Below are 57,671 nucleotides of genomic sequence, written 5' to 3'. Positions count from 1 at the left end.
AAAATTTACGGCTAACGCTGGCGTGATCGTATCAAATAAATGTAAATTTTCTCCATTGCCATGTAATAAAATCAGTGGCTGCCCCTGACCACTAACTTCATAATTAATCTGTACCTGATTTAATTTAATTTTCATCGTTATAAAATAATCGGCCGATCAATTTTCTTCTTTGGATCGGCAATCGTTAAACCCATATCTTCCTCAGCTAATCCCTCGGTTTTGACCCGTACCCCTTCTTGGGTAATGATCGTAAACTCATAATTCATTTTTACCGCTAAAGCCATGTACGTTGTAATGAAGCTTTGGGATAACTTAGCATTTAAATATAAATGGTACTGTGGGTAGCGCTGCATGACATCGCTGACCAATGCCTCGGTCTTGGGGTTGCGTAGTTGAGCCACGGTGAGCGCCAGGGCAACACGTTCGCGAAAATTACCTAAAAATTCACGCTTCTCATCTGGTTTTACCTGCGGGGTGCCATACATGTGGCTTTTGATATAATCTTCAACATCGCTCATCGATAGACCTCCTTAAAAATAACAAATTACCTGACGTTTCTAACTTTGATAGCGTATACTAAAAATAAAAGGGGTGCATAAATTATGGAAGAAATTGTATTCTTTAATCCCGGCGACGCGATTGCTAACAGCCATGACTTTGGTGAAGCATTACGCAGCGCGGAAATTTACAAAACTAGAAATGCTTTACAGTCCCCGTTAGTGATCGTTAAACCAGTCAACAAAGATGATGCTGGCTTCGCCGTTTATTTCGCTGATGAGGCTGCCCAACAAGCTAAAACAAATAAACAGCAGGCCTATCACATCGAAAAAAGAATGTAACTAAAGTCATAAGAGTTTGAGTCTCACGCGCTCTAATATTTAGACTCAGACTCTTTATTTCTGTCCTTAGATAAAGGTCGCGATAAGCGCGGAGCCTTATTTTTATAATTGTTCTTCAAATTTAGCGCTGCTTGCTGCCATTCGTGGCGCCAGATCGACATTTGAATCGTCGTGATTGCCTTGGTAACGTCTTTAGCCTTTTTAAAATTCGGTTGGTGTATCGAGCTGCCTGGCCGTTGAAAATAGTGATACAACGGCGTTATATTGTAAAGGTACCGACTGGTATGCAACACATAAACCACATTAAAGATTTGATCTTCCATCAGCGTGATCTGTTCATCAAATTTTAGATCATATTGCCGAATCACATCTAACCGATAACATTTATTCCATGTATAACCTCTGATTGGACTGTGCATCTTCCGCACTAACCGTAGTAAGGGGCGTTTTTTTACGAAAGTATCTTTAGCCTTGCCAGACCAAGTGGTATTCCCAGGATTCACATAATAGCCACAAGCGACAAAGTCTAAACGGTACTGCTGCATTTTATCAACATAAAATTGGCAAATATCAGGTTCGAGCCAATCATCCCCATCGGCGAAGGTCACAAATTGACCCCTTGCTCGAGCCAAACCAACATTACGCGCACCAGAAATACCGCAGTTTTCTGCTAAATGTAAAACGGTAATGCGTTGATCACGCTTTGCCCAAGCATCAGCCATCTTGCCAGTATCGTCTGTTGAACAGTCGTCAACGATAATAATTTCAATATTTTGATATGTTTGTGCTACAATGCTCTCCAGACTACGATCCAAGTACTGATGCACATTATGCACCGGCACGATCACTGTCAGTAATGGTTCTGCCATGACCAGTTCAACCCTTTCAACATACACTCATTATACAAATATCTGCTCAAACAAGCCACCAACTTTAGTTTGATTTATCATTATACCTGATTTTGACCAATGACTCAGGAACAGGTAAACTGGACGAGTCAAAGTCCTGTTATTTCGATTGGAGGGTCCTCGTGTATTCACCTCAAAAACAGTATTCAGATTCTTTTTGGGCTAAACTAGGAAAATTTATTGGTTTGCTGGTTGCTTTATCAATACCGCAACTGGTGTTATTTTTGCCCATTTATAATAAAAACATTAAATTAGCGCCAAGCCTATCTTGGACGCTCTTTGCGGGTAGCTATTTTCTATTGTATGTCCTTTATATGTGGTTTTACCGCAAATATCGTACTGAGACGCCACAAAAATTAGACCGCAGTGCTTGGACCTATGTCGCTATTGGTTGGATCATCATGATTTTTGCCAAGATCGTTTTTGGCATGCTAAATATCGTGGTCAGTCATCAACAAACCACGGCCAACGATGCTGATCTACAAAAAATCTTAGGTAATTCTGATTCAACCATCGTTATTATGACTATCATGATGATTGTTTTCTTCGGCCCACTCGCAGAAGAATTACTATTCCGCGGCATTCTAATGAACTTTTTCTTCAAGAACCATTTCTGGCCGAGCGTTTTGTTGAGTGGTCTTCTATTCGGCCTATCTCATAGCAACACGACTTGGACAGGCTCATTGATTTACATCGCTTTAGGCCTGATCTTAGCTTTCATCTATAAAAAAACTAATAATTTGAAAATCACCATTATCTTGCACTTCTTAAATAATCTACCTGCAATTTTACTACTGTTTGCTAACTTATCTGGAAAATAGAGGTAAGTACTAACAATAATTACGCATGTTTATTGTTCAAACGTGTTCCAAAAGGCAACGCCCTCTCCTAACATCGCATTACTCAACTGGCAAAACTACCATTTCTCGTGATTCTTGTTAGTGCTCGGTCGCTGACCGCCTTTTGCCGCACTCTGTTCTAAACCAATAAAAAGATTGTAATCAAGTAACGTATTGACGCACAAACTTGATTCCAATCTTTTTTTATTATGACTCTGCCTCTAAAATGTGTTGGCCATCGATGCCCAGCTTGAAAAACCTGCTAATTCACTTGAAGCCACCCATAATTCGCCCTGTTTTTGCTTGTCCAGAGCGGCATTAATTGGCTTAACAGCTGTCGGTCGCCCTTGTAAATGCAAAAAACCATCGGGTGCATAAAGCCGGCCCCCCACTGCTTGATGATCAGTTGCCGCAAATAACGTGGGTAAAATACCAAGACGTCTAGAGCCCAGAAAAGGACTGCCAACCGTTTGCAGCCACCCCGATAATTGTGACTGATTGGGATAAGACCTTTGCAAATTACCTTTGGCAATCCCAGGGTGCGTCACCATAGCTTTAATGCCTAAATTTTGTGCCGCACTAATGTCTTGTAAGTAGAAGGTCGCCATCTGAATTGCCAACTTAGACTGTAAATAAGCGCGCTGATTAGAATAACTGCTCGTTAACTGTAGGTCATTTAATTTTAAATTGGCAAATCCCGGTAATGGTGCTGAAACGTTGACAATTCTAGGATCCTTTGCCATCTGCATTAGCGGGATCAACAGATTAGTCAATACAAAATGCCCAAAATAATTAATTTGAAAATGCGCTTCGATGCCTTCACGATTCACTTGGCGTTCTTTTGTATCTTTGATGCCGGCGTTATTGATCAATACATCTAGTTTGACTACTTCATTTTGGATATTTGCAGCAAAACTTTGAATGCTCGCCAAATCATTCAAGTCTAATTGGCGGAATTGTAAGGTGCCACTGGCTTGATATTGACCACGTAAGCGACCAATCAGTGCAAAGGCCGTCTCCTGATCACGACCAGCTAGAATCACTGACCCATTATTGGCATAAACTGTCTCTGTTAATAATTGCCCATACGCCCCGGTTGCCCCTGTGATCAAAAACAATTTACCGGTTAAGTCTGGTATGTCCTTCTGTCCCCAATAAGGTTGCACAGAACGGGGTTTCTTTTTATTGAATAAATTCATCGCAACCCTCCAAAAAGCAGCTTGCTTTCATAAAAAAATTATCTATATCCATCGGTTATTGCCCCTAAAAAAGAGTAAACTATACTTATTGTTCTTTCGACTTTCCTCAATCATAACAACTTATCTTGAAAAAGTTATGAACATTAATCGATATTTTAAAATGTTATACTATTTATAATCAAATCATAATTACATTTGGAGTCATTCATATGAGGCGACACACACAGGAAACAACTGACTTTTGGCTTAAAGCTTTTGGATTAGCCATTTTGATCTGGACAGCTATTTTTCTATTATTCAAATTTGTGATCAGTAATGATATCGTTCAAGGCGATTCGATGCAGCCCAATTTTTTTCAAGGCGAGCGTTTAGTTTCGCTTAAACATAAAAAAGTCAAACGCGGTGCTGTGATCATCTTGTCTTCTCCCGATAATACCGGTGATTATTATATTAAACGGGTCATTGGTTTACCTGGCGATAAAATCGTTTACAAGGATGATACATTATATATTAACGGTAAGGCCAAAGATGAACCTTATTTGAATCTATACAAAAACGCTTGGTACTTAAAACAGTCACTGCCATTTACGGCAAATTTTTCTTTGAAATCCCTAGCTGCAACCAATACAATTCGAGTACCCAAAAAACATTATTTTGTGCTTGGGGATAATCGAACAATCTCCAATGACAGCCGCTCATTTGGCTACGTTCCTCAGCGCGACGTTCAGAGTGTGGTTGTCCTCCGTTATTGGCCTATTTATACATTTAAGCTGTATTGAACAAAATAAAGACCCCCAGAGATTAGATTTTTACAATCTAACTTCTGCGGGTCTTATTAATTTATCTTAGATTTTGACGATTTTACTTAGACTAACCCTTGTGCAGTCATTGCCGTAGCAACCTTCTCAAATCCAGCAATGTTGGCACCTGCTTGGTAATTTTTACCGAGATCATAAACTTCACACGCCTTTTCTGAGGCTTTGAAGATATTTGTCATAATTTCTTTGAGCTTATTATCGACTTCAGATGCTGTCCAAGCTAAACGTTCAGAATTTTGGCTCATTTCTAAAGCTGAAACCGCAACGCCACCAGCATTAGCCGCTTTAGCTGGGCCAAATAAAATACCATGTTCATGATAAAAATCAATTGCTTCTGGCACACTTGGCATATTAGCCCCTTCAGCAACATATTTGACCCCATCTTTTTGCATCATTTTGGCTTCATCTAAAGAAATTTCATTTTGAGTGGCACATGGGAGTGCAACATCATAAGCAACATCAAAGTCCCAAACTGAGCCTTCATGGTAAGTTGCGCTTTCTTGACGTTCAGCATACTCTTTGATTCGGCCACGATGCCCTTCTTTAATATCTTGAACAATTTTATAATCGATCCCTTTAGGATCATAAACAAATCCATCAGAATCCGACACAGTAATGACAGTTGCGCCTAATTCAGCCGCCTTTTGCGTGGCATAAGTTGCCACATTGCCAGATCCTGAAATCTTGACCTTTTTACCGTTCAAACTGTCCCCTTGAGCTTCCAGTAAAGCTTTAACATAATAGAGCAGCCCAAAACCAGTCGCTTCAGTACGAATCTTACTACCGCCATAAGTCATACCTTTGCCGGTCAAAACGCCATTTTTAGAAAAGTTAAGCCGCTTGTATTGCCCATAAAGATACCCAATTTCGCGGCCACCGACACCAATATCCCCAGCAGGCACGTCAATATCTGGGCCAATGTGCCGTTGTAATTCTGTCATGAAGCTTTGACAAAAACGCATGACTTCCCCATCGGATTTTCCTTTAGGGTCAAAGTCACTGCCCCCTTTAGCACCACCAATTGGCAATGTAGTCAAGCTATTCTTTAGAATCTGTTCAAAGCCTAAAAATTTAACCACACTTAAATTAACGGTAGGATGGAAACGCAACCCACCTTTGTAGGGACCGATTGCTGAATTAAACTGTACTCTATAACCGCGGTTTACTTGCCAATTTCCTTGATCATCTTGCCAAGGGACTCTGAACTGGATCGCACGCTCTGGTTCAACTAAGCGCTCCAAAATATTTTGGGCAATATATTCAGGATGTTTCTCTAAAACAGGCGTTAGCGTATCTAAAACTTCAAATACGGCTTCCTGGAATTCTTTTTGCTCAGGATCTCGTTGTAGCACGACATCCTTGACTTGATGGATATAATCTTGTGCTTGACTCATGGGTCAACCTTCTTTCTGAATAATTCAAAACAAAAAGTGCTCTCTAAATGAGAACACTTCTCAGTATACACTATTTTATTTTTAATAATCTATCTCTTTGGCGTAAATATGTTTCTTTATCGATCCGACCCGCACGATAAGCATCTTCTAACAAAGATAGCATGCGGTGAATATCACTCTCTTTGGTGCTGATATGTTGGACATAAACTCGACTCATCACAAACCACAAAAAGACGATCAACAATACGATACTCATCCAGAACAAGGTAAATTGCGGATGTATCCCTGCGAAAAAGCTATGATATGAACCCATACATTGCATATTACTCACTTCCTATGATCGAAAAGCTTTTAATATCAACTACATAATAAATCATTTCTAAAGAAAATACCAAGGTTATCTTCAAATTATGTCAACTTTATTTTAAATTTTATTCTAAACCAATCATGTTACAATGATTTAAATTAATAAGGTAACAGGTGATCGTAATGAAAACAGCTACAAAATTATGGCTGACGGCCTCAGGACTCGCTGCTGCAGCTACAAGTGCTTCAAGTTTTTATCTTTATAATTACGCTTTTAAACGGCTTAATAAAATCCCAGCTGGTTCAGCCTCCAATCCAGATCCTGATTCAAAATTTTATCCAAGTTTTGCTTGGTTTGAACAGCAAGACAAACAGACTTGGTGGCTTCACGAAAATGACCCTCAAAATAAAATACACAGTTATTTTCTTGAAAATAACCAGACCAATGTCAAGAAGGTCGCCATTATTTCCCACGGCTACAAAGGCAGCGCGCCATCTATGGCTGCCTCAGCAAAACTATTCTATGACGATGGCTACTCAGTTGTCTTACCAGATAATCGTTCTCATGGATTAAGTGCTGGTAAATATATCAACTTTGGTTGGTTAGACCGTTTAGATTATCTAGATTGGATCCAAAAAGTGATCGCATATATGGGTACAGATGTTCAAATCGTTTTGTATGGCGTTAGTATGGGTGGCGCTACGGTGATGATGCTCAGCGGTGATGAACTCCCCGTGCAAGTCAAAGCAATCGTTGAAGATTGTGGCTATTCTAGTATTGAAGAAGAGCTGGCTTATCAATTAAAAGAGACCTTTAAACTACCGAAATTCCCGTTGATCCCAGTCGTTAGTCAAATTAACAAAGTGGCCTTGGGCTTTTCTTTAAAAGGCAGCTCAGCCATTGAACAACTTAAGAAAAATACCACGCCCATTTTCTTTATTCATGGTGAAAAAGATACTTACGTACCTACCTATATGTGTTTCGACAATTATCAAGCGACGACCGCACCTAAAGATATTTGGATCGTTCCGAACGCAACCCACGCGGCAAGTTACTGGGCTGCACCAGAAGAATATACGTTCCAGGTCAAACATTTTCTCAGCAAATATGTCGCTGGCGAACAACCTGTCTAATTCAAACTTATTTCCTGGGAAATAAGTTTAGCCGGGTCAAAGTACACTTAGTCCTAGATTCATTTATAACTAAAAATGGTTGAGCGTGCGACAAAAAGTACTTAAAGAAGTGCGAAAAATGGTGGTTAAGCGATACATCGTTAGGAGAAGGTGTTGCCTTTTGGAACACGTTTAAAATTTAATTATTCGTAAACAAATAGAGAGCGAAAATAAAACATTAGTTTTGTCTCGCTCTCTCGATATTTTAAAAATAACTTCAGTCTTGATTTTTTGTTTGTTCGGTTAACAATTCTTGCCGACTAATTAACCGATCACCAAACTGTAAGCCTTCAGGTTTGAATACAGCATCTGCCGCTTTAGCCACCGCTGTCGTGGAAATAGCTTCTGTTACCCCACCAATAGCCGCACTTACCACCGGAATGATTTTAACCGTCGCCGTTGCTGCATTAATGCTGAATTGTTTAAACAAGAAATGACTTAACTGCGCCGTTACTTTATCAAAGAAAGCTTGATTCAGTCTGCCTTGCAAATAGCGCGTTGATGATTTGATCAAAGCTTGCTTAAAATGATCGATACCAGAATTCCCTGCTAAAGCTGCCAGCATTAATGCCCGCACTTTAGGATCAGTCAACTCATAGCCACGCAAATAAGCAATACTGCCGATCACACGAATATTAACAAATAATGTGGTTACCAGTTCAGTCGGCAGACTTACCGGTATCGTTAGTAAACCGCCAAAATTGGTAACCGCCCCCGTTGTTGCCGTCAATAATCGTGATTGATTCACTAACGCTTTGATCGCTTTTTCAGGGTCATGGTACTGAGCCATATATTTAGTCGTTAGCTGATGAATACTTTTAGCATTCACTTTGCGTCCAGTGGTACCTTGCATGGCCTTTTCAAAACCATATTGAAGCGATTTATTAAATACATCTTGAGAGATCTTAATCGTAATCACCTACATTTTTTGTCGATTGTTACAGTTATACCGTTCGTAATATACCGTTTAAAGGTCAGCATGCCATCCTGCTTGAGATGTATCTTACTTTCAGCACGAGCACTGATTCACTATGCCTGCAGTGCTTTTAACGTACGACTAACGGCCAAGAATTCCTTTTCTGCTTTGGCATCATCAGGTGCAATCGTCAACCGCCCCAATAAAGCCGTCTGCCGGTTTTTCAAAGCTAAAATCTCGTCTGCCTGGCTAATGGCTTGCTTCGGTTTTGAAGATTGGCTGTGCGTTATCCGTTCCGGATCAATCAAACTTTTTGTTTCAGGCTCAATTTGCAGCTGCCGAGTAGCAACCTTCTTTATAAAATAACGATCATGGGACACAATTAATACTGTCCCTGGATATGCCATCATTAATTGTTCTAGGGCTTCTAAGGAGACAATATCTAAATAATTTGTCGGCTCGTCTAAAATCAAAAAGTTAGCCTGACTTAGAAATAGTTTTGCAAAACTAACTTTGACCCGCTCGCCACCACTAAGTAGCTTCACTTGTTTTTGTAGTTGCTCTGCTTTAAAGCCCAACCGTGCCAGGACTGTGCGCACTAAAGTCTTATTCTGAATCGTTGCGGCCAGAACATTTTCTAGAATACTCTGATCTAAAACCAGATTGCGTAAATCTTGCTGAAAATAACCAATATGCACCGGGTCATTCAAGTGGATGGCGGAACTGTGGTGCTGCACGATACTTTCAAGTAAGGTCGTTTTACCACTACCATTTGGCCCTGTGATTGCCAGTTTTTCACCACCACGTAATTGCAAATTGACATCATTAATAAGGACTTTATGGTTACGTTCTAATTTAAAATGCTCAATCGTTAAAACGCCGCCTTCTTGTAGGGCCTGCCCATGATTCAATTGCATTTTGATTGGCTTTTCAACTTCAGGATGATCGACAGGTGTCAGTTTAGTAGCCCTTTTTTCAATTGCTTTCGCGGTTTTAGCCAGCTTAGCTTGTTTCTTATTAAAATAAGGCTTACTTTTATAAGCTTCTTGTGTGCCGACTTTATTCTGTGGAATCACTATTGCTCGGGCAGCTTTTTGCTCACGCTTCGCTGCCGCCAAAGCTAACTTTTGCTTTTGCCGTGTATAGGCATGATACTTTTGCCACTGCTTATTTTCCTGGGCTGATTTAGTATCCAGATAATCTGAATAGTTTCCTACAAACGGTGTTAATTTCTGATCCGCTAAAGCCCAAATATGGGTCACGATCCGATCTAAAAATGCCCGATCATGTGAAATTATAATCAAAGTTCCTGGATAATTTTTGAGACTATTCTCTAATTGCTTCACATTCTCAACGTCTAAATTAGCCGTTGGTTCATCTAAAAATAAAATATCTGCTTGGGTTTCAAAGGCGGCATCTAGATAATGCTGTACAATTTGACCCCCACTTAAATTCTTTGTTGGTTTAAGCTGAGGTACTAAATATTTACTTGCACTAGGCTTTAAAGGACTCGGTTGTTCTAACCTTGCCAACATTGTTAATAAGGTCGTTTTACCAACCCCATTGCCTCCAATCAAACCGATCCTATCTCCATAATGAAAGCCAAGTTTGGCAATATGAAATAGTGTTCTGGCACCAACCTCAGCAGTTAAGTCTTTTGCTTGATAAAATTGCATATAAAAACCCCCATATCTGTATCAATCAGAAAAAATGACGTAGCGACGACTAGACTTTTATCGGATACAGATAGGGGGATTTAATTTAAATTTAAGTTAAATATATATTGGTGCAACTCAATAAACACTTAAATCAGACCTTAAACCCTATCTCAAATTTGAATCTCAAATAAACTGAATACCACAGGTAGCCAGTCATGCACGATTCAAATTCCGATATAGTAGGTTTAATTTCTCATTGGCTTATTAAGTCACTCCTTTCATAGTCATACTAGTTGCTACAACCCCAGCTGTCAAGATGAAGCATTTTGCAACCGCTTCGAAATACGTTATGCTAGGATTTAGAAAATCAATCTATGCTTAGGAAGTAATGTTTATGACACGTTATCCCGATAATAATACTGCCCATGGGTTTGGCTGGTGGCTCTGGCGAATCAGCTTATTGGCTTTAGTTGTTGCCGCACTAATTTGTGGTTTTAGTTGGCTTTTCGCTAGTACGATCGGACTGCTGCCTTTTATCCTACTATGGCTGGGCTTAATCTTATTACTAGAACTTTACGTCTATCTCAGCAGTCCGATTATTGTCACGTTCATTTTACTATTATTGCCAATTGCAGTAATTATTTTTATCATTTTAGCATTAACGTTTTAATTAATACTTTTTATCGTGGAGGTTGCTATGACATCAACACAATATATGCTGGCCCTTGATGAAGGGACAACCAGTACACGCGCTTTAATTATCGATCATAACGGACAAATCATCGCTGATGCTAACCGAGAATTTCGCCAATATTTCCCACAACCAGGCTGGGTAGAGCACGATCCTATTGAAATTTGGAATGCGGTCCAGTCAACAATTGCTAATGTTTTCATCAAATCTGGAATCCAGCCCAAACAAATTGCCGGCATCGGTATTACCGACCAGCGCGAAACCACAGTCATTTGGGATAAGCAAACCGGTTTGCCGATTTACCATGCTGTGGTCTGGCAATCCCGCCAAAGCAATGCCATCGCAACCGAACTAAAGAATCAGGGCTATGAACAAATGATCCATGAAAAAACCGGGCTGACGATCGATCCCTATTTTTCAGCAACTAAGATTCGCTGGATCTTAGATCACGTTAAAGGTGCCCAGCAACGCGCGGAAAAAGGTGAGTTGTTATTTGGCACGATCGATACCTGGCTCACTTGGAAACTCACTGGTGGCCGCAGTCATGTCACTGACTATACCAATGCCAGCCGTACGATGCTTTTCAATATCCACCAATTGCAATGGGATGAAGATATTTTAGCGGCTTTAAATATTCCTAAATCACTGCTTCCTGAAGTACATGGAAACGCTGAAATTTATGGCCAAACGAAAGATTATCATTTTTACGGCAGTGAAGTGCCAATCGCTGGTTTAGTCGGCGACCAGCAAGCGGCCTTATTTGGTCAACTCGCCTTAAAACCTGGTATGGTCAAGAACAGCTATGGCACCGGGGCCTTTTTAGTCATGAATACCGGAACCCAAGCCAAACTATCCCAACATAACCTTTTAACAACGATTGGCTACAGTATCAATGGTCAAGTAAACTATGCCCTAGAAGGTAGCATTTTTGTGGCTGGTTCTGCCATCCAATGGCTGCGCGATGGTTTAAAACTTGTCGAAAATGCTGGCGAAACACAACGCTTGGCTGAAAAGGGCGGTCATAATGATCAGCTCTACGTTGTGCCCGCTTTTACCGGCCTAGGTGCACCATACTGGGATGCGGATGCCCGTGGTGGTATTTTTGGCATCACACGCCAAACCAACCGCAATGACTTAGCCCGGGCTACCCTGCAATCATTAGCTTTCCAAACCCGTGAAGTTTTAGACATCATGGAATTAGATACTGGTATTACGATTCCTGAATTACATGTTGACGGTGGTGCCACTCGAAATGATTATTTAATGCAATTTCAGGCAGATATTTTAAACACCCCCGTCCACCGTGCGGCAATTCTAGAAACTACCGGTTTAGGCGCTGCCTACTTAGCGGGTCTAGGTGTCAATTTCTGGGCAAACACGGATGAATTACAATCAATTACTAAATTAGGTCAAAAATATGGCCCTAACATGACTGAAACGCAACGAGCAAAACTTTATCGTGGCTGGCAAAAGGCTGTGGCAGCAACTCAAGCCTTTAAACCGCAAAAACAATTGATTTAGGAGTAATGGCTATGACAAAAGACTATATTTTAACAATTGATGCTGGCACAACCTCAATTCGTGCGGTGGTTTTTAACCATCAAGGCCATATTGTCACCCGGGAAGTACGTAAATTCGAACAACTCAGTCCGCGACCCGGTTGGTTGGAACAAGATCCAATCATTATTTTTGATACCGTGCAATCCGTTTTGGCGGATGCACTTATCAATGGTCATATCCAACCGGACCAAATCGACAGTATTGCTATTGCCAATCAGCGTGAAACGGCAGTTATTTGGGATAAAGCTACTGGACTGCCGGTTCACAACGCAATCTCTTGGCGTTCTAATCAAACACAACCCCTGATTGATCAATTAAAACAAAAAGTAGACCGCCGCATAATCCAAGAAAAAACCGGTTTACGTTTAGATCCCATTTTTTCTGCCAGTAAAATCCGCTTTATTTTAGATCATATCCCCGATGGCCAGCAAAGAGCGGAAAAAGGTGACTTATTATTTGGCAATATCAATACTTGGCTCGCTTGGCAGCTAAGTGATGGTACTATCTTTAAAACAGATATAACGAACGCTAGCCGTACGTTGTTATTCAATATCAACACGCAAGATTGGGATCCTGAACTGCTGGCATTATTTAATATTCCCCGGGAAATATTACCCGAAGTTGTAACGAATGATCAAATACTGGGTGAAACCAGCACGCATCAACTTTATGGTCGGCAAGTTCCTATTGCGGCAATGATCGGCAGTCAGCAAGCGGCCTTATTTGGTCAAACCGATTTTGATATGGGCTCGGTCAAAGCATCATTTGGTTCCGGGGGTTTTATCGTCATGAATACGGGTACAACGCCAAAGTTTTCGGTTAATAACTTACTAACAAGTATTGGCTATACCTTCACCAATAAGACAAACTATGTCCTTGAAGGTGGTATCCTAACAGCTGGCGATGCCATCGACTGGTTTGTCGATCAGCTGCAATTTTTAGACGACTTCCAAACAGCTAACACAGCGGCGCAACAAGCAACCAGTCAAAATGAGATCTACTTTGTCCCCGCTTTCAACGGCTTGGCAGCGCCCTATTGGGATAATGAAGTTCGCGGTACTTTTCTAGGTTTGACTCGGGGTACGACTCGAGAAGATCTGGTTAAAGCCGCATTGCAAGCCATTGCCTATCAGACAGAGGATATTTTGAGTACTTTAACGCAAGATACCAATTTACCCATTACTAAATTACGCGTTGATGGTGGTGCCTCAAGAGACGACTATTTACTTCAATTTTTAGCTGATATTACCCAAGTTCCCGTCCAACGTTCTGAAAGTCGCGAAACTACAGCACTAGGCGCTGCTTTCATCGCCGGATTAAACACGGGCTATTTCAAAGATCTGGCCGAGTTACGTCATTTGAATGCTGGCGGACAGACATTTGAACCAGCAATCAGCTCGCTAACGCGCAGTCAACTATATAGCGGCTGGCGGCAAGCCGTGAAAGCGGCACAATTATTTTAAAAAATTTTAACTAAGCTGCAGAGGTGCTTGTGCTGTGTCAAAAATAATAGATACTAGATATGACCCAATGTTACCCACCCTTTTAATGTCTCTACACAGTGAGTATGTGTCGCAAGTTTTAAGGGGTGAAAAAGTAATTGAATATCGAAAAAAGTTTTTCCCGGATGCATTTCAAGCTTTTGTTTATACAACTGGTAAAAATGGCGGCATTGAATTTTTTATGAAATGTGATCCACCAATTTCGGCAGATGCCCAAACTCTAGCCACCATCGGTTCTGCGATACAAAAAGATGACTACACTGCTATTTTTGATTACTTCAAAGAAAAAAATACAGGATGTCTTATTCCAATCACTGCGGTTTCTAAAATAGCTAAAATAAGTTTAGCTATCCTAAGAGCTCATTATCCCAAATTTTGTGTACCCCAAAAATATTTATTTCTGGATGTTCCTAACAAGCAACCCCTATTCGAATTTTTGCTCGATCAAGCGTGTTTAGCCAATTTTACGAATGATTGGCACAATTACTATCAAATAATCAAAAATATAATAAAGTAATCATGATAGATCCATGATCCTAAAAAGATAAATGGAATAAGCTGCATGATTAGCTGACCAAACAAAGACCCTCAAAAATCAGATTTTTCAATCTAACTTTTGAGGGTCATTTTGTATTCGACCACAAATTAATTATACAAATTCTGTTAAAGCAGCCGCATCGTAACGATCAGTATCAATCGGCTGTTCTGCAGCATTACCAATCGAAACCGCCATCACAGGAACATAGCGCTTGGCGTCCAAACCTAATGCTGTTAAAAGTTTACCGCCATCATAGCCTGCCCACGGCACAGCTTCATAGCCATGTGCTCTGGCTATCAGCAGCAATTGCATGGCTACCATTGCACAATCAATAGTCGCATCAAACTTTAAGAATTCTTGATCAGCATGCTCATACATGGGTAGAAAAGTATTAAAGATTTGATCTAGCTTCTCTTGAGAGATTTTGCCAGCATCACGAGCTTTAGTCCAAACTTCACGATAAACTTCATGGGAAGCCGTATCACCGAAAATAAAGATCGTAGCCGGTGCTGTTTCTAATTGAGGATAGTTGAATTTCAGCGCTGCCTCATGTACCTTGGCTTTGCCCGTAGGTGTGTTCACAACAACGAAATGCCACGACTGCAAGTTGCATGCAGACGGTGCTGTCGTTGCCTCAGCAATCATTTCTTGTAATTCTGAACGATCGATAGATTTGGTCTCGTCAAAGTTACGAACTGACTTTCTACCGAACATAACGTCATCAAATTTGTTATTAATAATGGATTTAGCTATTGTTTTATCCAAACGAATTACCTTCTTTAAGTTTTAAATTGTAAGCCATTACAAGATCAGTATAAAACTGTTCTCTTACATTGTAAAATAGTTCACATTAAAACGGTTGCTTCACACTAACTAATAATCAAAAAATAACACGCGCTAAAAAGCATTCAAAGCTGTAGTATCCAGATACAAAAAAGCCGGTCGCAAAACATTAATTTTGTCCCGGCCTTGTGTGCATTTATTTTTACAAGATTATTATTTACTATGAATTAAGATGCTCACCATGCTTTGCATCTTTTGCCGCAACTAAAGGACAGCCCACGTCATGACAGCCATCACAAGCTGGTTTACGATCTTTTTTCAAATAACGTGACCAGATCACATATGCAGCACTACCAAAAATTAAAATTGCTAAAATTACGGTTGCCATATCTAACATCTCCTCAAGATTGTGCGGTTGAAAGTTCAGCAACTGGTTGTTGGCGTTTCGGCATGAAGCCTAACGCGTAAACACATAATGCCAAGGCTGCAAAAGCAATCCCAGTACTAATTGTGAAGGCCCCGCCTTCTAGAAGCCAATGGGCAAATTGATAAATCATGAAACTCACTAAATAAGCCAAACTGCACTGATATGTGACGGCCGTCATAGTCCATTTCACATCGCCAAATTCCCGGCGCATCGCACCAACTGCCGCAAAACAAGGGGCACATAATAGATTAAAGACTAAAAATGAATAGCCAGCAGCAGGCGTAAATGTTGCCCGCAGCAGCGGCCAAATTTGTTGACCGTTCTCAGCTAAGCCTTTCGCATGACTGAAGAGCACACCGAAAGTTCCGACAACATTTTCTTTTGCGACCAATCCCGTAAAAGCAGCAACGGTTGCCCGCCAGTTGCCCCAGCCTAATGGTGCAAATAGTGGCGCAATCACAGCCCCAATAGCTGCTAACATGCTTTTACCTTCAGAGACCCATTGGAGTCTGAAGTTAAAGTTTGATAACAGCCAAATCAAAATACAACTGGCAAAGATAATGGTCCCCGCTTTTTTAATGAATGACCGACTACGCTCCAATACCTGGCGCGCGACGTTCATAAATTGTGGCATATGATAAGTTGGTAATTCCATAATAAATGGTGCGGGATCACCAGCAAATAATCGCGTTTTTTTCAAAAAGATACCTGAAGCGACAATGGCAAAGATCCCGACAAAGTAAGCAGAAGGTGCGACCCAAGAACTGGTTGGGAAGAAAGCACCAGCAACCAGCGCAATGATCGTCAGTTTTGCAGAACAGGGCATGAATGTCGTGATCATGATCGTCATATGACGATCTTTTTCATTCTCGATCGTCCGACTAGCCATGATTCCCGGCACCCCACAACCTGTTGCCACCAGCATTGGGATAAAAGACTTGCCAGACAAGCCAAATTTACGGAACAAGCGATCCATGACGAAAGCAATCCGCGCCATATAGCCGCAATCTTCCAAAATACCTAAACAGACAAACAGTACGATCAGCTGCGGTAGGAAACCGATCACAGAACCGACCCCACCAATAATACCGTCTAAAATCAAGCTTTGCATCCACGTTGCGACTTGCCAACTTGCTAATAAGGGTGTCAATGTATTCGGGATGATTTGACCAAATAACACGTCATTGATCCAATCTGTCCCGAGTGTACCCACAGTTTGAATGGATAAATAATAAACAGCCCACATCACAACAGCAAAAATTGGCAACGCCAAGAAGCGGTTAGTCACAACCCGATCGATCTTATCACTAGTACTTAACGAAAAATCACTTTTCTTAACAACGGCTAAATTGACGATGCGTGTCACAAACGCATAGCGTTCATTGATCACAATACTTTCACTATCATCGTTGAATACTTTTTCAGCCGTGCGGATAATATCTTCAAGCTCTATTTTTTGTTCATCCGTGAGCGTCAGTTGTTCATTGATCTTGGTGTCCCGTTCAAACAGCTTAATGGCAAACCAGCGTTTACGATCATAAGGTACTTGCTGACAGATCACGTCTTCGATTTCACCAATAGCTGCTTCAAAACGTTTATCATAAAGGGGGTAGCGATCTTGAGTATCGGTATCTTCAGCCGCGTCTATTGCTCGCTGCGTTGCTTCATTGAGGCCTTGTGCCTTTAAAGCACAGATACTAACCACAGGTACGCCCAGACCATAGGCTAATTTATCTAAATTAAATTGCTTGTTTTGCTTTTTGACAACATCCATCATATTCATAGCCACAACAATCGGTAATCCAGTCTCCATCAATTGGACTGTCAAATATAAATTACGCTCAATATTTGTAGCATCGACAATATCTATAACCGCATCCGGTCGATTGTCGATCAAATAGTCCCGGGCAACGATCTCTTCAGGTGAATATGGTGCCAAGGAATAGATCCCAGGCAAATCCTGTAAAGTTACTTTTTTGTTGTGCTTCAGATAACCGGCCTTTTTTTCTACCGTAACGCCGGGCCAATTACCAACATACTGCCGCGCACCAGTTAGTGCATTGAAAGCAGTTGTTTTACCACAGTTGGGGTTGCCTGCTAGGGCTAATTCCATGCTAGTCATGGCTTGCCTCCTCCACTAAGATCAGCTGTGCTTCTGATTTACGTAAACTAAGTTCATACCCACGAATGCTCACTTGAATCGGGTCGCCTAATGGGGCAACTTTACGTACTCTAACGATCACACCCCGAGTAAATCCCATATCCATTAACCGGCGCTTAACCGCACCTTTCCCTAAAATTGCGCCGACACGACCAGAATGTCCAACTTTAGTATTGGCTAACGAAGTCCAATCCTGATCGGAACGGTCTTGCTTCGGTTCGATATAAATCAACGCCGCCGTAGCTCGATTCAATGCGATTCGGCTACCACGGGCCAAAACGATCATTGCATCTTTAGAAGCTGAAATAATGTGAACCTCAGCGCCTGTTGCAAAACCTAAGTCACGCAGATGTTTGTCAGATTGGTCGATCTTAGGATTATTTCTAACCTGATAAGCCATGCCGATTTGACCATCTGTCAAGGGTATCATCCAACCATCCCCTTTATCTATCGAAACAATTAAGTCACTTATGGACCTAATTGAAAACAATTCTCATTTGATAATTTAAAGTTAGGTTATTCTTTATGAGAAGTCAATAGGGAAATCCCACAAAATTACTATTTTTGAAAACGTGTTACATATTTATATATCAACTAATTGTACACAATCTATAAAGACTCATAATTTTAACATTTTATTCTAATCTTCAGCTTCATAGATTTGTGCTGCCATAAAAGTCGTGATCCGGTCCATCGTCTCAGGTCTGACCAAATGTCCCTGCCCGCGACCGATGTCAAACTGCATCTGTCGGCCATATGATTGCGTATGGTGCTTTACATAGAATTGGTAAGCATCTTCAAAGTCGATTCGTGGATCGGCTGTCCCATGCCAAAACAGCAACGGCCGCCCAGCGAGTTTTTGCGGCCGACTCGCCAAATCATAATGGCTCAGCCAACTGGTTAGCTCTCGAAAGTCAGCTGGCAATGCTCGTTTAAAGTAAGCAGCGCGCTGAAGGACACGCTCCCGATACAATAATGGCTGGGGGCTGCCCATCACACAAGCCGCCCATTTGATCTCAGGATGCTGCGTTAACAACGCACAAGTTGTGATGCCACCCATAGAAACGCCGCCCACACCGATGAGATCCGCTAATAAAAGCTGATTTTGTTTTAAATAATGTATAATTAATGAAAATTCAGCTAAGTTAGCTTGAATGCTCTGCCAAAATGTAAATGATGGTATTTGTGAAATTTGTTGTAACAAGCGTTCGCCATGATTAAAAGCATCCGGTAAAATAACGCGTATTTTTTGCTGGGCTAATTTTCGTGCCTGTGTCAAAACCAACTCCTTAGCAGAGCGCCAGCCATGATAATAGATCACACAGGGCAATGGCTGCGACTTGAATTGTTCAGCAACAACTTCTAAAATAGGAATCTCATTTACATGTCGCCGGTGTACAAGAATCATAATACCGTACCCTCCCATCAAATCTTCAAACTTATTTGCAATACTAATCTTACGAAATCAATTATTTCATTAACAGAAAGGCAGACACTATGACTACTATCAAAAAGAATATCCAGCCTTTACTAGGCAGCTTAGCAATTTTAGCGGCAATCACATTCACATTTTTTAATTTCAAAACGCAGGCCGTTCACGCGGAAACATGGCAGCAACCCACGGTTACCCTGGGGACCACCTTAACCACTGACCAAAAACAAGGGACAATCAATACTTTGACAAAAGACCTAGACAATAGCAATTACCAAACAATCACGGTCAATGGGGATACTTTAGTGAAATATCTGAACCCTTCTGGCAGCAACTTTACCAGTAATTCCAGTGTTTGGTCTAGTGCTGCCGTTGAGAAAACAAGCTCTGGTTCAGGTATTAATGTGCACATCCTACCGTATAACGGTAAGAATAATATTACTACAATCACAGCTGATCAATACAAAAATGCCGCATTAACTGCAGGTGTGTCTGACGCAAATATTTATGTGACCTCTGCAGTCCCCATCGACGGCTCAGGCGCGCTAGCTGGTGTTTATGCCGCTTTTGATCAAAACGGCAGCGATTTAAGCCAAAAGCAAATCAATGCGGCGCAAAATGAAATGAGTACGCTGAGTGATATTAATCAAGACAATAAGGGCAAAGATGGTTATTCCGATGCCCAATTAAACAACGCCATTGCCGGTGCCAAAAGCGATATGGCTAAAGCTGGACATAATATCAGCGTGGGTCAGATCACAACGATCGTAAACAATCAATTAGAGAAAAATAATATTCAAAATATCATCAATAACAATCAAAAGCAGCAAATTATTAATATTCTAGTTCAAATTCGCGATTCTGGTGCGTTAAATTCCAGCAATTTTAAACAACAAGCCCAAAAACTATCAAACAATATTGTCGATAGTGCCAAAGGCGTGTTTAATAAGCTGAATACCCAGGAAAATCGAAATTTCATCCAAAAAATCTGGGATGCCATTGTGAATTTCTTCCAGAATTTATTTTAACAGAGCGCGACAAAGGATGGTCAGCTTCGGAGCACTAACGGAAAATCGTGCAGATATGGCGTCAGCCATTCCAGAGATTTAACGTTAGGTGACGAAGTTATCCTTTGGAGCGCGTTTAATCAGAGCGCGACAAAGGGCGGTCAGCTTCGGAGCACTAACGGAAAATCATGCAGATATGGCGTCAGTCATTCCAGAGATTTAACGTTAGGTGACGAAGTTACCCTTTGGAACGCGTTTAATCAGAGCGCGAGAATCAGCGGGTAGTTTTGGCACACCAACCTAAAAAAGTGATTGAATTCAAGATCATCTTGAGTTCAATCACTTTTTCAATGCCCTTATTTCAAATAACCTAAGCTATAAATTCGTGCCGCTAATCGTACTTCTAAATCATCAGACCTTACATTTGATCCATTTCACGATTCAACAATTCATCCACAAATACATTACCATGATTATCAGCATGCCCCTTGGTCCAAGTCAACTGTAATTTAGGAAACTTCGGTAAGAGCTTTGCCACTTCCCGCCACAATTCAACATTAACAGGTACCGAACCATCTGCTTTACGATAACCGCGACGCTGCCAGCCAACCAACCAGCCTTTTTGTATGGCATTTAGCACATATTGGGAATCCAATACTCCTAAAATTGCCGTTTCATTTAAACCTAATTGAATGAGCTTTTCTAAAGCCATCTTAAATCCAGTAATTTCCATTCGGTTATTGGTCGCACCGAACTCATGGCCTGAATCAGCAATTTCTTGCCCTTTGACTTGGATCAAATAGGCCCAAGCTGCTTTATCAGTAGCTTTTACATGGCCGCCGCGAACATTACCTGTATTTCTAGAGCCGCCGTCTGTATAAAAGATTACTTCTGCGGTATTTTCGCTTGCAGGTGTGCGTTTAACAACGTTAGTGCTCTTTTTTATACCTTGATTGGTGCCAGAATTTTTACCTGCTGTTTGAACGAAAACCTCTGCCTCTTGGCGGGTCTTAAAGCTTTTATAGCGGGCCCCCGTGTAGCCCTTGACTAGTTTTTCAGTGGTCGCCCAATCGTTAAAAACGCCGCGTTTACGGCCTTTGGCAACGGCATAATATTTTTGTCCCATATTGATCACAACACTCCTAACTCTCATTTGCAGTCCAACATTTAAGCAATAATGGTAGGCTCTACTAACCTAATTTCGTAAAATAAACCTAGAAGATCGAAAACGATGATTATTTTAATGAGCTACTTGAAATCAGCCTGAACACGGGCATCCTTTAGGATCAGTTTTCATCAAATGGATTAATGTAATAACATTTTTATTAAGGCGGACGCTTATTCGTGAAAGAAGGTGGCTATCATGAAGGATATAAGCTATGGTCAATTACTCAAATTTGAGTTACAAACTCGAGGCAATCTTAATTTAGGCGCTTATATTAAAAATGATACCAGCTATGAAGCCGCCTTAATGGCGCAACAACTCCCGGCTACTGATTTGTGGCACTCGAATGCAGAAATGGTCCATGATTATGATGCTATTTTAAACAATCCGCTCATCGCCCACTGGTTACTAAAAGAAGTGGGCTTTAGCTTACTGGCACTGGATCTATCATATCAGCAAAAAGTTCAATTTTACAAACACCAAACAAATTTTTTTGTCAAAGCTATCATGTTGCTGGTTGAAGATGAAACGACGAGTTTAAGTCGAAAGAATTTTACTTTGCTAAAAGCAGCGCTCAAAAATAGTGCCAAACTTAAAGTTAGTCTACAGGGATGATTTCATATGTGTCTGAATAGATATTGAAAATAGCGAGCGAGACAAAATTAACGTTTTGTTTTCGCCCGCATTTTTTACAATATTTTCTACACGTTGTAGATTGATTTCAACTCATTGTAGTGTTACAATACTTTTTGCTTCCAGAAAAAAGGTAAGGAGGTGCCTAGATGAAACGTACATTAGATAAACAAAAAGTGATGGCAGAAGCAGCCGCGTTGGTCAAAGAGTCTGGTTTTGAAAAACTAACCTTTCCTAAATTAGCGAAGCGCCTGGATATCCGCTCACAGTCACTTTATAACTACTTCAAAAATACCAATGACCTCATTGAATCCATGGGGCAAAATTTTATGGATGATCTCTATCAAGTTATTATCCAAGAGCTGGTGGGTTTAACTGGTAAGGCCGCTTTGCGGAGCTTTGGTGAAGTGATCCACAGCTACTTCCGCGCACAGGGCCAGCTTGTTACCATTATTTACTACATTCAAAATTACGGTCAAAACTCTGCTTTTCGCCAAGCAATGGCTAAGATCTTAAATATTTTAGATCAACTCGTCCAAACACTTGAACTATCCAAACAAGAACAGATTGCTTTTGCACGTAGCTTTTCTAGTGCCATCATTGGTTTTACGGCTATTGAGATCATGGGCTACTTCAAACCTGAGGATCAAGATCCTGATCAAAGTTTTGAACATACCCTAAATCTATTGCTAGCAGACAAATAAATCTCGAGGTGAATTGTTAATATGCGCCGCTTTTTACACAATCATGTGGGCTCATTAGTTGCTTGGATCATTTTAGTGATTGCCGCAGTCCTAATGCTGCCTAACATTTCCGGCTTAATTCGCGATAAGGGGCAGACCAAGATCCCAGATACTGCGCAAAGCCAAGTTGCCAACGCGATCCAAAAGGATTGGGGCCGTGGTCAAGGCAACACCCGACAAATTGTTGCCGTTTTCAATAATGGCAATAAGGCCTTGACGCCGACCCAAAAGGAAAATATCGAAACCACGATCCATCGCTTGGACCGTCATGCCAAAAAATATGGCATCAAATCTATTACAGCCCCAAATGATAATGCTGAGACCAAAAAGCAATTGATTTCAAAAGATAAATCTACCCAAATTGTTCAAATTTTGGTTGCTAAAGACCATGGCACAGTCAACCAAGTCAATCAAGAATTATCCAGCGCCGTTAGAACAGCGGGTGTTAAAAGTTATGTGACCGGTGCCGATATCCTAAATGAAGAATTTAGTCAAAAAACTCAGCGTGGTATTCAAAAAACTGAAGTCATTGCGGCAATCTTTATCTTTATCGTTTTGATTATCGTCTTCCGATCACCGATCGTGCCGCTGATCTCCTTGTTAACCGTTGGAGTTTCTTTCATCGTTTCTTTAAGTATTGTGATGAATCTCGTGCAGTATTTCAACTTCCCATTATCAGACTTTACTCAAGTCTTTATTGTCATCGTCTTATTTGGGATCGGGACCGACTACAATATCTTACTATATGACCAGTTTAAAGAAGAACTGGCGGCGGGCTACGACAATTGGACTGCCACCAAACGGGCGCGTAAAACAGCGGGCAAAACTATTTTGTACTCAGGTTCTTCAGTGCTGATTGGCTTTACTGCTCTAGGATTAGCTAAATTCTCAATCTACCAATCAGGTCTAGGTGTGGCCGTTGGGGTCGCTGTTTTACTAGTCGTTCTATTAACTTTGAACCCTTTCTTCATGACTTGGTTAGGCAAGCGCATGTTTTGGCCAGCAAAGAACTTTTCTGGCCATTCAACCAGCAAGTTTTGGAACTTTCTTTCTGAGAAAAGTATCTTCCACCCGATCGTTAGTTTATTACTCGTTCTACTAGTGACCGTCCCGTTCATCTTCACTTATAACAGTAGTTTGGACTACGATAATCTTCATGAACTAGGTAATGATGTCCCTGCTAAGCAAGGGTTTGACGTGGTTCAAAAACATTTCTCTAAAGGGACGGCCGAACCAACCACACTTTACATTCAAAGCAATAAACGGCTGAACCAAGAAGAATATCTAAAAACGATCGACGATTTGACTCAGAGCTTGCAAAAAGAACCTGGTGTCAAAACGGTCGCTTCCGTCACCCAACCAGGTGGTTCTAAAATCAAAGCACTCTATGTAAAAGATCAAGTGCATACCTTAGGCAAAGGTCTATCTCAAGGTCAAAAAGGGCTGGGTACCATTCATAAGGGCCTCAATGGTGCAACAGAACAGCTAGGTCAAAATAATGGTCAATCAGCGCTGACTGGTGTTTCTTCATTGATCGATGGCACTAATCAATTGACCAATGGCAGCCAGCAGCTCACTGGTGGCATTGACCAATTACAAGCAGGTAGTCAGCAGTTGGCTACTGGGATGAACGCCCTAAGTCAACAGTTAAGTGCCCAGCTCACTGGTGGTAATGCCAACCAGATTCAAGCATTACAGCAAGGCTTGCCTCAAATTAACGCTGGTATTCAGCAATTAAACCAAGCCCTTCAAAATAATGGTGCTGCCGGTATTGATACTAGCGTGATCACCGATAATTTGGGTAATGTTGCAACGCAAGCCCAGAGCATTGGCAATAATGTCCAGGCTGCTGGTCAAACCCTCAGTGCTTTACAATCAGCTGGAACCGGAAGCGCCGACAGTTCTCAAGCAGTCCAGCAAATATTAGCTGCTGCTCAAGCGAATAACGCCCAACTAACTGATGCACAAATGCAAATTTTAAGTCAAGCTATGGCTAGTGGCTTGGCATCAGCGACAACGCAGCAAACAGCTGGCCTTAAACAGCAATTACAATCGGTCGCAGCTAATCTACAGCAAGCTGGCGCTGCCGACCAGAGTTTGGGCCAAAGCTTAACCGCCATCCAGCAAAGTGGCTTACAAACGCAAGTGCAACAATCCGAAGCACAATTGGCCCAATTAAAGACGCAAGTTGCCTACTTGGCCCAGAATGCTAATGTGGCATTACCTGGTGCAGCTACCGCATTGAACCAGCTTTCAAGTGGTTTAACGCAAGTTCAAACGGCTGTTGGTCAAGCCAATACTGGCGCCAGCCAACTGAGTAATGGTACTAGCGAACTAGCTAGTCAAGCCCCACAATTAACGACTGGTTTGGGCACCTTACAAAATGGGCAACAGCAACTTTACACAGGTCTACAACAAAGCACAGCTATGTTAGGTCAATTACGTTCTGGCTTGGGTAGTGCTGCCAATGGGGTTCAAAGCGTTAACAGTGGTCTTGGTTCAGCACATCAATACATGAATCAATTTGACCGATCTCAAGCAGCCGAAAGTTTCTACATTCCTAAAAACGTCCTAGAAGGTAAAACTTTCAAACAAGCATTGAACAACTACATGTCTTCTGATTACAAGACAACGAAATTAACGATCGTGCTTGATGATAATCCAAGTTCAGCCAAGGCCATGTCTCGTATTGATCAAATGTCCACCGATGTTAAGAGTCAATTGAAGGGCACGCCATTGCACCATGCTAAAACAGCCTTCGGTGGTCAAACATCTACGATTAATGATACGTATCAAATCTCTTCCAGTGATTTCTTAAGAACCGCTGCGATCATGATTATTGGGATCTCACTGGCACTGATCTTTGTCACCCGTTCCTTACTACAACCAATTTATATCATTGGCACCTTGTTATTAGCTTACTTCACTTCATTAAGTCTCACTCGCGAAATTAGTAAGCTGGTGCTAGGTCAAGCTGATCTAACTTGGAACACACCTTTCTTCACTTTCATCATGCTCATCGCCCTCGGGGTTGATTACAGTATCTTCTTAATGATGAAGTATCGTGAATTAAAGGAAAATCCTAAGTTTGATATTGGTTTCAGCATGAACTTAGCTTCAGAGATCATTGGTGCTGTTGTCATCTCTGCTGCGATCATTCTAGCCGGTACCTTTGCAGCTTTGATTCCATCTGGAGTATTGACCTTAATTCAAGTGGCGATTGGCGTGATGGTCGGCTTAGCAATCCTAGTGATTATTATTCCAATCATGATGTCCGCTACGATTAAACTGACGTATGATTCACCACTTAAAGGCTTCTCATTTAAGAAACATCGATCAGACTCTGACCAAGAACACGCAACAGTTGACCACAAATAAATATGGGCTAAATGTTAAGTTTTCCATATTAGTGGTTCTGTTCTTAGAAATACTTTGAAATCACAAGTACATTTAACTGATTTATATAAATAGCAGGAACCGAAACAAGACTAAGTTTTGTTTTTGGCCCCTGCTATTTTTTATAACTATTTATGTTATTTTTCTATAAAAATAACGGCCTTATTGCATATATTGTTGATTTTTCAACAATATATGAGAAAAAATAATGTGATTTTAATGTTAGTATTTCGTAAGATAATCTTTTTGGGAGGGAACAGCGCCATGCAAAAGTTTGAACGGGTGTTTGACCAACTTTTGCAAACGCTGATTACAGCGTTAAAAAGTCAATTTCCATCACTTGGTTCGATACCTAAAACCACACATTATTTTAAGGATATTCTTCAAGAACTAACACAAAGTCAGTTAGTTTCTTTGCGTGCTTTAAATCAATTGCGCAAAGTACAACGATATGTCACACAACCAAGTCAGATCAACCAAGAGACAATTGTTTTCATGCAGCAACTGCTAGCCTACTATCAATTAGAAGCGGCTGAATCGAATCGACAATCAATCACGCATAGTCGTCTGGCACACCTTTTTGGCCAATTGGATATTTCGTCACCTCAAGCCGTTGTCAATGGAAAGGCCGACTTAACAGACTTACAGAAATATCTGAACGTTCCGGTCCCAGCCACAGCTATTTTAAATCGCATTGTCAACCAGCTGCCAGCTAATAGCCATACTTTAACACTGATCATTGGTCGTAGTGGTACAGGTAAATCACAGCTCCTATCAAATTTACAGGCTTATCATCCTGAATTATTTACTTTACCAAATCTTTATATTAAAGACGGCGCTGGTATAAGTTTTGATCCGTTAACTTCATTAGACGACCAACTTTTAAGAGACTTTGACGGTTTTAGTGACCAGCAGCTACGTAGTAATCAGCCTTTACACCAAATTATGACCATTCCAGATGTACTGCTTAAACATTTTGCGCGCCATGCTCAACGCCTGGGAACGTTTACTCAAATGATAGATATGATTCAAACAACAAACATCTTAGACGGACCACCCCATGATTTGATCACGGCTCAGTTCCAGTTTGTCTATATCGATCGCCTACCACTTTATGATGTGACACCTAGTGGGACTCAAAGTGACTTTTTGGATCAATTAACAGCTAAGATATTTTCCGCAAATGCCTATGAGAATCCTTTTTACCGGGCTTACCAAGCGGACGTTGACCAAAATATCATTTCACCATTGCACCGTAATTTCCAATTATTAACGCACCCACAAATCTTAACGAGTATCAAATATACCTTGATCAAGTCACAGCTTGAAAACCAAAAGGTCTTTTCTATTCGTGAGTTACTCACCTTTTTCCACGATATCGTGGTACCAAAACCGGATACAGCTAAATTGGACAATACAATTTTCAACTTGATGTTTCCTGAACAGCCACAAACTCGAATACTTACTGATCTTCACCAATGCGATCCCGTGACTTTTCAACATCCAAAGATCACGCAGCTTTTACTCCAGTTTCAAGAGACCAATGACAAAGTTGCTTTTCTACAAGCGCAACTCAACCATTATCATTTACCCAGCCATTGGTTTACAAATAGTTATCACTTTTTGATAGATCAAAATACACCGGATATTGCCTTAGCCCGGTGGTTGTTAAGGGTGCTTTATCTTTTTGACCATCAAAACGAGTTTTTTGCAGATCCAGTTTATTTTAGGTTCTTAAAAAGCTATACACATGCGTTAAATTACCATTATGATGCCAACCTTGCTAAGCTGGTCGCTGTTGGCTTACAGCGCTGGTACAGTCAAACACAGTCTGATCAGTCGGCGGCCCAGGTTCATCAACTAGCGATTCCGTTACAGCTCAAGGTATATTATTTAACAACTGAGCGACGGTTGATCAAAGTTTTTTGCGTTATTTTTGATGAATTTGGCGAACACTTGGCTCAAATACCAATTTCACTGAGTTTATTTCGTTTGTTTATCAAACTGGACCAAAACTATGTCCTGTCACCAAGCGATCGTCAGCACCACTTAGCTTTCAGCTCTTTTTTAACCGATCTCTTTACAAACTTAAACTTTAATTATGATACGCGGATAGACTAATTTTTAACGAACAATAATACCATCTGTAAATTTACTGGGGAGGGATTCAATTTGCGTGAGGGGTATTTTAACTTTTTGGTTGAACAACTAACAAATTGGTTCCATGATGGCACGTTTAACAATGGCAGTCGATTCTATCTATTATTAAAACACCAAAGTACTGTCGCTCAGCTTTACCAACAATTAACTAAAACGAATAAGGTCACCATTGCACCCTTTGACTTTTATGCTGGTCAAAACGTTTATCATACCATTGCCCTCACCAAAGGGGGTCAAAAGGCCATCATTGTACCATTTGATCAAGAAGCCAATCCTGGATTTTTGGTCCACCTACAAAGCGAATTAAGCACTCAGCAAGGGCCGTTCACCAATGCCATTTTAATTTATTTAACAGCTAAACCATTTCCAGCAATTATTTATAATGCGCGCAATTTAAGTGATAACGGTGGGCCGCTAAATATCAAACAAGTCTTGAAAAATCTTGAAACCTTGAGGGGCCTTTCTCAGCTTAAAATCGGCGAGAAAGCCTTAGTGACTGACATCTTACGACGCACGCCACATAAACAAGCCAAAGAGCCATTGGCCGAACTAGCAGAAATTTATAATTTATTACAAAAAAAGACGCTGCTGGCAAAAGACTACCAACAGCACGGCTACTTCTATGATGCAGAACTACGCACGGCTAGCCATATGATCGCCAATAAACGGATCCAGCAAAATCATAAGCTGCATCTCGAAATCCAGCATATTTTAAGCAAGCAAGATCCAAATCACCAGCTTGAGAACTACCTTTCGTTTGAGGATCCCACAGAATTTGCTCATTTTGCAGCTAATTGGCAGGAACGGCCATTTAACGAAGTGTATACGGCCCGGCAAAACTTCTTGAACCAAACTTTTTCAACGGTACAACTTCAAGTTGCCAAACTTGAAAAACTGAATCGACACCTTAATTTCTGGGTGCAGCAACGTCACTTTAGTGATGAACAAGCGCAGCTGCATTCTGCCCAAGAATATAGTATTTTAGCTTTCGTTAAACCTTCTGAGCAAAATAATAGCCTAGTGATTCGGCTGCCTTTCAATGCTGAGTTGAATGCAAATGGGCTTGTTTTTGAAAAATCATTTCTGTTTAAGGGTAAAGAGCCGCTTGCTGGTGCTATCAAAGTCGTAGATCGATTATTGGTTTTAAACTTAGACAAAGCCGACACCCGGCAAGTTTACTATGGTCAAATTTATTACAAAGCTGAAGCTGTCAAACTGCCGTTAATTTTTAAAATTGCTGTCTTACCAATGGATCCACGACATTTAACAACTATCGCACCTACCTTTAGTTTATCAGTAGCTGCCCATGGTGATTATGCCATCCAGATCCATTCAGATACACCATCGGTCACTTTCTTGAATGGCAACAGTCAAGCCAGTACTAAAATTTCTGTCTCACAACATAAGTTACATGAATTCTTTATTAGCCAGACCACTCAATTGGATTTTGCGCCACTCTTAGAACAAACGGCTCAGGTCCATTTTACCGTCATGCTGCCCAATATTTTTGAACATCTCATACCATTGAAATTCCAACTGCATTATGAGCCCATCGTGAAGCATTTTTTAAATAATTATCAGATTGAAAATCTACGCCGCCAATCAAAACATGGCCTGTTCTTTGATCAAAATAAATTGATCGATAATGACAAAGCTTATTATTTGAACGCCTCACAGCAACATTGGTATGCCCTGGAACAGCAAATGACCCAACAACAAAAATTTTACGGCAAACTTGACGCTAACGGTAATTTTCAAGCCCAAGAGCTAGATTTACCAGATGACATTCAATTAACGTTGGAGCAATTAGCTCAAACCCTGATGGACCACGATCGCCTTTTAAGCCTATCCAACTGGCCACGCTATTTTCAAGTGACTGTGCAGCAATTCCTGGATCAAGTCTCAGCACATCTATCAACCCACAATAACGATAATGGCTTGCCTCAACAAATCATTAATTTGTTTTATATTGGAGCAGTTTGGTCTGATCATTCATTTTATTTGTCACCTTTCTCGCCGTTATTATTAGCTTATCAGCTGTATTATAACAAGCATTTAACTACAAGCACGTTAAACGAAACGATTCAGGCACAACTATCAGCTGCCGGATTGATGCCCTACTTAATTTTAAATAATCAGATTTATCAGGCTGATCGGACCTTTTCTAATCATTGGCTCCGCTATACGTCACAGCAAAAACATCACTTAAAATCTAACTATGCCCCGATTTTGAGTCATATCTTAACCAATTACAAAGAAAATCATGAATTCTTGTTGCAAGTATTACAACAGCAGCCTTTGAAAATTCGCTTCATCCATATTCGGCCAGACGCCACAATTTTAAACAGCATTGTGCGCTTTTTCATCAATGACTTCAAAAAAAGTCCGCTGGGTGAAGTTACCCCGCTAGAACTGCATTTTGAAAAAAGTGCCGATAACCAGATCATCGAAGCGTTTTTGCAAATCCATACACGCTCAGAATTGGCGAAACTGCTTGGGTATCAGATCGACTATGCTCAATTTTCAGACGAAACCTGGCAAAAATTGATTCAAATCATGCAAAACAATTTAGCCATTTATTTCAACGACGATATGCCTTTAGATGAAGCCTTTCATATTACTTTCTTCCAACCTCAGCGTGTATTACATGAGGTCCATCAGCTGAACACTAATTTGGAACCTAGTTATGCTTTAAACGGTCTGATTCCAAATGCACAAACCACTAAGGTTCGCGGTGTCCCCATTCAAGGCTTCGGAACTAAAAACGCAGATTCGTCGGCATCTTTGATCGACTTTGCGGCAAAGTGGAATAGTTTAGCCATGATGAATCGTAACTATCTGTCACCTTATATTCTCAATGATATTTGGGCCATGTATACCCATGATCCTAACGAAGCTGAGACTGAAGCCTTGCTTTCCAGCAGTAACCAGACGTTGATTTTTGAACCTGGCGCACCTTTGATCGACGCACTGGAGACTGACGCGACCTTCAACTTGACCCGCTATCATGTTGCGGATCCAGTTAATTTTGATGTCGTAGCCGTGACTAAAAATACCAACCAGCAGCATCAATGGCAGCAATATTTGGCAGCATATCAAATTGAACCTACTAAAAAGCAACAACGTGATCTATTAGCCTATACAAATCTATTTAATGATTATTGGCATACTTATAATCACCAAAATATTTTACAAACTGGGCTTAAGCAGATCACGGCGTATAAGGAAATTAGTGGTCTACTCTATCATCCCGACTTTATTTGGGTACCCATCAGTATTAGCGTATTCAAACGCTATGCTAAGGATTTTGGTTTGACCGCTCGAGGCATGCCTTTTACAGCTAAAAACTTGACCCACTTTGGTTTAACAAATAGCGATTTATTGCTAATGGGCCTGAATTTAAGCGATTCCAAGGTAGTTCAATTTTATATTCTTCCAATTTTGATCGGCCGACACCCTTTTGCAAAAGCCAATTTAGCAGCCGCTCTGAATCAATTAGATACGTCATTTCTCACAGATTACATCAAAATTTTTCTCGGAAAACTTTTCTATACCAGTTTAAAACAACTGCCCAGACAAGATGTCGACCAAACAAAAAAGCAACGCTTGGAGCCGTTAAAAGATCGCCTGTTTAATGCGCACTTTGAATTAATAGCTGATCTCGATGGTTTAGAGGCCCACGCCCTTCGCTTTACAGCTAACGCAACAACGCACTTTAGAACAGTTGAGCATCATGATGCCCTGCTTGAAGTCAAAGTTCCTAACAACGACATTTATACTTACGGTTTAGAAGATCGCCGCCAAATTGAAAAATTAATTCAAGGGGCTGCTTTTGATTTCAAATATAGCGATCTGCTAAGCCAACGTTATCAGCAGCAACAATCGCCTTCAGTAATTCAGCAAAGCTCTCAAGATCAAAAAATTATTGCCAACGAAACTATGGGTAACGTTAGCCATCTGAACCAAGTGCACCCCGTTACGCCAGAAACCAATATTGAGCATCGCCTACTAACAGCTAAAAATCTCAATCAAGCGGCTACCCAGTTCTATCTCGGCCGCAGTATGACGAATCAAATGATGGTCAATTGGGCCTATTCCAATCCAGAACTGACCGATCGCCATCTATTGATGTTTGGCGATAATAGTTCGGTAAAAATGGCTTTCATTCGTCAGCTCTTAAAACAATTTACCCAAGTAAAAATCAGTATGGTCGCCTTGATCACGGATGAGGCGCACATGGCTTACTTTGATGATGCGGATTTTGATAAAATTACCTTCAACGACCTAGATCAAATGGCAATTCGTTTAGATCCTTTTGCCGTGATTCGCCAAACCTTGACGGATCATCCTTCTACTAATACTTTACTAGCTCTGATCAACCAGGTTGTCTCATTATTACGTTCTGCTTTTAAACTGACCAGCAATGAAACTGAACAGCTGATCCAGGCAATTTCCAATGGTCTAACAAAACAACCCGATACTTTTCGCTTTACCGATTTGCCAGACTATTTGTCAGATCAAAAGTTACTTGCTAAATTGGCTGAATTGATCAGCCATGATCCGTTCACTTATCAGTCTGAATTTCATTGGCGTGAATTCTTCAATGGCGATGGTCACTTATTTGTGATCAAGTGCCAACATTATCCACCAAAATTGCGCACGTTTATTATTGACTATATGCTGAATAATTTATTGACTGAGTCTGTCACTTATGGAAATGCCTACCATCCATTACCGATTTTCATGGATGACACCAGCATTTTAAATCTTGATCAATCAGTCCCAATCGCCCGCGCCTTGGAACAAGGCAGTCAATATGGTCTTTCGTTGATCTTGAATAATCCGCACTATGAACCGACAACGGATTCAATTTTAATGACTCACGATTTTGAGACAGAGCTTTTCTTCAAGATGTCTGAAGAAAAAGAACTGTTATTTGCAAAAATCAAAGCCAAAACACTTAAAGAATATAGCAATCTGACACAATTACTTACCAAATTGACCGATCACACTTATCTCATTGCTGGCAGACTATGGATCAATCATCAGCTTTTACCCGATTTGATCACTGCTCAATTAGATATGCATTGAACACCACACCTCAAATTACATGACTTCAAGTCATCATTGTCTAAAAAACTGTTGTTCTAAATGGCCAGCCCTATGTTGGTGGCATTCCTGCACTTTGCGGCCAGCTTCGTAATGTGGTTTAATTTATAGCACTTGTATTTTGTAAGTTAAAGTAGTATAACTATTCTTGCGATTAATGGAGGTGTGTTTTTATGACTGAAAAAACAGATATGGCCACAGCACAACGCAATATACAAAGTAAGAATATTAAGACTCGTAAACGAGCATTAAAATTAATCAAACAATTCAAACGCAATGGCAAAACTGCTTAAGTTCAGTGATTTAATACGTCGTTTGTTTTGAAACTATAAACTTCTTACCAACCAGTACCCAAAAGGTGCTGGTTTTTTAATTTAAACCAATCCTCTAACCAAAATAGCGATTTACGAGGTGAATTTTTTGAAATCCGTTTTGATGATTATAGTTAATATTTTTATTTTATTTGTAGCATGTACTGGTGTATTTGCATTGTTTCCATCCATAAATAAAGCACTTTTAATTTTGATATTTATCGTGCTTGGGATCTTAAGGGTCTACTTTTTATATAAGAACAGAGGAGATTAGTTTTTAATAGTTAGTAGAGCTGTCATTATTCCTTCTTTTGGTCAAGTTACTACTTTTGCTTTCATTAAAAATACCGCCCTAGTTGCTAGACAAACATGTTAGCAATTAGGGCGGTATTTTTCTAATCTCAATTTTTTAATAGACGACACATGAAAAGATGATGCCGTTCATTTTAATTTACGCTATCAACTTTTTTCTTAGGATACTTAGCTGCAAAAATAACATAGATCAAACAAATAATTTCTAAGCCTAAAGTCAGCACAAAAACACTGCGATAGCCAGCTAAACTGGCAATCAAAGACCCCAACATCGGACCAACCACACTACCCATTGCCTGAAACGACTGGGAATAACTAAAAATACGCCCAAAGGCATCTTGAGGTGAGTTCAATGTCATCAAGGTTTGATAGGCTGGAATGACCGCTGCATCAGAGATGCCAAATAGGAATCTTAAAAAGATAAATTGTTTCACATTTTGTAAAAAAATCATTGGTACCAAAACAATTGAAGCGGTCACCAAACCGATCACTAAAATCTTTTGTGCTCCGACTCGATCAATAATCCGGCCCATGATCGAGGCCGCGATCAAGGTTGCCATCCCTGGAGCAGCAGCAACTACCCCAGAAACGGAAGCCACATCGCCGTGCCCATGTAGTAATTGTCTAACGAACAAACTAACGATCGGTTGGATCGAACTAGCTGAAGCTTGAACGACCAATGTGGTCAGAAAAACTCCAAACAACACGCGCGGTGCCTGTAATTCTTTAAAAACAGTTTTGATCTTGCGCATTGCTGTAGCAGCAATTGGCTTGAAGTTCTCGTGAACGAAAAATAGCGTGGTCCAGAAGACAACAAACATAAGCGCACCAGCAATATAAAAAGCAGCGCGAAAGCCAAAATGATCTACCAAAAAACCGCCCATTAGCGGGCCAAGCAAAGTCCCAGTTACCTGTCCGGTGGCAAGCGTCCCCATTGCTTGACCTTTTTTAGCCCTGGGTGATTCTTGTGCCACGATCGCCTGAGCATTATTGATATAACCGGAAAAACTGCCTTGAATCCCACGTAGTAAAATTAGGATCCAAACGTTAGTTGTCAGTGCTATCAGGGTAATTGTGAGCGTCATGACCCCTGAAGCTCGTAAACACATTAATTTTCGACCCTTACGATCAGCCAATTTCCCCCAAAGTGGTGAAACAATCGCCTTCGCCAAAAATGTAATGGAAAAAGCTGCCCCACTTAAAACATTCAATTGCCAGGGGGAAAAGTGCCCTAAAGTATCAATAAATAAAGGCATAAATGGCATCGTCATTGAATTGCCAAACCCAGTAATGAAACAGCCAAACCAAAGAATCGCTAAGTTTCGTTCCCATCCAGAACGAAAATAGCTCGCAAGCTTATTCAACATAATAATCACCTGAAATTTCTATGCTGATAATCATACCAGATTGATTCATTTTAAGCGAATAAGCGGGTAGATAAAGCATTCATCTTGCTCCGGCCGCTTTGCAAGCATTACTAATTTATTGAATATCGATATATTTTTATTGATTATCACAAATTTGAGGCTTATAATAGCTAAAATATCTAAAAGGAGTGGTTCTGTGCACATCCGAACAACTTTATTAAAAATCATTTTAGGTTTAATTGCTCTATTCATCTTGTTTTTAGGCGTCACTTTAGCATTTGGTCTCCATCATTCAATCCAGGTTCAGCAAATGTTTCCTGAAAAAATCATTTGCGCTGTTTCGCTTTACTTAGCAGCTCTTTTTGCCTTGGGTATCCTGTTGTTTATCTATCGCTTACTGAAACTGATCGATCAAAGTCAGCCCTTTTCAACAGCAGCCTTGACCAACGTTCAACGGATCAGAGTGCTCACGTTACTGATGTTTGTTGATTTGTGGGGGGTTTTGCCTTTTGTTTATCGCCTCGCTGATACAGGTGATGCACCTGGACTAATGGTCATCGGTCTTGGTATCGTTGCGGTACCATTTGTCGTAGCTGTTTTTGTCTCAACGATCGAAAAACTATTGCGATCAGCCATCGCTTTAAAACACGAGCACGACTTAACAGTTTAGGAGGGGAATTAATGGCAATCATTGTAAACATTGATGTTATGCTAGCCAAGCGCAAAATGTCGCTAACTGAGCTTTCCAATCAAGTAGGCATTACCATGGCTAATTTATCGATTCTCAAAACCGGCAAAGCAAAAGCCATTCGTTTTTCCACCTTATCCGCTCTGTGTCAAGCGCTTGATTGTCAACCGGGAGATCTCTTAGCTTATCAGCCAGAGCATGAGTAACATAAATTACTTGGTATCCTTAAATAAAATTAGCTGTATGAAAAAAGAGAGTGGGACAAAAGGCGCTCAGCACCTGAGCACTAACAAGAATTGTGAAAAATGGTGGGCTTTCCATTTGAGCCATTCGTGGTTAGGTGAGGGTGTTGCCTTTTGGAACACGTTTAAAATAAAATTGTTCGTGAAATAATCGGGGCCGTAGACAAAACGTTATTTTTGTCCCGGCCCCTTTCCTACGATTAGTCAAGTGTTAATTTTATTTATCAATTTTTAGTTTAACTGTGTGCCAAACCATAACGATTTATTTCATTCTAGGTTCAATGACTTTTAGTCGGCCGCTCACGTAGGTTTGTGGTTGTCGTATCAAATCTACCTAACTGACCTTTAAATTCATCTGGAAATGTCATGACGTCTTTCGTGTCTTCTTTAAAGGCATCTAACTCAGCCGACAGTGAGATCGTATAGTCAACCGCCTCACCGTGTTCCCCCATATCTAGACCCGTCCGTTCTTCAGCTTCATCGACACGCATCCGCACGACCAGTCGTAGACCAGCGGTAATTGCAGTGACCATTACCGCCACGATAACGATTGTGATCACAGTGCCCAACAACTGCCCCATGAACAAATGCGCCGAGCCACCATAAATCAAACCTTCATGTGTTACAAGTGGATTAACGGCTTTAGTTGCAAACACACCAGTCAAAATACTACCAACAATCCCTGAAACACCGTGGCAGCCAAAAGCATCTAAAGTATCATCAACACCGATCTTGCCTTTGATCACATTAACCCAGAGGTAACTCACACTTGTTGCGATCAAACCGATCCAAAATGACCCCGCCACCGTGACATAACCAGCCGCTGGTGTAATTCCGACTAGCCCACACAACGTTCCAGTACAAACACCAACCAATGTTGGTTTGCCAGTGCGAATGATATCCAGAACCATCCAAGTGATCATCGCTGCCGCAGTTGAAACGGTTGAGGTAATCGCAGCCTGAACGGCAACGTTATTGATGCCAAGTGCTGAACCAGCATTAAAGCCGTACCAACCAATCCAAAGAATTGCTGTCCCTAATAAAACCCACGGAATATTATAATGTTCTTCTTGTTTGCCATAATCTAAGCGTTTCCCCAAGAAAATGGATAATACCAAAGCTGTAATCCCAGCATTAATATGAACAACAGTTCCTCCGGCAAAATCTAAGACCCCCAAACCAGCTAATAAGCCATGTGGACTCCAAACCATATGTACTAATGGATAATAAACAAATAACGACCATAAAACGATGAACCACATCAAGAAGTTAAACCGTAATCGACCCACAACGGCGCCGACAAATAAGGCTGGCGTAATAATTGCAAACATCAACTGAAAAAGCATATAGACGCCTGTAGGTATCTTATTCGTGGTTAATGCGGCTAAATTCAAACCGCCCAAGAACCAGTGTGAAACAGTGCCGACAATACCGCCAATATTATTATTGAATGAAAGATCATATCCAAAGGCAACCCAAAGTAGTGCTGCAATACCACAAATAAAGAATACAGAAAACATTGTATTCACAACATTACGCCGTGAAACTAAACCGCCGTAAAAAAAGGCTAATCCAGGTGTCATGAACAAAACCAAAATACTTGAAGTTAACACAAATGCTGTATTCGCACCATTCATAAATATACCCCCATCTGATTCAGATTCATTATGTAAGCTATACTAACACAATAAAAATGGGTATACCATTACTTTTTTCACCGTGTCATCCGCTTTATTTACGGTGTATTTGTCGAAGATACCATTATAAAAGGCTTGCTTAATAAAATTTTTTCTGAAAACTTTTTTTGTCCATTTACTTGTCATGTAAGTTAACCTAACATTAAATTAAAATATTTTCGTTACATATTCTTCACAGTGCTAGGCTATTTTTATAACAATTTATTCACATTCAGCCGTTATGATAGAGTCATCATCAAATAAGTGAGGTGATCCGCTAATTCATTAGCACAGTATCTATGAAAACAACTACTAAAGAAGCAATTGGTATTCATTGTCACAAGGAGCTGATGCGATGGTCATTAGTCGGTAAGCGATTGACATATTAAAATTAAAACTAAAATTTTCTTCATTTTCCTTCCTCCCTTAAAGATCAATGTAACCGGAATGTTCCCCCAAGCATTCCGGTTTTTTTATTGCAAAAAAATTTCTAGGCATGCAAAAAGAGTACCCAACTAGATCGCTTTTGCATCATTGGATACTCTTTTATATATGAAGGCGAACACTTTTATTTTAAACGAGAGTGGGACAAAAGGCGCTCAGCACCTGAGCACTAACAAGAATTGCGAAAAATGGTGGGCTTTCCATTTGAGCCATTCGTGGTTAGGTGAGGGTGTTGCCTTTGGGAACACGTTTAAAATAAAATTGTTTGCAAACAGATAGAGGGCGGAATCAAAACGTTAGTTTTGTCTCGCCCTCGTTCTCGTTTTATTCAGCTTTTAAATCTACTTCAATATTGCCAGCAACAGCCTTTGCGTATGGGCAAATCTGCTCTGCTTTTTGCATATAGGCCATTGTTTCTTCACTAGAAAGGCCCTCAATGTGTCCGATCAATGTAACCCGTAATTGAAAATCAGTTGGTTCTGGTCCGTTGAATAGTTCAACTTCTGCACGGACATTACGCTTCAAATCACCTTTTCCATCAGCTTCTAACGGGAAAGACATCGCACCATTAAAACAAGCAGAATAGCCTGCCGCAAATAATTGCTCAGGTGTTGTAGTTCCAGGTTTGTCTGACATTGATGTACGCACATCTAAAGAACCATTAGGCGCTTTAGATTCACCTTCGCGGCCGCCTTCATTGATCATTGTTTTTACAGAAATTTTTTTCATGCCCTCATAATTTACAGTCATTTAATTACCTCCTAGATAATGATTGACTTAGTTTTTTCAACACCTCAATGATATAGCACACAATTAGATTGTGCAACACCTTTTTAATTTTCAGTTATCGGCACGGCTACTTCGAGTGTGCCATGAACTGGACATAGGGCTACACAGTCAGCCAAAAAATCATTTTGAGCAGCAGGTGTTAGATTCGTCTTCATCTGGACATGATACGTAATTGCGGTAAACTGATTATGAATAGAACTATCTCGCAAACCGCCCATTTCTAAATTACCGGTGACCGTGACTTCAAATGAAGTTACCTCGATATGCCGTTTACGCGCTTGGGATCTTACCGTGATCGCCAGACAAGTCCCCAATGAGCCTAGCAAGTATTGGACTGGATTGGGTGCTTTATCGGTGCCATTTGAAGTGACTGGCTCATCTGTTAAATATTGATGGCTCCCGGCAGTTGTTAAAACCTGTGCGCCTTCAGCCAATAGTTTAGAAGTGACGTGATAGACAGACATGACCTTCGCCTCCTGTTTTTGGTACTGCTATTGTGACATAACCACTCAAAACGTCTTACGCTTGTTTGGTTTCATCAAAGCCATCATTTTTGATAAACGTTACTTTAACATCACAACCGTAGACATCGGCAAAACGGGCTAATGTTTCTAGTGAAGGCACACTAGCGCCTTTTTCCAAATTAAAAACGCTAGAATAAGACATACCTGTTTTTTCGGATATTTCCGTCCGCTGTAATGCACGTTTTTCACGATAATTTCGTAAAAACAAGCCTGCCTTCTTGGCAATCTCGTCACGTACGTCATTAACAGAAGTGACAAAACCGCCTACCTCGTCTCCAGAAATAACCACATGATCCTTGTGTTCATCATCATTTTCGAAAGCGTTTACCTTTTCATTTAAAGTAAGGCTTGGATTCAGCTGTGTTAAATTAGTCAACGTTTCAGATAACGACTTCAAAAAAACCTCTAACTGTTCTTGCGTGATATCCTTTGGTAATGAGAGCTTTGCAGCGCCCTCGTCGGTTGGAATTTGAACTTTTAAATTTTGTTTACCCATAATTTGCTCCTTCAATTAGCTAACTTGATTTAAGTTAAAATCAATTCTTTATTATAATATAGAATGTATAATCAAAAAAATCAATTATATTTCATTTTTAATCTCACACGTAGTTTATAATATATGGCATATTTACTTGCACACTTAATTTCAGAAAACTATATTCTAAATATATAAACCATATTATGTAAACATTTGTTGGAAACACCTGTTATTTTTGGGGGAGGTAGCTAGGTCAATCATGACAAAATCGAAACGTAATAAGACGATTGATTTCTCAGTCAATTCTGAGGTTGGTCAATTTTATTTGCACCAAAGCTTGACTGCCACACAACTGACAGCTCAACTGGCACAAAATCAGCTCAAGGGCCTATCTGATCAGCTCATCTTGGGCGATGCCTTGGCATTGATGCCAAAATTACCAACAAATAGTATCGACTTAGCATTTATCGACCCACCTTACAATCTAACCAAGGATTTCGGCGGCCATATTTTTAATCGCCGTTCTATGCCAGATTATCAAGCTTATACTCGGCGCTGGCTTACGAAACTTTTACCCTTACTTAAACCCAACGCCTCGTTATATGTTGCCTGTGATTGGCAAACAAGTATTGCGATCGCACCATTATTTTCTGATTTTGGACTTTGTATTCAAAACAGAATTACCTGGGAAAGAGAGAAAGGTCGGGGTTCGCGTAAAAATTGGAAAAATGCGATGGAAGATTTATGGTTTTTGACAATTTCCAAAGACTATACATTTAACGTTGATCAAGTCAAAATGCGCCGTCGTGTCAATGCGCCCTACCGTGTAAACGGGAAAGCCCGAGATTGGCAAGCTTCTGCTCAAGGAAATTATCGGGATACTTATCCGTCTAATTTTTGGGATGATTTATCGATTCCTTACTGGTCCATGGCAGAAAACACCGCTCACCCAACTCAAAAGCCTGAAAAGCTGCTCGCTAAATTAATTCTAGCAAGTTCTAATCAGGGTGATCTTATTTTTGATCCCTTTCTAGGCTCTGGAACCACTGCTGTGACAGCTAAGAAATTACGGCGGCATTATCTAGGCATTGAATCTAACCCCCAATACATTGCCTGGGCTCAGTACCGCTTAGCTCATGTACAACCAGGTGATCCTATTCAAGGCTATTGTGATCATGTCTTTTGGGCTAGGAACACTCGGCACGAACAGGCTCAGTTTACTCAGCATAAGCCTGACAGCGAATAAGTATACTTTAAATATGTAAGCTGTTATTATTGATTTAAGATATTTTTTCGCTTTTTTAGGAGTGTTTTATCGTGCGTAAATTAAAAATAGGCCTTGTTTTATTAGCAGCTGTGTTGTGTTTAACTGTTCAAATACCAGCATCAGTTAACGCGGCAACCACTTCTGAACTGGATCAGCAGACGATGACAATTCAGGCAAAACAAGATGCTTTGAATCAACAATTAAATCAACAAATGGCGACTGTCAGCCAGCAGACAATTAAAACGAACAAACTAAAGCAAACAATTTTAGACACGCAAAAGATTATTGATCATACGCAGCAAAACATCCTTGAAACTCAAAAGGACCTTAAACAACGAAAGGCTTATGCCGCAAAGCGTTTAAGTAAACTGCAGCACGCTAATGACCAGCAAAGTATCTTTAATGTAATGATCTCTTCCAAATCACTGGCGGATATGATTCGGAATGTTTATGTGGTCCGGGCGATTCAAAAAGCTGACGTGGCAGCAATATCTGACGTCGACCAAACTTATCAGCAATTAAAAACAGCTAAAACAAAATTAGTTGCCAAACAAAGTAATTTACTCAGCCAGCAGCAAACACTAGATACAGAAAATTCAAAGTTACAAACTGATCTGCAAAACCTTAAACAAACCTTGGCCAATAATCAGAACCAACTGCAACAGCTAAATCAAGAGAAAGCACAGCTGCAGCAACAACAAGCAGCTGCTAAGCAGCTCGCCGCTGAACAAGCCGCGGCCAAGGAAAAAGCAGCCGCAGCAGAGAGTGCTAAAACTTCAGCCGCCAGCACACCGGCCGCTGAAGCTGCCCCGACACAATCGGCAACTCAAATTTTACCAACGCCCGAACTTAGTGGCACTAATGACAAAGTTGCTACTGGCGTTAAAATTTCTTTTTATGATCCTGCCGTTCTGGGATCTTCCATGGGCTACGGGGGTGTAGCTGCCAACTTAGCCGTTTATCCAAAGGGGACGCGCCTTAAAATTGTTTTTGCTGATGGGACAGAGATTCATCGGGTGGTTAATGACACTGGTACCTTTGTTTATAGCAGCCCCAATCAAATTGACGTGGCTTGGCCAAATGCTGCAATTCCAAGCTACGGTATTACCACGGCAACTGTAACAGTTGAATAAATTCAATCCATGATGACCTGGCATCGACGCCTAACTATCATGGATTTTTTGTATCGCATTTTTTGTTTCACGTGAAACTTTAAATAATTCTCTGAAATATTATAAAATTCAAATTACGTATCGTCTATCGCGATTTTTGCTAGCGGGTCGCTACTAAAAACATTTTGGCTTACGCGCACTTTAACAATTCTTTAGGAATAAGTCCCCAAAAGTTCACAGACCTTGTATATAATGTATGATTGAGGTGAATTTATAATGGCATATCGTACACCGCCTTTATTAACGCCAGCAGCGATTGTTTCACTGATATTAGCTGTTTCGGCGATCAACTTTGGGGTCAATAAAGTCGCCCCCGTTAGCACGACCCCTTCCCACGTGGAAAAAACTAGTTCAACCACGTCATCGATCACATCTTCTAAGGAAAGCAGCTCGAGCAGTTCTAGTGAATCAAAACACTCTAAGCAAAAACCAGAAGATGAGAGTCAAAGTTCCAGCAGTTCAAGTGTTTCCAGCAGCAGCCGTTCAGAATCTAGTGCTTCTAGTAGTTCAAATAACAATCAGGCTTCTTCCAGCTCAAATTCGAGCACAGAAGCAAACGATACGGAGCAAAATAATACCAATAAAACCAACGGCACTGATGAAAATAATGCGAATAATGCCTCAACCCCAAGTAAAAACACCAATCAGTCGACTAATCAAAATGGTACTGGCACTGGTACGGGTACTGGCAATACAACCAATAATCAAACGGGTGGCACGACCGCCCAAACACCGCAACAGAATACAAATCAATAACTCAAGGTGGTTCTATGCTTAGTTTATTAGATACGATCAATCATTTTCTGGGTTATTTCAATATAAACAACAAACCTAGAAATCGAATTTATACAATAATTGCCACAGTTGGCAACTTTTATTTGCTTTATTTATCGATTGAAGCTTTTCGTTATCAGCGTTTTTTGCGTGGCAGTATTTATGTCTTGATCTTTTTAGTTCTATTATATTTTAGTGTGCTCAATATCATTTACTACTTTACAAACAAAAAAGCCAAGTTTGATATCTCACCCAAAATTGAGAAACTCTTGGGTGGACCGCCTAAAGAAGCCTTGGCTCAGTCTAATGGTCAGCAGCCGAACAACCTGGCTCAGCCAGCACATGCTCAATCACAAGTCCACAATATCCCAACAACGGGAATTTTTAGTGAAAATAGTCTAGTCCCGGCCGAAATTATTATTGATGATGGTGAACAAGCCAATCTAGTTGAAATCGTCAATGTTCTGAAGGGTCAAACTATTTTAGCCACCCACTTTAATCAAGATGATGACACTGCTATTCAGCAACAGCTCCAACGCAATGAAACGGTTATGTCTTTGAAATCTCCCCTACCGATTCCTTTTTTTGACTTGCAAATTCAAGCGGATTCGGTTGAGATTTTAGCTGGCCTCAATGCGCTAACTGCCAAACCAGTCGGTCATTTAGCTCGGGTGGGATTATCCTCGATTGACAACGCTATTCAAGCATACGATTTAGCTTTAGCCAATCTACAGGTCAGTGCTGGCCCGCAAAAGGTTTTGAATCAGGCCGCAGTCACGGAAATTCCAAGGCCTTATAAACTACAAGCACAAGTTGCTTTTAAGCCGAAAGAACGGTCGCAAATGAGTTCAAATTAGTTGGAGGCAGTCATGAGTAGTTACCAAATCGTTCCATCCAAACGCAAAAAAGATCGTGAATCTTGGGATATGTATTTTATGAAATTGGCCATCAATGTGGCTGAACGTTCGACTTGTGAACGTGCCACCGTCGGCAGTGTTTTGGTGCGCGATAAGCGTATCATCGCCACTGGTTATAATGGCAGTGTCGTGGGTGAGCCCCATTGTGATGATGCCGGTCACCTCATGGATCACGGCCACTGTATCCGCACTGTTCATTCCGAATTAAATGCGATTTTGCAGTGTGCTGCCAATGGTGTCCGGACAAAGGGTGCCGTCTTATATGTCACCCATTTCCCTTGCTTGAATTGCACCAAAGCCTTGATCCAAGCTGGTATCGTTGGCATTAACTATTGTCACGATTATCACAATGACGCGTATGCCATTCATTTGATGCAGTCCCATCACATACAGGTACACCAGATTGCGGTGGCGTCTGCCTCATGATGATCGATCGTGTAAAACTGCAAGCAACGCTCCAAGAGCTTGAACCTACCCCGCAATTGCATTTTTATGAAACGATTGATTCTACCAATATTGAAGCTAAACGCTTGTTAAAAAAAGGGGCCTCGCTGCCCTTTTTTTGTATTGCTGAAATGCAGACAGCTGGTAAAGGCCGCCTCAATCGAGTCTTCCAATCGCCTAAAGGTACTGGTATCTACATCAGCTATGCTTTCACCGCTAACTTTGCTGACCTACAGCCTGGCCTTTTGACCACCAGTGTTGGTGTGCTCGTTGCTCAGGCTATTCAGCACGCCTATCAAGTGACGCCACTGATCAAATGGGTCAACGATCTGTACTTAAACCAGAAAAAAATTTGTGGCATTTTAACTGAAACTTTACCTTTAGCCAATCATAAGGCTGGTGTGATTATTGGTATCGGCCTTAATTTAAAAACCCCTGCCTCACTGCCAACTGACCTGGCGCCTAAAGTTGGCGGCATTAATCATAAGGGTGATCTCAATCTATTATTAGCGCATATTTGCCAGGGCCTGCCAACTCTGATCCGCGCTTATGCCTCAGGAACCTATCTACCTTTTTACCGCCAACATGCCTTTCTTACCGGCAAAACAGTCACACTAGCAATTGGTGAGCAGCATATTCAAGGCACTGTTCAGGGAATTCGTGATGATGGTGCGTTGTGCTTACAAACCAGCACCGGAGTCGTTGCTTATGAATATGGTGAAGTGACAAAAGTTTACTTTAAATAAATTTGTTTGCAAATAAATTGGGCACATGGTATTATACTTACAAAATGTAAGTATAAGGAGCCAACAATAAAATGAACACCAAATTAACTGGGTTACACCATTTGACTGCTATTACCTCCAGCTCACCTAAAATCTTTGACTTCATGGCTGGTATTTTAGGCCTACACTTAATCAAAAAAACCGTTAACCAAGATGATGTCCGGACTTACCATCTATATTTTACAGATGACATGGGCAGTGCTGGCACCGATATTACTTTCTTCGACTTTCCAGGTATTAACCAAGCTGTTCACGGCACCAACGAAATCAATCGAACTTCTTTCCGCGTCCCTAATGACGCCGCACTAGACTATTGGATCGCTCGTTTTGACGAATTCAAAGTCCGTCACGGTGAGATCAGCGAACGTTTTGGTGCTAAGATTTTATCTTTCAACGACTTCGACGGTCAAAATTATCAATTGATCTCCGATGAGACCAACACCGGTATTCCTGGGGGCACACCTTATCGTTTCAGTCCAGTGCCAGCTGAATTTGCCATCACCGGCTTAGGCCCTGAATATATTACAACAGATAATTTGGATATGCTGAGCAATGTCCTGACTGGTCTATTGGGCTTCACGAAAAAAGCAACTGAAGGCCAATTCACGCTTTATGAATTGCACGATAATGGTCATGGGGCCCAAGTGATTCTTGACCACCAACGCTTATTAAACCAAGCCATCCAAGGTTTCGGCGGTGTCCACCATTTAGCTTTCCGCACGGATGATGAAGAGAGCTTAAATTATTGGATCCAACGCATTTCTGATCTTGGTTTCAACAATTCTGGCTTTGTGGATCGCTTCTACTTTAAATCAGAATATTTCCGTCCAGTTCCAGGTATTCTTTTTGAAATTGCAACGGATGGCCCTGGCTTCTTACTTGATGAGACTTATGAGGAAGCTGGTGTGCATTTAGAATTGCCACCATTCTTAGAGGAATATCGTGCTTCCATTGAAGCAAACCTTGTCCCATTTAATACCGTGCCGAATTCTCCTGAAGCACAACAATAAGAATATTTTTAAAAATAAATCAGATTATGCTTTTTTAGCAGAGTAGGACAACCTACTCTGTTTTTTATTGCATCCAGACTTGTTTTTTTATGTGGCTAGGATAGACTAAAATTCGATACTATCTTAAGGAGGCCTATTGCTATCGATTCAATCAAAACACCTGCTGAACTTTCGGCCCATGACATCTTTGCCAGCACTATTTTAGCGATGGGTAAAGGGCTGATCGAGTTTGGTTCTGAACTACAACGTGCCGAAGACACGATGAACCGGTTGATCGCCTGCTCTGATTTTTTGACTCCCACTGAGAAAAAAGAAATGTACGTTTACGTGACGATCAATTCGATTTTTCTGCGTAAAGGGGCGATGAATGTTGACTTTGTGCCTATTATTGAACGTGGTTTTAATTTAAATAAAGTGGTCCAACTCAACCAATTATCTCGCGATTATGCGGCCGACCAAATCACTATCCAGCAGTTATATACTCAGATCCAACAGGTATTACAAACCAGAGAGAAGCGACCCTATGCTTGGTTAGCGTATATACTTCTAAGTTCTAGTATCACGCTAATTCTTAATGGTAGTCTGCTAGAGTGTGGTTTAGCCGCCATTATTGGTCTCATGACCAGTCAATCTTATCCCTTCTTTCGCCGTTACCTTAGCAATAAATTTATCCCTGAATTCTTAGCCGCCTTTTTAGGTGGGTTACTCGCCTGCTTATTTTGCAAGTTTTATCATTTAGATCCCACCTTACTCTACACTGCCGCCATCATCCCAATGGTTCCAGGAATTGTCCTGACCAATGGCGTCCAAGATACATTTAACAATTATTTTATCTCTGGACCGGTCATGATCTTAGAGAGCTTAACCACCTTAGTTTCCATTACGCTAGGGATCACTTTCGTGCAGCTGCTTCCTTTTGGCATCATGGCCTCGGGTAAAATTGCCGTCGTCACAGTCCCACTAAGTCTCCAGGTGCTCGGCAGCGCCCTATGTTCCATCGCATTTGCTTACATTATCTTTGCCCCTAAGCAGCTTTTCTTACCAATTGGTATTGCTGGTGCACTGACGTGGTGTGTCTATGTTTTTGTCACGAGTCTTTGGCAAAGTAATCTATTAAATACATTGCTCAGTATCAGTGCCTTGTCGTTAGTTTCTCGAATCTTCGCCAAGCATTTCAAAGCGCCAATGACGATTTTCTTCATTCCCTCTTTGGTCGCTTTAGTCCCTGGCATCACGATGTTTGTTGGCCTGAGCCAATTTGGCACTGGCCGCATAACCACCGCTGTCCGTACCATAATTATCGTGATCACTAACCTTTTAGGCTTGTCTATCGGCAGTATCGTTGGTGAAGAAATTTATAAATTGCCTGAAAAGTTCAAGAAACATTAAAAAACGCTGATAATACCCGGCTAAAATTGACAATTCACCCATTTTCCTCTATTCTAAAAATTAAAATATGATTAAAAAGGAAAGATGTCTATGTCAATTTGGGGGAAAATGACCCGTAAGGCCAATATCCATCAGTATTTAAAAGAAGACATCAAATTCCAGAAAACCTTGAAAGCTAGAGATTTGATGGCGTTAGGTATCGGTGCCGTGATCGGTACCGGTATTTTTATCCTACCCGGTACCGTAGCCGCAACAACCAGCGGGCCCGGTATCATTCTTAGTTTCTTGGTAGCAGCATTGGTCTGTGCTACCGCAGCCATGTGCTATGCGGAATTTGCCTCTTCATTACCAGTGGCCGGCAGTGCCTATTCTTATGGGAATATCATTTTTGGTCAATTTATCGGCTGGGTCATTGGTTGGGCTTTGATCCTAGAATATATGTTGGCTGTGGCTGCCGTTTCTGTTGGTTTCTCCGCCTACTTTAGTGCCTTTCTAAAAGGGTTCAGTATTCACTTACCACAAGCTATTTCGGGGCCGTTAGATCCTAGCCACCATACTTACGTGAATCTGATCGCTATGGTTGTGATTTGGCTCATTACCTGGATGCTTTCTCGCGGCATGAAGTCATCCATGCGGATCAATGATTTTATGGTTGTCATTAAAATTGCTATTATTGCCTTATTTATTATTGTTGGTTTATTTTATGTCAAACCTAAAAATTGGTCGCCGTTTCTACCTTTCGGTGCAAATGGCGTTCTAACTGGCGCGGCTACTGTCTTCTTTGCTTATTTAGGTTTTGATGCCGTTTCCGCTTCGGCACCTGAAGTGAAAGATCCGCAAAAAAATCTGCCTATTGGCATCATTGGTACGCTGATTATTGCGACCATTTTATACATGGCCGTTTCCACTGTACTAACAGGTATGTTGCCTTATAGCAAACTGAATGTTGCTGACCCTGTGACTTTCGCACTGCAATTCTTTCAACGTAATGGTGTTGCTGGCGTGATTTCCGTTGGGGCTATGGCTGGGATGTTCACGATGATGGTGACCATGATTTATAGCAGCTCCCGCTTGGTCTACGCAATTGGCCGTGATGGTTTACTGCCAAAATTCTTGGGTAAGATCAATGACGAAAACCATTTACCGAATCATAGTTTAGTGACTGTAACGATCATTATTTCGATCATGGGCGGTTTCATCAATTTAGGTCAGTTGGCTGAACTGGTCAACATTGGTACATTGATTGCCTTCTCCTTTGTTTCTATTGGCATCATTCCACTTCGTCGGCGTAAAGATATTAAAAATGACGGTTTTAAAGTACCGCTTTATCCCGTTTTACCAATTATTTCTTTGCTGCTCTGCCTTTATTTGATGACACATTTACGTTTAGAAACATGGGTTGCCTCACTGATCTGGTTTGTTATTGGCGCCGTCATTTATTTTGCTTATGGCATGAATCATAGTAATGTACATGTCAGCGAAAAATAATCGTATACAAGAACGTTGATTTAACAGGTATTTAAAAATTCATTTTAAAAAAGCTCGCTTTATTCAGATATCTGTGCTATATTATTAACAGCGTAATTTTTAGATTCGAAGTTCTACGAGTTTTTGCTTTATAGATTTCTTTCTGAAGTTACCTAGTTGAATGTCACATATGGTTTGTCGAAAGGAATTTATACATGCAAAACGGTACAGTAAAATGGTTTAACGCAGAAAAAGGTTACGGCTTCATCACTACAGATACAGGTAATGACGTATTTGTACATTTCTCAGCTATCCAAGGTGACGGCTACAAGTCATTAGACGAAGGCCAAAAAGTTACTTTTGATGTTGAAGAAAGCGACCGTGGCCCACAAGCTGCTAACGTCGTTAAAGACTAATATCAAAATATAAAATTTCAACCCGTAAAGCTTAAGCCTTACGGGTTTTTTGTGGTTCTATATTTTTTGGTGTTGGTGGACGTCAGTCCACTGGCACCTTATTTTTATACCAATTTTGAGATACAAAAAAGGAACACCATGTTCCTATATTACAATCAAGTCGACCAAAACCAATTGAAAAAAGGATGAACGATATTCCCTACTACTGATTTTACAAAAAATGTTCTAGGGATCAAGGATAGAAAATAAGTTGTTATTTTTTAAACTTTTAGTATTAGCAGTTAATAGGCTGATTTATTGACATCTTTAGTCTTTTACCTTACAATCCTACTATAATCTAGATACGGTACTATGATGTAGCTATACATAATTGGATAATGCTCTTTTGTATTTTTAAGTTTTCAAAGTTTTTCATAGCTTTAGGAGGGTTAGAAATGAAAAGAAATTCTATTGTGCTTGCTACCTTTATCGTTGGACTGTTTAGTGCTTGGTTTAATAACGATATTGCATTTGCCGTTGCTAATAATAATACACAAGTACAGCCCAATCTAATAACCGATAATCAGGCGCAAACACCCGTACCCGATATTACTGAACTTCAAAATATTCCTGATTCTTTGGTAAACCCGACTCCTTTCATACAGTTTATGTCTGAGAAACGGATAACCCTTGCCACATATACAATGGGAGTATCACAGACCAAAGATTTAGCCAATCGGATGAACAGCATTAGTGGTATTTCTGCAAATGTCATTTCTGCACTACTAGGTTTTATTCCAATTTATGGTGGTGCGGCTAGCTTAGCATATTCACTTAGTGCGAGCGCAGCAAACAAGAGTGTTGTACAACGTGCTGCTGCACAGGGAAAAAAATTGCGAGTACGAGTAACCGACAATGCGTATTATCATACTTCCTACTCACTGCAATATGAATACTCAATTGTCTAATGGGGGGCTAAAATGATGGTATCTATCAAACGTGGCAGTATGTTATTCTTGAAAGTTCTGCCTCTGGCATTGTTACCAACCATTTTTTCATTGATCCGCGGACAAACGATCAGTTTTACCCTTCTATCAGTCGCTTTGATTATACTCTGGCTACTGTCCGTTTTCTTAGTTGCTATCGGTTTCTATGATTGGTTTAGAAAAATAATTGTACAGCATATAACTAAGTAATATTCTTTCATGATTATGTCTGGAAGTTAGATCTTAACTGATCTAACTTTTTTTATTAGCCGTCACGATCTATGCTTTTTTTCCTACCACTCATATCGAACCAAAACTGTCCATTATCCAAAATTACCCAATCAAGGCAATTTTCCCAAAAATAAATCCGCTTTCATGAATAACTTACAAAAAATAATTGAAAAACACTTGCATTTTACTCAAAAAATGATTATTCTAGATGACGTTGTTAATTCTTACAAAAAGTAAGTTAAATAGAAATGAATCAAATTAATTGATGGAGTGATTATGCAATGACAAAAATGAAAGCCGGACAAGCTTTAGCACAAGTTCTTACAAGTTGGGATATTGACCACATCTATGGCATTACTGCTGATTCCATCAACAATACTGTCGATGGTCTTTACCAAGAAAGAGAAAATCTAAAATATATTCAAGTGCGTCATGAAGAGGTCGGCGCCCTCGCTGCTTCTGCCGACGCCAAATTAACGGGCAAGATCGGTGTTAGCTTCGGTTCCGCTGGTCCTGGTGCAACCCATCTATTTAATGGTTTGTATGATGCTAAGATGGATCATGCGCCAGTATTAGCTATCGTCGGCCAATCTAGCACGGCTGTGATGAACACAAACTTCTTCCAAGAAATGAACCAAGATCCAATGTTCGTGGATGTTTCTGTATTCCACAAGCAAGTTGTTAGTGCCGAACAAATTCCTTACGTGGTAGACGAAGCTATTCGTGCTGCTTATGCTCAAAAGGGCCCAGCCGTTGTCATCATTCCAGATGACTTATCTGGTCAAGAAATTGATTTTGAACCTTACAAGACAGCTCATCTTGCTCATGGTGTGATGGAATCTAAAATTGATCCTAAAGATATCGATGAAACAGTCGCATTACTCAAAGCCGCAAAACACCCCTTACTCTGGGTTGGCCGTGGTTTAGCTGGTTCACGCAATGAAGTTGTTGAATTAGCTGAAAGTTATCAATTACCCGTTGTTTCTACAGTTCCGGGCACTGGGATTATCCCCACAGACCACCCAAGTTTCATGGGCTCCATGGGACGTTTGGGTACTAAACCAGCTTTTGAAGCTGCTCAAGGTGCGGATCTGATCTTGTTCTTAGGTACTAACTTCCCATTTGCACGCTTCTGGCCTGCTGGTGTGAAAGTCCTACAAGTTAACAATAATGCTGAAGATTTAGGTAAACAGCATGATGCTGATTTAACAATTTTGGCTGATGGTCATGACTTCATCACAGAGTTATTGGCTCGTCATGAATCTCTACCAGCTTCTGACTGGCTCAAAGCGAACCAAAAGAATAAAGCTAACTGGGATCAATGGTTGGCTGACCTAGCTGCCGATGACAGCAAGGGCTTGCGTGCTGAATCCGTCATTGATGCGATCAAGCAGAACTCAACGGACCAAACAGTCTTTGGCCTTGATGTTGGTAACAACACAGAATGGGCAATTCGCCAAATCCCAGTCAATGCCGATCAGAAGTTCACCCTTTCTGCTTGGTTTGCAACTATGGGCTACGGCCTTCCTGCTGGCATGGCTGGTCAATTGAGCTTCCCTGACCGCCAAGTTTATAGCATTTCTGGTGATGGTGGCTATGCCATGGTCATGCAAGATCTCTTGACTGAAGTTAAGTACGAATTACCAGTTATCAACGTGATCTTAGAAAACAAATCATTTGGTTTCATCCAACATGAAAAATTAGTTGCTGGTCAAGCACCTTATGGTATCGATCTCCTTGGTGCTGACTGGGCTAAGATTGCTGACAACATGGGTGCCATTGGTTTAACCGCTAATGATATTCCATCATTGAAAGCTGCTTTTGCAAAGATCCAACAATTAACGGCTGCCGGCAATCGCAAGCCAATCGTCTTAGATGCCAAGATCCGCAATATTGACCCAGTGGATACTAGCTTTATGCCACTAGATCCAAACATCTTTGATGAAAAAACAATTGCTGATTTCCGCAAACAATATGAATTAGAAGGCAACCAACCAGCACTCTCAGAATTACTTGCTGAAAACAAATAACTAAGCCTTATCACATTTAATAACCGCGCAATAGCATAAAAAAACTGGTACACCACGGACTGATTCGTCGATCCTTGGGTGCCAGTTTTTTTGTATGTTTTGGTATTAATAGTGACCCACGCTTCAGACATAAGTTCTTACTTTCAGCATCATTTGACGATGATAGATGGCGTCCTGCAAAGTTAACCCTTGGAAAAGTTGATATTTTATATAAAAAGACGAGTATGAGACAAAAGGCAACACGTTTAAAATTTAATTGTTCGTAAACACATAGTGGCTGAAGACAAAATAAAAGCTTTGTCTTCAGCCACCTGTTAATTACATACCACTAACGCACCTGACTAACCGGCCGCATTAAAATCTCATTAATACCGACATTTTCTGGCTGATCGATAGCGTATAACACAGCATTAGCGACATCTTCAGCAGCTAAGCCATTTTCTTTTTCATCTTTTTCCACAGCTGCTCGCCGTGTAGGGTCAGTGATCGTGCTGAATAATTCCGTATTCACTGCACCGGGTGAAATCATTGTCGTCCGGATGTGATGTGCTGCTTGCTCTTGGCGCAGGCCGTCCATAATTGCTTGAATGGCATACTTTGTCCCAGCGTAAACAGCCGTTCCAGGGTGGACGACATGCCCAGCAACCGAGTCAGTCGTAATGACTTGACCGCCATTTTGTTTGATCATGATCGGTAATACTGCTGCAATACCATAGAGTACCCCTTTGATATTGACATCAATCATGCGTTCCCATTCATCAACTTTTAATTCTGCCAATTCAGAAATAGGCATGAGACCGGCGTTATTGTAAAGCACATCCACACGGCCAAACTTGGTGACAGCCAAATCAACTAATGCTTGGACGCTAGCCTTATCAGTAACATCTGTCTTTTGAAAAACGACTTGTGCCGCTCCAAATTTAGTAGCTAACTCTTGTAGCCGCTCTTCACGCCGGGCGCCAATGACTAACTTAGCGCCAGCTTGTGCTAACACCGATACCGTAGCGGCTCCGATCCCACTAGAAGCGCCGGTGATTACCACAACTTTGTCTTTTACTGTCATAATTTGTAACCCCCTATTTAAAATCTGTTTTAGATTAAATCAAAATCTTAATATCGTCAAATAAATAAGTCGTGTATTTAGAACGCAAAAAAGACATTGTTGGGTTATACCTGCTAGCTGTCATTCCTGCGGTCAAGATAAAACTACCTAAGCTTACGCCGCTTGGGTAACCCAAAATAAAGCCCTAGTCCGATCAGTTCTGCTGCGAACATCAATAAAACCATTGGTGCTTCTGAATGAGAGCCAAAGGCACCAACCAACGGTGTGGCTAACCCACCAATGGCATTCATAGCCAAACCTAAGAGCGCGGAGGCACCGCCAGCCTTATCGCCTTCTTGATTCATCCCGATCGACGTAGCCGTGGTATTCACACTCCCAATGCCAAAGACCATCAAGAATAAGCCGATCATCAAAATAACCATATTGGTCACGACTAATAAACTAAGAGCTAATAGACCAGTCACCAAGACACCTAGGTAAAGGCTATAACGTAATATTGTTTCTTCAGTATACCGATTGATCAAAGTCCCTACTAATCGACTACCTAAAACAATCCCGATGCCATTGATCGCATAAATCAAACTAAATGTTTGCGGTGAAATGCCATAGATCCCTTGGAAAACAAACGATGAACCTGCGATATAAGCAAATAACGCCCCCATCACAAAGCCTTGGGTCAAGACGTATTTCATAAAATCTCGTTCAAAAACCAGCTGGCTCATTTCACGAAATGCTCGACCAGCGCTAGTTGCCCGTTTACCCTCAGGCAAGCTCTCTGGCAGAAAGAAGCAGACACTTAGGGCTAATAAAACACCGATCACGCCTAGAATCATAAAAATCCCTTGCCAATTGGTAAATTGGATCACAAAGCCCCCGAACAGCGGCGCAATTACCGGAAAGACCCCATTGATCGACATCAAAACAGACATAAAACGTGCTAAAGGTTTACCCGAAAACTGATCTCTAGCGATCGATCGTGATAATACTTGTCCCGCTGAACCGGCTAAGCCTTGAATAAACCGTAATCCGATCAAGGTCCAAATTTGCGTCACACCAATGATAGCAAATGATGTCAACGCAAAAAGTGTGACCCCAATCAATAAAGGCTTGCGGCGGCCATAATGATCACTGATCGGTCCTACAAAAATTTGGCCGATTGCTAAACCCAACAGACAAGTCGTAATTGACAGCTGCGCTAAAGATTGACTGGTATGTAGGCTTCGCTGCAAATCAGGCAGAGCCGGCAAGTACATATCCATCGATAACGGTCCAAAGGCACTCAACGTCCCCAATAAAATATTCAAAAATAAACGTTTTGTTTTTCCCACAATCATTCTCCTCATTAGATTTCAACTTGTAATTATATCAGCAACGCGAAATGTTTCATAACAATTGCGTCCAATTAAAATTTGTGCTTAAATAGTAGGAACGCTTTTTGCCTTAGATTTGAAAGGAGTTTCTGCAACTTGGTAAATTTAACCACATCTTTGCATAATTATACATTTCAAAACCCTTTGATGAATGCTTCTGGTGTTCATTGTTATACAACAGAACAACTAGATGAATTATTGGCTTCAGATGCAGGTACTTTGGTCACTAAAAGCGCTACGACAGAATATCGTCAAGGCAACCCTGAACCACGCTATCGTAATTTGGCCCTGGGTAGTATCAATTCCATGGGTCTGCCAAATGAAGGTTTGAAATACTATTTGGACTATGTCTTGGGTAAACAAACTGATGCTCAAGTCCCTCCCTTATTCTTATCCGTTGCGGGCCTTAGCATGGCTGAAGATTTAGAAATGCTGGCGCAGATCGAAAAAACAGATTTTAATGGGTTGACCGAATTAAATCTTTCTTGCCCTAATGTACCTGGTAAACCCCAAGTTGCCTACGATTTTGAAGCTACTGAAAAAATGCTAGACGAAGCATTTAGCATCTTCCACAAACCACTCGGCGTCAAATTACCACCATACTTTGATCTAGCTCAATTTGATATCATGGCTAACATTTTAAATAAATATCCGCTTGCTTATATCAACACGATCAACAGCGTTGGCAACGGATTGTATATTGATGTAGACTCTGAAACGGTCGCTATCAAACCAAAAGGCGGCTTTGGCGGTTTAGGCGGTGCTTATATCTTACCCACAGCATTGGCCAATGTTCATGCCTTCAGACAACGCCTCAATCCAGAAATTGCTATTATTGGCACGGGTGGTGTTCAAAATGGGGCTGATGTCTTCGCCCACATTCTTGCTGGTGCAGACATGGTTCAAGTTGGTACGCAGCTGGCTAAAGACGGTCCAGCTGTCTTTACTCGCTTAACCCAAGAACTGACCAACTTGATGACTGAGAAAAACTATCAAACTTTAGCCGATTTCCGCGGCAAAGTTAAAACATTATAACAGAGTGTGACAAAGGGGATTATCTTTTCGACAGCCACGCCGCCTTCACTTCAAACCGTAAAATAAAAAAACTGCTAACCCACACGTAACATGTGATTTAGCAGTTTTTTGTTTAATCGAGAAATAGACTAACAGCTTGTTTTGTTTCAGCAAGAAATCCTCGCTCCTTTGAAACTTGTGTCACGATTTGCAATCAGAAGTTGGTAAATCTAATGCTGGCATTTATTTTCAGTTCAAATCAGTCTAGGAACTAAATGGCTGTATAATCAGATTGTTAGCTGTAAGTATAGTGTTTTTTTAAAAAATAGCACTTTCTACCAGTCTTTTTTGTAACTTAAGTAAATCCATTGTATATACTTAAATTATAAAAATACGAGCTGTATGCTTATGGCTCAAGCTTTGAATGATCGGACAAAACAAAACTATCCAAATGGGGTAATTCAAATACCACCAGAATACCACGAAGCCTTGTAGAGCAGTTAGGTTGGCAAGACAATGGAAACCCTATCCATCAGTATTGAAAATAATTCATTGGTGCTTAAACCAGTTTCTAACCGTCCGTGGTGTGACCATAGTAGCGTTGTTGAACACTTGTCTACTCAAGAACTCAATGATATTATCAACCAATATATGCTGTTATTTGATATTGATTGATAAAATTAAGGTTTATCCCAATAAAAAAGTCCAATAGTGTGAAAGGAAGTGTTACTCATGATTTATGCACCTTTATGTGAATGCGACGTTCCAGCAATCCGTTAATCAGCGGGTTGCATCCGCTGATGATTTTAAGCAAAAACAAAATCTCATGCGGAGGAATTTTAATGAAAAGGAAAAATTGGTTAGGCCCTTTATTACTTAGTCTATCAGCTAGTATCTGGGGGGGTATGTTTGAGGCTGGGACATAAGCCACGCAAAATAAAATAATCGTAGTTTTCAGACTGATATTGAATCTGAAAACCACGATTATTTTTTTAACGATTGATTTTCTAAAAATAACATTGACTTTGAGGGTCAGTTTCAGCAGATTAGCTGCCATAATTGCAATTCCTGCTTCAGTAGTAACCTTTTCAATCCCACGAACCGAGGTTCGTAGGTACTTCAAATTAGCCTTCAGATTTCCGAAGAATGGTTCATCTTCGATTTTTCTC

Annotated in this window: 53 protein-coding genes (1 of these 53 running past the window's edge); 31 read left to right on the top strand and 22 right to left on the bottom strand. The window is 40.8% G+C overall.

Annotated features, from left to right (window positions below; all coding sequences use genetic code 11):
- Together FHQ08_RS05430 and FHQ08_RS05425 are read right to left on the bottom strand one after the other, a co-directional pair.
- On the bottom strand, positions 1-135 hold the beginning of the coding sequence (locus FHQ08_RS05430) for an alpha/beta fold hydrolase (protein ID WP_230913383.1). The gene continues 531 nt to the left of window position 1, outside the view; only the first 135 of its 666 coding nucleotides appear in the window; its start codon is at positions 133-135; its stop codon lies off the left edge, out of view.
- Between the two features lie 2 nt (positions 136-137).
- Positions 138-518, bottom strand: a complete 381-nt coding sequence (locus FHQ08_RS05425) for a YueI family protein (RefSeq protein WP_230913382.1) — start codon at positions 516-518, stop codon at positions 138-140.
- Positions 519-602: 84 nt separating this feature from the next.
- Here FHQ08_RS05425 and FHQ08_RS05420 point away from each other — a divergent pair, with 84 nt between their 5' ends.
- Complete coding sequence (locus FHQ08_RS05420; protein ID WP_230913381.1) at positions 603-839, top strand: hypothetical protein; 237 nt, start codon at positions 603-605, stop codon at positions 837-839.
- A 32-nt stretch (positions 840-871) separates the two neighbouring features.
- On the opposite strand, the gene FHQ08_RS05415 is transcribed toward FHQ08_RS05420, so the two are convergent.
- Positions 872-1,708, bottom strand: coding sequence for a glycosyltransferase family 2 protein (locus FHQ08_RS05415; RefSeq protein ID WP_230913380.1), 837 nt, complete (start codon positions 1,706-1,708; stop codon positions 872-874).
- A 161-nt stretch (positions 1,709-1,869) separates the two neighbouring features.
- Here FHQ08_RS05415 and FHQ08_RS13190 point away from each other — a divergent pair, with 161 nt between their 5' ends.
- Positions 1,870-2,568, top strand: a complete 699-nt coding sequence (locus tag FHQ08_RS13190; protein WP_230913379.1) for a CPBP family intramembrane glutamic endopeptidase — start codon at positions 1,870-1,872, stop codon at positions 2,566-2,568.
- A 239-nt stretch (positions 2,569-2,807) separates the two neighbouring features.
- Here the strand turns inward: FHQ08_RS13190 and FHQ08_RS05405 are convergent, their stop codons facing one another.
- Positions 2,808-3,785 (bottom strand): SDR family NAD(P)-dependent oxidoreductase, encoded by a 978-nt coding sequence (locus FHQ08_RS05405; protein ID WP_230913378.1) that lies wholly within the window; start codon positions 3,783-3,785, stop codon positions 2,808-2,810.
- 209 nt (positions 3,786-3,994) lie between these two features.
- Here FHQ08_RS05405 and lepB point away from each other — a divergent pair, with 209 nt between their 5' ends.
- Positions 3,995-4,564 (top strand): signal peptidase I, encoded by a 570-nt coding sequence (lepB, locus tag FHQ08_RS05400; RefSeq protein WP_230913377.1) that lies wholly within the window; start codon positions 3,995-3,997, stop codon positions 4,562-4,564.
- Between the two features lie 86 nt (positions 4,565-4,650).
- Here the strand turns inward: lepB and gdhA are convergent, their stop codons facing one another.
- A complete protein-coding gene (gene gdhA / locus FHQ08_RS05395; RefSeq protein ID WP_230913376.1) occupies positions 4,651-5,997 on the bottom strand; it encodes an NADP-specific glutamate dehydrogenase in 1,347 nt (448 codons plus the stop codon).
- A gap of 70 nt (positions 5,998-6,067) precedes the next feature.
- Positions 6,068-6,319, bottom strand: a complete 252-nt coding sequence (locus FHQ08_RS05390; RefSeq protein WP_230913375.1) for a hypothetical protein — start codon at positions 6,317-6,319, stop codon at positions 6,068-6,070.
- Between the two features lie 167 nt (positions 6,320-6,486).
- On the opposite strand from FHQ08_RS05390, the gene FHQ08_RS05385 reads away from it, so the two are divergent.
- Positions 6,487-7,437, top strand: a complete 951-nt coding sequence (locus FHQ08_RS05385) for an alpha/beta hydrolase (protein WP_230913374.1) — start codon at positions 6,487-6,489, stop codon at positions 7,435-7,437.
- Between the two features lie 256 nt (positions 7,438-7,693).
- Here the strand turns inward: FHQ08_RS05385 and FHQ08_RS05380 are convergent, their stop codons facing one another.
- Positions 7,694-8,395 carry an EcsC family protein gene (locus tag FHQ08_RS05380; RefSeq protein ID WP_230913373.1) on the bottom strand — a complete coding sequence of 234 codons (702 nt, stop codon included), beginning with the start codon at positions 8,393-8,395 and terminating at the stop codon, positions 7,694-7,696.
- 110 nt (positions 8,396-8,505) lie between these two features.
- Positions 8,506-10,068, bottom strand: a complete 1,563-nt coding sequence (abc-f, locus tag FHQ08_RS05375) for a ribosomal protection-like ABC-F family protein (RefSeq protein WP_230913372.1) — start codon at positions 10,066-10,068, stop codon at positions 8,506-8,508.
- Between the two features lie 376 nt (positions 10,069-10,444).
- On the opposite strand from abc-f, the gene FHQ08_RS05370 reads away from it, so the two are divergent.
- Genes FHQ08_RS05370 through FHQ08_RS05355 form a run of 4 tightly spaced genes read left to right on the top strand, consistent with a single transcriptional unit; the run spans position 10,445 to position 14,320 of the window.
- The gene (locus FHQ08_RS05370; RefSeq protein WP_230913371.1) at positions 10,445-10,720 is read left to right on the top strand and encodes a hypothetical protein; all 276 of its coding nucleotides are present in this window, start codon (positions 10,445-10,447) and stop codon (positions 10,718-10,720) included.
- Between the two features lie 27 nt (positions 10,721-10,747).
- Positions 10,748-12,262 (top strand): glycerol kinase GlpK, encoded by a 1,515-nt coding sequence (glpK, locus tag FHQ08_RS05365; RefSeq protein WP_230913370.1) that lies wholly within the window; start codon positions 10,748-10,750, stop codon positions 12,260-12,262.
- 5 nt (positions 12,263-12,267) lie between these two features.
- The gene (glpK, locus tag FHQ08_RS05360; protein WP_230913369.1) at positions 12,268-13,764 is read left to right on the top strand and encodes a glycerol kinase GlpK; all 1,497 of its coding nucleotides are present in this window, start codon (positions 12,268-12,270) and stop codon (positions 13,762-13,764) included.
- A gap of 34 nt (positions 13,765-13,798) precedes the next feature.
- Positions 13,799-14,320, top strand: coding sequence for an ASCH domain-containing protein (locus FHQ08_RS05355; protein WP_230913368.1), 522 nt, complete (start codon positions 13,799-13,801; stop codon positions 14,318-14,320).
- A 132-nt stretch (positions 14,321-14,452) separates the two neighbouring features.
- On the opposite strand, the gene FHQ08_RS05350 is transcribed toward FHQ08_RS05355, so the two are convergent.
- The 5 genes from FHQ08_RS05350 to FHQ08_RS05330 form a co-directional block, all read right to left on the bottom strand.
- Positions 14,453-15,106 (bottom strand): nitroreductase family protein, encoded by a 654-nt coding sequence (locus FHQ08_RS05350; protein ID WP_230913367.1) that lies wholly within the window; start codon positions 15,104-15,106, stop codon positions 14,453-14,455.
- A 238-nt stretch (positions 15,107-15,344) separates the two neighbouring features.
- Complete coding sequence (locus tag FHQ08_RS05345; protein ID WP_230913366.1) at positions 15,345-15,512, bottom strand: FeoB-associated Cys-rich membrane protein; 168 nt, start codon at positions 15,510-15,512, stop codon at positions 15,345-15,347.
- A gap of 13 nt (positions 15,513-15,525) precedes the next feature.
- Complete coding sequence (feoB, locus tag FHQ08_RS05340) at positions 15,526-17,673, bottom strand: ferrous iron transport protein B (RefSeq protein WP_230913365.1); 2,148 nt, start codon at positions 17,671-17,673, stop codon at positions 15,526-15,528.
- A complete protein-coding gene (locus tag FHQ08_RS05335) occupies positions 17,666-18,142 on the bottom strand; it encodes a FeoA family protein (RefSeq protein WP_230913364.1) in 477 nt (158 codons plus the stop codon). The genes feoB and FHQ08_RS05335 overlap by 8 nt, the downstream gene beginning before the upstream one ends.
- Positions 18,143-18,352: 210 nt before the next feature.
- Positions 18,353-19,123, bottom strand: coding sequence for an alpha/beta fold hydrolase (locus FHQ08_RS05330; protein WP_407929187.1), 771 nt, complete (start codon positions 19,121-19,123; stop codon positions 18,353-18,355).
- Between the two features lie 95 nt (positions 19,124-19,218).
- On the opposite strand from FHQ08_RS05330, the gene FHQ08_RS05325 reads away from it, so the two are divergent.
- Positions 19,219-20,172 carry a DUF1002 domain-containing protein gene (locus FHQ08_RS05325; protein ID WP_407929186.1) on the top strand — a complete coding sequence of 318 codons (954 nt, stop codon included), beginning with the start codon at positions 19,219-19,221 and terminating at the stop codon, positions 20,170-20,172.
- A gap of 397 nt (positions 20,173-20,569) precedes the next feature.
- Here the strand turns inward: FHQ08_RS05325 and FHQ08_RS05320 are convergent, their stop codons facing one another.
- Entirely contained in the window at positions 20,570-21,277 is a 708-nt protein-coding gene (locus tag FHQ08_RS05320; protein WP_230913361.1) for a ribonuclease H family protein, read from the bottom strand.
- A gap of 237 nt (positions 21,278-21,514) precedes the next feature.
- Here FHQ08_RS05320 and FHQ08_RS05315 point away from each other — a divergent pair, with 237 nt between their 5' ends.
- The 6 genes from FHQ08_RS05315 to FHQ08_RS05290 all read left to right on the top strand — a co-directional run bounded on the left by FHQ08_RS05315 (position 21,515) and on the right by FHQ08_RS05290 (position 33,650).
- A complete protein-coding gene (locus tag FHQ08_RS05315) occupies positions 21,515-21,931 on the top strand; it encodes a hypothetical protein (RefSeq protein WP_230913360.1) in 417 nt (138 codons plus the stop codon).
- Positions 21,932-22,098: 167 nt separating this feature from the next.
- A complete protein-coding gene (locus FHQ08_RS05310) occupies positions 22,099-22,653 on the top strand; it encodes a TetR/AcrR family transcriptional regulator (RefSeq protein ID WP_230913359.1) in 555 nt (184 codons plus the stop codon).
- Positions 22,654-22,674: 21 nt separating this feature from the next.
- Positions 22,675-26,070, top strand: a complete 3,396-nt coding sequence (locus FHQ08_RS05305) for an MMPL family transporter (RefSeq protein WP_230913358.1) — start codon at positions 22,675-22,677, stop codon at positions 26,068-26,070.
- Positions 26,071-26,352: 282 nt separating this feature from the next.
- On the top strand, positions 26,353-28,209 hold the full coding sequence (gene dptF / locus FHQ08_RS05300; RefSeq protein ID WP_230913357.1) for a DNA phosphorothioation-dependent restriction protein DptF: 1,857 nt from the start codon (positions 26,353-26,355) through the stop codon (positions 28,207-28,209).
- Between the two features lie 51 nt (positions 28,210-28,260).
- A complete protein-coding gene (locus FHQ08_RS05295; RefSeq protein WP_230913356.1) occupies positions 28,261-33,339 on the top strand; it encodes a hypothetical protein in 5,079 nt (1,692 codons plus the stop codon).
- Positions 33,340-33,530: 191 nt separating this feature from the next.
- Positions 33,531-33,650 carry a putative metal homeostasis protein gene (locus FHQ08_RS05290; protein ID WP_230913355.1) on the top strand — a complete coding sequence of 40 codons (120 nt, stop codon included), beginning with the start codon at positions 33,531-33,533 and terminating at the stop codon, positions 33,648-33,650.
- 464 nt (positions 33,651-34,114) lie between these two features.
- Here the strand turns inward: FHQ08_RS05290 and FHQ08_RS05285 are convergent, their stop codons facing one another.
- Entirely contained in the window at positions 34,115-35,347 is a 1,233-nt protein-coding gene (locus tag FHQ08_RS05285; protein ID WP_230913354.1) for an MFS transporter, read from the bottom strand.
- A gap of 196 nt (positions 35,348-35,543) precedes the next feature.
- Here FHQ08_RS05285 and FHQ08_RS05280 point away from each other — a divergent pair, with 196 nt between their 5' ends.
- On the top strand, positions 35,544-36,017 hold the full coding sequence (locus FHQ08_RS05280; protein WP_230913353.1) for a DUF2975 domain-containing protein: 474 nt from the start codon (positions 35,544-35,546) through the stop codon (positions 36,015-36,017).
- 11 nt (positions 36,018-36,028) lie between these two features.
- A complete protein-coding gene (locus FHQ08_RS05275; protein WP_230913352.1) occupies positions 36,029-36,241 on the top strand; it encodes a helix-turn-helix domain-containing protein in 213 nt (70 codons plus the stop codon).
- 314 nt (positions 36,242-36,555) lie between these two features.
- Here FHQ08_RS05275 and FHQ08_RS05270 read toward each other — a convergent pair whose 3' ends face one another.
- The 4 genes from FHQ08_RS05270 to FHQ08_RS05255 all read right to left on the bottom strand — a co-directional run bounded on the left by FHQ08_RS05270 (position 36,556) and on the right by FHQ08_RS05255 (position 40,206).
- The gene (locus tag FHQ08_RS05270) at positions 36,556-37,914 is read right to left on the bottom strand and encodes an ammonium transporter (protein ID WP_230913351.1); all 1,359 of its coding nucleotides are present in this window, start codon (positions 37,912-37,914) and stop codon (positions 36,556-36,558) included.
- Between the two features lie 807 nt (positions 37,915-38,721).
- Positions 38,722-39,147, bottom strand: a complete 426-nt coding sequence (locus tag FHQ08_RS05265; protein ID WP_230913350.1) for an Ohr family peroxiredoxin — start codon at positions 39,145-39,147, stop codon at positions 38,722-38,724.
- Between the two features lie 83 nt (positions 39,148-39,230).
- Entirely contained in the window at positions 39,231-39,650 is a 420-nt protein-coding gene (locus tag FHQ08_RS05260; RefSeq protein WP_230913349.1) for an OsmC family protein, read from the bottom strand.
- A gap of 55 nt (positions 39,651-39,705) precedes the next feature.
- On the bottom strand, positions 39,706-40,206 hold the full coding sequence (locus FHQ08_RS05255; RefSeq protein ID WP_230913348.1) for a helix-turn-helix domain-containing protein: 501 nt from the start codon (positions 40,204-40,206) through the stop codon (positions 39,706-39,708).
- Between the two features lie 241 nt (positions 40,207-40,447).
- On the opposite strand from FHQ08_RS05255, the gene FHQ08_RS05250 reads away from it, so the two are divergent.
- The 13 genes from FHQ08_RS05250 to spxB all read left to right on the top strand — a co-directional run bounded on the left by FHQ08_RS05250 (position 40,448) and on the right by spxB (position 53,055).
- The gene (locus tag FHQ08_RS05250) at positions 40,448-41,434 is read left to right on the top strand and encodes a DNA-methyltransferase (protein ID WP_230913347.1); all 987 of its coding nucleotides are present in this window, start codon (positions 40,448-40,450) and stop codon (positions 41,432-41,434) included.
- Between the two features lie 71 nt (positions 41,435-41,505).
- Positions 41,506-42,588 carry a PcsB-like coiled-coil domain-containing protein gene (locus FHQ08_RS05245; RefSeq protein WP_230913346.1) on the top strand — a complete coding sequence of 361 codons (1,083 nt, stop codon included), beginning with the start codon at positions 41,506-41,508 and terminating at the stop codon, positions 42,586-42,588.
- A gap of 255 nt (positions 42,589-42,843) precedes the next feature.
- Complete coding sequence (locus FHQ08_RS05240; RefSeq protein WP_230913345.1) at positions 42,844-43,383, top strand: hypothetical protein; 540 nt, start codon at positions 42,844-42,846, stop codon at positions 43,381-43,383.
- A gap of 14 nt (positions 43,384-43,397) precedes the next feature.
- Positions 43,398-44,258 carry a DUF6681 family protein gene (locus tag FHQ08_RS05235; RefSeq protein WP_230913344.1) on the top strand — a complete coding sequence of 287 codons (861 nt, stop codon included), beginning with the start codon at positions 43,398-43,400 and terminating at the stop codon, positions 44,256-44,258.
- A gap of 12 nt (positions 44,259-44,270) precedes the next feature.
- Positions 44,271-44,744: a deoxycytidylate deaminase gene (locus FHQ08_RS05230; RefSeq protein WP_230913343.1), complete on the top strand. Its 474-nt coding sequence runs from the start codon at positions 44,271-44,273 to the stop codon at positions 44,742-44,744.
- A complete protein-coding gene (locus tag FHQ08_RS05225) occupies positions 44,741-45,508 on the top strand; it encodes a biotin--[acetyl-CoA-carboxylase] ligase (RefSeq protein ID WP_230913342.1) in 768 nt (255 codons plus the stop codon). Before FHQ08_RS05230 ends, FHQ08_RS05225 begins: the two co-directional genes overlap by 4 nt.
- Before the next feature lie 71 nt (positions 45,509-45,579).
- Positions 45,580-46,557, top strand: coding sequence for a ring-cleaving dioxygenase (locus FHQ08_RS05220; protein ID WP_230913341.1), 978 nt, complete (start codon positions 45,580-45,582; stop codon positions 46,555-46,557).
- 207 nt (positions 46,558-46,764) lie between these two features.
- A complete protein-coding gene (locus FHQ08_RS05215; RefSeq protein WP_230913340.1) occupies positions 46,765-47,946 on the top strand; it encodes a threonine/serine exporter family protein in 1,182 nt (393 codons plus the stop codon).
- A gap of 90 nt (positions 47,947-48,036) precedes the next feature.
- Entirely contained in the window at positions 48,037-49,434 is a 1,398-nt protein-coding gene (locus tag FHQ08_RS05210) for an APC family permease (RefSeq protein ID WP_230913339.1), read from the top strand.
- A 194-nt stretch (positions 49,435-49,628) separates the two neighbouring features.
- On the top strand, positions 49,629-49,829 hold the full coding sequence (locus FHQ08_RS05205; protein WP_230913338.1) for a cold-shock protein: 201 nt from the start codon (positions 49,629-49,631) through the stop codon (positions 49,827-49,829).
- 434 nt (positions 49,830-50,263) lie between these two features.
- Complete coding sequence (locus FHQ08_RS05200) at positions 50,264-50,776, top strand: hypothetical protein (RefSeq protein ID WP_230913337.1); 513 nt, start codon at positions 50,264-50,266, stop codon at positions 50,774-50,776.
- A 12-nt stretch (positions 50,777-50,788) separates the two neighbouring features.
- A complete protein-coding gene (locus FHQ08_RS05195) occupies positions 50,789-51,004 on the top strand; it encodes a hypothetical protein (RefSeq protein ID WP_230913336.1) in 216 nt (71 codons plus the stop codon).
- Between the two features lie 302 nt (positions 51,005-51,306).
- Positions 51,307-53,055, top strand: a complete 1,749-nt coding sequence (spxB, locus tag FHQ08_RS05190) for a pyruvate oxidase (RefSeq protein ID WP_230913335.1) — start codon at positions 51,307-51,309, stop codon at positions 53,053-53,055.
- A gap of 328 nt (positions 53,056-53,383) precedes the next feature.
- On the opposite strand, the gene FHQ08_RS05185 is transcribed toward spxB, so the two are convergent.
- Positions 53,384-54,118, bottom strand: coding sequence for an SDR family oxidoreductase (locus tag FHQ08_RS05185; protein ID WP_230913334.1), 735 nt, complete (start codon positions 54,116-54,118; stop codon positions 53,384-53,386).
- Positions 54,119-54,261: 143 nt separating this feature from the next.
- Positions 54,262-55,452 (bottom strand): multidrug effflux MFS transporter, encoded by a 1,191-nt coding sequence (locus tag FHQ08_RS05180; RefSeq protein WP_269073873.1) that lies wholly within the window; start codon positions 55,450-55,452, stop codon positions 54,262-54,264.
- A gap of 132 nt (positions 55,453-55,584) precedes the next feature.
- On the opposite strand from FHQ08_RS05180, the gene FHQ08_RS05175 reads away from it, so the two are divergent.
- Positions 55,585-56,523: a dihydroorotate oxidase gene (locus FHQ08_RS05175; protein ID WP_269073872.1), complete on the top strand. Its 939-nt coding sequence runs from the start codon at positions 55,585-55,587 to the stop codon at positions 56,521-56,523.
- Between the two features lie 709 nt (positions 56,524-57,232).
- Here FHQ08_RS05175 and FHQ08_RS05170 read toward each other — a convergent pair.
- The coding region (locus FHQ08_RS05170) for a transposase (protein ID WP_230913332.1) at positions 57,233-57,671 on the bottom strand (439 nt) is incomplete at its 5' end.

It is taken from the genome of Agrilactobacillus fermenti, from assembly GCF_021030645.1.
In the GTDB taxonomy this organism is placed as follows: Bacteria; Bacillota; Bacilli; order Lactobacillales; family Lactobacillaceae; genus Agrilactobacillus; species Agrilactobacillus fermenti.
The sequence above is the reverse complement of the archived record's forward strand: the minus strand, read 5'-3'. Positions and strand labels throughout refer to the sequence as shown.

Excerpts from the sequence above, each read along its gene's own strand:
- FHQ08_RS05425 (WP_230913382.1), bottom strand. The coding sequence starts at position 518 with ATGAGCGATGTTGAAGATTATATCAAAAGCCACATGTATGGCACCCCG.
- FHQ08_RS05420 (WP_230913381.1), top strand. The coding sequence starts at position 603 with ATGGAAGAAATTGTATTCTTTAATCCCGGCGACGCGATTGCTAACAGC.
- FHQ08_RS05415 (WP_230913380.1), bottom strand. The coding sequence starts at position 1,708 with ATGGCAGAACCATTACTGACAGTGATCGTGCCGGTGCATAATGTGCAT.
- FHQ08_RS05405 (WP_230913378.1), bottom strand. The coding sequence starts at position 3,785 with ATGAATTTATTCAATAAAAAGAAACCCCGTTCTGTGCAACCTTATTGG.
- lepB (WP_230913377.1), top strand. The coding sequence starts at position 3,995 with ATGAGGCGACACACACAGGAAACAACTGACTTTTGGCTTAAAGCTTTT.
- gdhA (WP_230913376.1), bottom strand. The coding sequence starts at position 5,997 with ATGAGTCAAGCACAAGATTATATCCATCAAGTCAAGGATGTCGTGCTA.
- FHQ08_RS05390 (WP_230913375.1), bottom strand. The coding sequence starts at position 6,319 with ATGCAATGTATGGGTTCATATCATAGCTTTTTCGCAGGGATACATCCG.
- FHQ08_RS05385 (WP_230913374.1), top strand. The coding sequence starts at position 6,487 with ATGAAAACAGCTACAAAATTATGGCTGACGGCCTCAGGACTCGCTGCT.
- abc-f (WP_230913372.1), bottom strand. The coding sequence starts at position 10,068 with ATGCAATTTTATCAAGCAAAAGACTTAACTGCTGAGGTTGGTGCCAGA.
- FHQ08_RS05370 (WP_230913371.1), top strand. The coding sequence starts at position 10,445 with ATGACACGTTATCCCGATAATAATACTGCCCATGGGTTTGGCTGGTGG.
- glpK (WP_230913370.1), top strand. The coding sequence starts at position 10,748 with ATGACATCAACACAATATATGCTGGCCCTTGATGAAGGGACAACCAGT.
- glpK (WP_230913369.1), top strand. The coding sequence starts at position 12,268 with ATGGCTATGACAAAAGACTATATTTTAACAATTGATGCTGGCACAACC.
- FHQ08_RS05345 (WP_230913366.1), bottom strand. The coding sequence starts at position 15,512 with ATGGCAACCGTAATTTTAGCAATTTTAATTTTTGGTAGTGCTGCATAT.
- feoB (WP_230913365.1), bottom strand. The coding sequence starts at position 17,673 with ATGACTAGCATGGAATTAGCCCTAGCAGGCAACCCCAACTGTGGTAAA.
- FHQ08_RS05335 (WP_230913364.1), bottom strand. The coding sequence starts at position 18,142 with ATGATACCCTTGACAGATGGTCAAATCGGCATGGCTTATCAGGTTAGA.
- FHQ08_RS05320 (WP_230913361.1), bottom strand. The coding sequence starts at position 21,277 with ATGGGACAAAAATATTATGCCGTTGCCAAAGGCCGTAAACGCGGCGTT.
- FHQ08_RS05315 (WP_230913360.1), top strand. The coding sequence starts at position 21,515 with ATGAAGGATATAAGCTATGGTCAATTACTCAAATTTGAGTTACAAACT.
- FHQ08_RS05310 (WP_230913359.1), top strand. The coding sequence starts at position 22,099 with ATGAAACGTACATTAGATAAACAAAAAGTGATGGCAGAAGCAGCCGCG.
- FHQ08_RS05305 (WP_230913358.1), top strand. The coding sequence starts at position 22,675 with ATGCGCCGCTTTTTACACAATCATGTGGGCTCATTAGTTGCTTGGATC.
- dptF (WP_230913357.1), top strand. The coding sequence starts at position 26,353 with ATGCAAAAGTTTGAACGGGTGTTTGACCAACTTTTGCAAACGCTGATT.
- FHQ08_RS05290 (WP_230913355.1), top strand. The coding sequence starts at position 33,531 with ATGACTGAAAAAACAGATATGGCCACAGCACAACGCAATATACAAAGT.
- FHQ08_RS05285 (WP_230913354.1), bottom strand. The coding sequence starts at position 35,347 with ATGTTGAATAAGCTTGCGAGCTATTTTCGTTCTGGATGGGAACGAAAC.
- FHQ08_RS05275 (WP_230913352.1), top strand. The coding sequence starts at position 36,029 with ATGGCAATCATTGTAAACATTGATGTTATGCTAGCCAAGCGCAAAATG.
- FHQ08_RS05270 (WP_230913351.1), bottom strand. The coding sequence starts at position 37,914 with ATGAATGGTGCGAATACAGCATTTGTGTTAACTTCAAGTATTTTGGTT.
- FHQ08_RS05265 (WP_230913350.1), bottom strand. The coding sequence starts at position 39,147 with ATGACTGTAAATTATGAGGGCATGAAAAAAATTTCTGTAAAAACAATG.
- FHQ08_RS05260 (WP_230913349.1), bottom strand. The coding sequence starts at position 39,650 with ATGTCTGTCTATCACGTCACTTCTAAACTATTGGCTGAAGGCGCACAG.
- FHQ08_RS05255 (WP_230913348.1), bottom strand. The coding sequence starts at position 40,206 with ATGGGTAAACAAAATTTAAAAGTTCAAATTCCAACCGACGAGGGCGCT.
- FHQ08_RS05250 (WP_230913347.1), top strand. The coding sequence starts at position 40,448 with ATGACAAAATCGAAACGTAATAAGACGATTGATTTCTCAGTCAATTCT.
- FHQ08_RS05240 (WP_230913345.1), top strand. The coding sequence starts at position 42,844 with ATGGCATATCGTACACCGCCTTTATTAACGCCAGCAGCGATTGTTTCA.
- FHQ08_RS05235 (WP_230913344.1), top strand. The coding sequence starts at position 43,398 with ATGCTTAGTTTATTAGATACGATCAATCATTTTCTGGGTTATTTCAAT.
- FHQ08_RS05230 (WP_230913343.1), top strand. The coding sequence starts at position 44,271 with ATGAGTAGTTACCAAATCGTTCCATCCAAACGCAAAAAAGATCGTGAA.
- FHQ08_RS05225 (WP_230913342.1), top strand. The coding sequence starts at position 44,741 with ATGATGATCGATCGTGTAAAACTGCAAGCAACGCTCCAAGAGCTTGAA.
- FHQ08_RS05220 (WP_230913341.1), top strand. The coding sequence starts at position 45,580 with ATGAACACCAAATTAACTGGGTTACACCATTTGACTGCTATTACCTCC.
- FHQ08_RS05215 (WP_230913340.1), top strand. The coding sequence starts at position 46,765 with ATGGGTAAAGGGCTGATCGAGTTTGGTTCTGAACTACAACGTGCCGAA.
- FHQ08_RS05210 (WP_230913339.1), top strand. The coding sequence starts at position 48,037 with ATGTCAATTTGGGGGAAAATGACCCGTAAGGCCAATATCCATCAGTAT.
- FHQ08_RS05205 (WP_230913338.1), top strand. The coding sequence starts at position 49,629 with ATGCAAAACGGTACAGTAAAATGGTTTAACGCAGAAAAAGGTTACGGC.
- FHQ08_RS05200 (WP_230913337.1), top strand. The coding sequence starts at position 50,264 with ATGAAAAGAAATTCTATTGTGCTTGCTACCTTTATCGTTGGACTGTTT.
- FHQ08_RS05195 (WP_230913336.1), top strand. The coding sequence starts at position 50,789 with ATGATGGTATCTATCAAACGTGGCAGTATGTTATTCTTGAAAGTTCTG.
- spxB (WP_230913335.1), top strand. The coding sequence starts at position 51,307 with ATGACAAAAATGAAAGCCGGACAAGCTTTAGCACAAGTTCTTACAAGT.
- FHQ08_RS05185 (WP_230913334.1), bottom strand. The coding sequence starts at position 54,118 with ATGACAGTAAAAGACAAAGTTGTGGTAATCACCGGCGCTTCTAGTGGG.
- FHQ08_RS05180 (WP_269073873.1), bottom strand. The coding sequence starts at position 55,452 with ATGATTGTGGGAAAAACAAAACGTTTATTTTTGAATATTTTATTGGGG.